This is a genomic window from Gordonia sp. N1V (assembly GCF_029269935.1).
Classification (GTDB): Bacteria; Actinomycetota; Actinomycetes; order Mycobacteriales; family Mycobacteriaceae; genus Gordonia; species Gordonia polyisoprenivorans.
The window spans coordinates 343,678-399,396 of record NZ_JARJDD010000003.1; the positions used below are offsets into that span (position 1 = coordinate 343,678).

The 55,719-nt window shown below is 66.3% G+C and carries 56 protein-coding genes and 6 pseudogenes (2 of these 62 cut by a window edge); 33 read left to right on the plus strand and 29 right to left on the minus strand.

What is annotated here, in order from left to right:
* Window positions 1-182 carry the end of a crotonase/enoyl-CoA hydratase family protein gene (locus P3L18_RS06305; RefSeq protein ID WP_079931536.1) on the plus strand. It extends 595 nt beyond the left edge of the window, so the window shows 182 of its 777 coding nt (coding positions 596-777); its start codon lies beyond the left edge, outside the window; the stop codon is at window positions 180-182.
* An 81-nt stretch (window positions 183-263) separates the two neighbouring features.
* Complete coding sequence (locus tag P3L18_RS06310) at window positions 264-1,802, plus strand: long-chain fatty acid--CoA ligase (protein WP_276113610.1); 1,539 nt, start codon at window positions 264-266, stop codon at window positions 1,800-1,802.
* On the opposite strand, the gene P3L18_RS06315 is transcribed toward P3L18_RS06310, so the two are convergent.
* A complete protein-coding gene (locus P3L18_RS06315; protein WP_276113611.1) occupies window positions 1,764-2,225 on the minus strand; it encodes a MarR family transcriptional regulator in 462 nt (153 codons plus the stop codon). The genes P3L18_RS06310 and P3L18_RS06315 overlap by 39 nt on opposite strands.
* Before the next feature lie 101 nt (window positions 2,226-2,326).
* Between P3L18_RS06315 and P3L18_RS06320 the strand changes: the two genes are divergently transcribed.
* The 4 genes from P3L18_RS06320 to P3L18_RS06335 all read left to right on the plus strand — a co-directional run bounded on the left by P3L18_RS06320 (window position 2,327) and on the right by P3L18_RS06335 (window position 5,659).
* Window positions 2,327-3,244, plus strand: coding sequence for an SDR family NAD(P)-dependent oxidoreductase (locus P3L18_RS06320; protein ID WP_276113612.1), 918 nt, complete (start codon window positions 2,327-2,329; stop codon window positions 3,242-3,244).
* On the plus strand, window positions 3,241-4,134 hold the full coding sequence (gene couO, locus P3L18_RS06325; RefSeq protein ID WP_276113613.1) for a 4-hydroxyphenyl-beta-ketoacyl-CoA hydrolase: 894 nt from the start codon (window positions 3,241-3,243) through the stop codon (window positions 4,132-4,134). Before P3L18_RS06320 ends, couO begins: the two co-directional genes overlap by 4 nt.
* A 27-nt stretch (window positions 4,135-4,161) precedes the next feature.
* Entirely contained in the window at window positions 4,162-4,641 is a 480-nt protein-coding gene (gene couM / locus P3L18_RS06330) for a p-hydroxycinnamoyl-CoA hydratase (protein ID WP_006368761.1), read from the plus strand.
* Window positions 4,642-4,726: 85 nt separating this feature from the next.
* Window positions 4,727-5,659 carry a hypothetical protein gene (locus tag P3L18_RS06335; RefSeq protein WP_276113614.1) on the plus strand — a complete coding sequence of 311 codons (933 nt, stop codon included), beginning with the start codon at window positions 4,727-4,729 and terminating at the stop codon, window positions 5,657-5,659.
* 48 nt (window positions 5,660-5,707) lie between these two features.
* Here P3L18_RS06335 and P3L18_RS06340 read toward each other — a convergent pair whose 3' ends face one another.
* Complete coding sequence (locus P3L18_RS06340; RefSeq protein WP_276113674.1) at window positions 5,708-6,193, minus strand: helix-turn-helix transcriptional regulator; 486 nt, start codon at window positions 6,191-6,193, stop codon at window positions 5,708-5,710.
* Between the two features lie 86 nt (window positions 6,194-6,279).
* Between P3L18_RS06340 and P3L18_RS06345 the strand changes: the two are divergent.
* Window positions 6,280-7,109, plus strand: a pseudogene (locus P3L18_RS06345) (4-oxalocrotonate decarboxylase).
* 256 nt (window positions 7,110-7,365) lie between these two features.
* A pseudogene (locus tag P3L18_RS06350) lies at window positions 7,366-8,618 on the plus strand (IS701 family transposase).
* Window positions 8,619-8,896: 278 nt separating this feature from the next.
* On the opposite strand, the pseudogene P3L18_RS06355 reads toward P3L18_RS06350, so the two are convergent.
* The 4 genes and pseudogenes from P3L18_RS06355 to P3L18_RS06370 form a co-directional block, all read right to left on the minus strand.
* Window positions 8,897-9,065: pseudogene (locus P3L18_RS06355) on the minus strand (short-chain dehydrogenase); the annotation flags it as partial.
* Window positions 9,066-9,174: 109 nt separating this feature from the next.
* Window positions 9,175-9,483, minus strand: a pseudogene (locus P3L18_RS06360) (protein kinase); the annotation flags it as partial.
* Window positions 9,484-9,537: 54 nt separating this feature from the next.
* Window positions 9,538-9,972 carry a hypothetical protein gene (locus tag P3L18_RS06365; RefSeq protein WP_276113615.1) on the minus strand — a complete coding sequence of 145 codons (435 nt, stop codon included), beginning with the start codon at window positions 9,970-9,972 and terminating at the stop codon, window positions 9,538-9,540.
* A 16-nt stretch (window positions 9,973-9,988) separates the two neighbouring features.
* Window positions 9,989-10,834: an SHOCT domain-containing protein gene (locus P3L18_RS06370; RefSeq protein ID WP_276113616.1), complete on the minus strand. Its 846-nt coding sequence runs from the start codon at window positions 10,832-10,834 to the stop codon at window positions 9,989-9,991.
* 127 nt (window positions 10,835-10,961) lie between these two features.
* Here P3L18_RS06370 and P3L18_RS06375 point away from each other — a divergent pair, with 127 nt between their 5' ends.
* Complete coding sequence (locus P3L18_RS06375) at window positions 10,962-11,381, plus strand: nitroreductase family deazaflavin-dependent oxidoreductase (protein ID WP_276113617.1); 420 nt, start codon at window positions 10,962-10,964, stop codon at window positions 11,379-11,381.
* 21 nt (window positions 11,382-11,402) lie between these two features.
* Window positions 11,403-13,913, plus strand: a complete 2,511-nt coding sequence (locus tag P3L18_RS06380) for a type ISP restriction/modification enzyme (RefSeq protein ID WP_276113618.1) — start codon at window positions 11,403-11,405, stop codon at window positions 13,911-13,913.
* Here P3L18_RS06380 and P3L18_RS06385 read toward each other — a convergent pair.
* Window positions 13,910-14,491: an HD domain-containing protein gene (locus P3L18_RS06385; RefSeq protein WP_079931556.1), complete on the minus strand. Its 582-nt coding sequence runs from the start codon at window positions 14,489-14,491 to the stop codon at window positions 13,910-13,912. The two genes, P3L18_RS06380 and P3L18_RS06385, sit on opposite strands and share 4 nt — an antisense overlap.
* An 81-nt stretch (window positions 14,492-14,572) precedes the next feature.
* Here P3L18_RS06385 and P3L18_RS06390 point away from each other — a divergent pair, with 81 nt between their 5' ends.
* Together P3L18_RS06390 and P3L18_RS06395 are read left to right on the plus strand one after the other, a co-directional pair.
* On the plus strand, window positions 14,573-15,913 hold the full coding sequence (locus tag P3L18_RS06390; RefSeq protein WP_276113619.1) for an NAD(P)/FAD-dependent oxidoreductase: 1,341 nt from the start codon (window positions 14,573-14,575) through the stop codon (window positions 15,911-15,913).
* Between the two features lie 82 nt (window positions 15,914-15,995).
* Window positions 15,996-16,289 (plus strand): YiaA/YiaB family inner membrane protein, encoded by a 294-nt coding sequence (locus tag P3L18_RS06395; RefSeq protein WP_035727355.1) that lies wholly within the window; start codon window positions 15,996-15,998, stop codon window positions 16,287-16,289.
* Between the two features lie 13 nt (window positions 16,290-16,302).
* Here P3L18_RS06395 and P3L18_RS06400 read toward each other — a convergent pair whose 3' ends face one another.
* A complete protein-coding gene (locus P3L18_RS06400; protein WP_006368790.1) occupies window positions 16,303-16,458 on the minus strand; it encodes a DUF6131 family protein in 156 nt (51 codons plus the stop codon).
* Window positions 16,459-16,558: 100 nt separating this feature from the next.
* Here P3L18_RS06400 and P3L18_RS06405 point away from each other — a divergent pair, with 100 nt between their 5' ends.
* Window positions 16,559-17,371, plus strand: coding sequence for a DUF1206 domain-containing protein (locus P3L18_RS06405; RefSeq protein ID WP_276113620.1), 813 nt, complete (start codon window positions 16,559-16,561; stop codon window positions 17,369-17,371).
* Window positions 17,372-17,384: 13 nt separating this feature from the next.
* On the opposite strand, the gene P3L18_RS06410 is transcribed toward P3L18_RS06405, so the two are convergent.
* Entirely contained in the window at window positions 17,385-18,242 is an 858-nt protein-coding gene (locus P3L18_RS06410) for a LysR family transcriptional regulator (protein WP_276113621.1), read from the minus strand.
* Window positions 18,243-18,309: 67 nt separating this feature from the next.
* Between P3L18_RS06410 and P3L18_RS06415 the strand changes: the two genes are divergently transcribed.
* Both P3L18_RS06415 and P3L18_RS06420 read left to right on the plus strand, forming a co-directional pair.
* Window positions 18,310-18,885, plus strand: coding sequence for a hypothetical protein (locus P3L18_RS06415; RefSeq protein WP_276113622.1), 576 nt, complete (start codon window positions 18,310-18,312; stop codon window positions 18,883-18,885).
* On the plus strand, window positions 18,861-19,283 hold the full coding sequence (locus tag P3L18_RS06420) for an EamA family transporter (protein ID WP_276113675.1): 423 nt from the start codon (window positions 18,861-18,863) through the stop codon (window positions 19,281-19,283). Before P3L18_RS06415 ends, P3L18_RS06420 begins: the two co-directional genes overlap by 25 nt.
* Here P3L18_RS06420 and P3L18_RS28430 read toward each other — a convergent pair.
* A pseudogene (locus tag P3L18_RS28430) lies at window positions 19,203-19,970 on the minus strand (EamA family transporter); the annotation flags it as partial. The gene P3L18_RS06420 and the pseudogene P3L18_RS28430 overlap by 81 nt on opposite strands.
* A 76-nt stretch (window positions 19,971-20,046) precedes the next feature.
* Between P3L18_RS28430 and P3L18_RS06430 the strand changes: the two are divergent.
* Window positions 20,047-20,976, plus strand: a complete 930-nt coding sequence (locus tag P3L18_RS06430) for a LysR substrate-binding domain-containing protein (protein WP_276113677.1) — start codon at window positions 20,047-20,049, stop codon at window positions 20,974-20,976.
* Window positions 20,977-20,990: 14 nt separating this feature from the next.
* On the opposite strand, the gene P3L18_RS06435 is transcribed toward P3L18_RS06430, so the two are convergent.
* The 3 genes from P3L18_RS06435 to P3L18_RS06445 are packed head-to-tail and all read right to left on the minus strand — an operon-like array spanning window position 20,991 to window position 24,102.
* On the minus strand, window positions 20,991-21,851 hold the full coding sequence (locus P3L18_RS06435) for a short-chain dehydrogenase/reductase (protein WP_276113623.1): 861 nt from the start codon (window positions 21,849-21,851) through the stop codon (window positions 20,991-20,993).
* Window positions 21,848-23,359, minus strand: a complete 1,512-nt coding sequence (locus tag P3L18_RS06440; protein WP_276113624.1) for an NAD(P)/FAD-dependent oxidoreductase — start codon at window positions 23,357-23,359, stop codon at window positions 21,848-21,850. The genes P3L18_RS06435 and P3L18_RS06440 overlap by 4 nt, the downstream gene beginning before the upstream one ends.
* Window positions 23,356-24,102, minus strand: coding sequence for a nuclear transport factor 2 family protein (locus P3L18_RS06445; RefSeq protein WP_276113625.1), 747 nt, complete (start codon window positions 24,100-24,102; stop codon window positions 23,356-23,358). The genes P3L18_RS06440 and P3L18_RS06445 overlap by 4 nt, the downstream gene beginning before the upstream one ends.
* 141 nt (window positions 24,103-24,243) lie before the next feature.
* Between P3L18_RS06445 and P3L18_RS06450 the strand changes: the two genes are divergently transcribed.
* Complete coding sequence (locus P3L18_RS06450; RefSeq protein WP_249154833.1) at window positions 24,244-24,879, plus strand: TetR/AcrR family transcriptional regulator; 636 nt, start codon at window positions 24,244-24,246, stop codon at window positions 24,877-24,879.
* A 4-nt stretch (window positions 24,880-24,883) separates the two neighbouring features.
* Here the strand turns inward: P3L18_RS06450 and P3L18_RS06455 are convergent, their stop codons facing one another.
* Complete coding sequence (locus tag P3L18_RS06455; protein WP_276113626.1) at window positions 24,884-26,071, minus strand: arylsulfotransferase family protein; 1,188 nt, start codon at window positions 26,069-26,071, stop codon at window positions 24,884-24,886.
* A gap of 209 nt (window positions 26,072-26,280) precedes the next feature.
* Between P3L18_RS06455 and P3L18_RS06460 the strand changes: the two genes are divergently transcribed.
* Window positions 26,281-26,667: a hypothetical protein gene (locus tag P3L18_RS06460; protein ID WP_079931554.1), complete on the plus strand. Its 387-nt coding sequence runs from the start codon at window positions 26,281-26,283 to the stop codon at window positions 26,665-26,667.
* Between the two features lie 60 nt (window positions 26,668-26,727).
* Here P3L18_RS06460 and P3L18_RS06465 read toward each other — a convergent pair whose 3' ends face one another.
* Window positions 26,728-27,630: a hypothetical protein gene (locus P3L18_RS06465; RefSeq protein WP_020173066.1), complete on the minus strand. Its 903-nt coding sequence runs from the start codon at window positions 27,628-27,630 to the stop codon at window positions 26,728-26,730.
* 84 nt (window positions 27,631-27,714) lie between these two features.
* Window positions 27,715-28,422 (minus strand): SDR family NAD(P)-dependent oxidoreductase, encoded by a 708-nt coding sequence (locus P3L18_RS06470; protein ID WP_172398950.1) that lies wholly within the window; start codon window positions 28,420-28,422, stop codon window positions 27,715-27,717.
* Window positions 28,423-28,524: 102 nt separating this feature from the next.
* Here P3L18_RS06470 and P3L18_RS06475 point away from each other — a divergent pair, with 102 nt between their 5' ends.
* Window positions 28,525-29,388 carry a helix-turn-helix transcriptional regulator gene (locus P3L18_RS06475; protein WP_276113627.1) on the plus strand — a complete coding sequence of 288 codons (864 nt, stop codon included), beginning with the start codon at window positions 28,525-28,527 and terminating at the stop codon, window positions 29,386-29,388.
* On the opposite strand, the gene P3L18_RS06480 is transcribed toward P3L18_RS06475, so the two are convergent.
* On the minus strand, window positions 29,374-29,967 hold the full coding sequence (locus tag P3L18_RS06480) for a peroxidase-related enzyme (protein WP_079931559.1): 594 nt from the start codon (window positions 29,965-29,967) through the stop codon (window positions 29,374-29,376). The genes P3L18_RS06475 and P3L18_RS06480 overlap by 15 nt on opposite strands.
* A 28-nt stretch (window positions 29,968-29,995) precedes the next feature.
* The gene (locus P3L18_RS06485; RefSeq protein ID WP_276113678.1) at window positions 29,996-30,820 is read right to left on the minus strand and encodes a tat pathway signal sequence; all 825 of its coding nucleotides are present in this window, start codon (window positions 30,818-30,820) and stop codon (window positions 29,996-29,998) included.
* A gap of 228 nt (window positions 30,821-31,048) precedes the next feature.
* Here P3L18_RS06485 and P3L18_RS06490 point away from each other — a divergent pair, with 228 nt between their 5' ends.
* Window positions 31,049-32,638, plus strand: coding sequence for an APC family permease (locus P3L18_RS06490; RefSeq protein ID WP_276113628.1), 1,590 nt, complete (start codon window positions 31,049-31,051; stop codon window positions 32,636-32,638).
* Between the two features lie 3 nt (window positions 32,639-32,641).
* Here P3L18_RS06490 and P3L18_RS06495 read toward each other — a convergent pair whose 3' ends face one another.
* Window positions 32,642-32,914 carry a hypothetical protein gene (locus P3L18_RS06495; protein ID WP_276113629.1) on the minus strand — a complete coding sequence of 91 codons (273 nt, stop codon included), beginning with the start codon at window positions 32,912-32,914 and terminating at the stop codon, window positions 32,642-32,644.
* Between the two features lie 97 nt (window positions 32,915-33,011).
* On the opposite strand from P3L18_RS06495, the gene ppsA reads away from it, so the two are divergent.
* Together ppsA and P3L18_RS06505 are read left to right on the plus strand one after the other, a co-directional pair.
* Window positions 33,012-35,261 carry a phosphoenolpyruvate synthase gene (gene ppsA / locus P3L18_RS06500; protein WP_276113630.1) on the plus strand — a complete coding sequence of 750 codons (2,250 nt, stop codon included), beginning with the start codon at window positions 33,012-33,014 and terminating at the stop codon, window positions 35,259-35,261.
* A 185-nt stretch (window positions 35,262-35,446) separates the two neighbouring features.
* Window positions 35,447-35,944 (plus strand): LURP-one-related family protein, encoded by a 498-nt coding sequence (locus tag P3L18_RS06505; RefSeq protein WP_265077163.1) that lies wholly within the window; start codon window positions 35,447-35,449, stop codon window positions 35,942-35,944.
* Here P3L18_RS06505 and P3L18_RS06510 read toward each other — a convergent pair.
* A complete protein-coding gene (locus P3L18_RS06510) occupies window positions 35,930-36,538 on the minus strand; it encodes a TetR/AcrR family transcriptional regulator (RefSeq protein WP_276113631.1) in 609 nt (202 codons plus the stop codon). The genes P3L18_RS06505 and P3L18_RS06510 overlap by 15 nt on opposite strands.
* A 106-nt stretch (window positions 36,539-36,644) precedes the next feature.
* Between P3L18_RS06510 and P3L18_RS06515 the strand changes: the two genes are divergently transcribed.
* Window positions 36,645-38,048 carry an MDR family MFS transporter gene (locus P3L18_RS06515; protein WP_276113632.1) on the plus strand — a complete coding sequence of 468 codons (1,404 nt, stop codon included), beginning with the start codon at window positions 36,645-36,647 and terminating at the stop codon, window positions 38,046-38,048.
* Here the strand turns inward: P3L18_RS06515 and P3L18_RS06520 are convergent.
* From P3L18_RS06520 to P3L18_RS06545, 6 genes are read right to left on the minus strand one after another with little or no spacing between them, the layout of a single operon-like run.
* Window positions 38,040-38,816: an aldolase/citrate lyase family protein gene (locus tag P3L18_RS06520; protein WP_079931563.1), complete on the minus strand. Its 777-nt coding sequence runs from the start codon at window positions 38,814-38,816 to the stop codon at window positions 38,040-38,042. The two genes, P3L18_RS06515 and P3L18_RS06520, sit on opposite strands and share 9 nt — an antisense overlap.
* 8 nt (window positions 38,817-38,824) lie before the next feature.
* Window positions 38,825-39,781, minus strand: coding sequence for an aldo/keto reductase (locus P3L18_RS06525; RefSeq protein WP_276113633.1), 957 nt, complete (start codon window positions 39,779-39,781; stop codon window positions 38,825-38,827).
* Window positions 39,778-40,632 (minus strand): dipeptide/oligopeptide/nickel ABC transporter ATP-binding protein, encoded by an 855-nt coding sequence (locus P3L18_RS06530; RefSeq protein ID WP_276113634.1) that lies wholly within the window; start codon window positions 40,630-40,632, stop codon window positions 39,778-39,780. The genes P3L18_RS06525 and P3L18_RS06530 overlap by 4 nt, the downstream gene beginning before the upstream one ends.
* On the minus strand, window positions 40,629-41,447 hold the full coding sequence (locus tag P3L18_RS06535) for an ABC transporter ATP-binding protein (protein ID WP_276113635.1): 819 nt from the start codon (window positions 41,445-41,447) through the stop codon (window positions 40,629-40,631). Before P3L18_RS06535 ends, P3L18_RS06530 begins: the two co-directional genes overlap by 4 nt.
* Window positions 41,448-41,449: 2 nt before the next feature.
* Window positions 41,450-42,382, minus strand: coding sequence for an ABC transporter permease (locus tag P3L18_RS06540; RefSeq protein ID WP_079931566.1), 933 nt, complete (start codon window positions 42,380-42,382; stop codon window positions 41,450-41,452).
* Window positions 42,379-43,314, minus strand: coding sequence for an ABC transporter permease (locus P3L18_RS06545; protein WP_079931586.1), 936 nt, complete (start codon window positions 43,312-43,314; stop codon window positions 42,379-42,381). The genes P3L18_RS06540 and P3L18_RS06545 overlap by 4 nt, the downstream gene beginning before the upstream one ends.
* Window positions 43,315-43,545: 231 nt before the next feature.
* Between P3L18_RS06545 and P3L18_RS06550 the strand changes: the two genes are divergently transcribed.
* The 6 genes from P3L18_RS06550 to P3L18_RS06575 are packed head-to-tail and all read left to right on the plus strand — an operon-like array spanning window position 43,546 to window position 50,052.
* The gene (locus tag P3L18_RS06550; RefSeq protein ID WP_079931567.1) at window positions 43,546-45,132 is read left to right on the plus strand and encodes an ABC transporter substrate-binding protein; all 1,587 of its coding nucleotides are present in this window, start codon (window positions 43,546-43,548) and stop codon (window positions 45,130-45,132) included.
* Entirely contained in the window at window positions 45,129-46,322 is a 1,194-nt protein-coding gene (locus tag P3L18_RS06555; protein ID WP_276113636.1) for an exo-alpha-sialidase, read from the plus strand. The genes P3L18_RS06550 and P3L18_RS06555 overlap by 4 nt, the downstream gene beginning before the upstream one ends.
* Window positions 46,319-47,005 carry an SDR family oxidoreductase gene (locus tag P3L18_RS06560; RefSeq protein WP_276113637.1) on the plus strand — a complete coding sequence of 229 codons (687 nt, stop codon included), beginning with the start codon at window positions 46,319-46,321 and terminating at the stop codon, window positions 47,003-47,005. The genes P3L18_RS06555 and P3L18_RS06560 overlap by 4 nt, the downstream gene beginning before the upstream one ends.
* A gap of 32 nt (window positions 47,006-47,037) precedes the next feature.
* Window positions 47,038-48,255: a four-carbon acid sugar kinase family protein gene (locus P3L18_RS06565; protein ID WP_276113638.1), complete on the plus strand. Its 1,218-nt coding sequence runs from the start codon at window positions 47,038-47,040 to the stop codon at window positions 48,253-48,255.
* A complete protein-coding gene (gene pdxA / locus P3L18_RS06570) occupies window positions 48,252-49,274 on the plus strand; it encodes a 4-hydroxythreonine-4-phosphate dehydrogenase PdxA (RefSeq protein ID WP_276113639.1) in 1,023 nt (340 codons plus the stop codon). The genes P3L18_RS06565 and pdxA overlap by 4 nt, the downstream gene beginning before the upstream one ends.
* Before the next feature lie 13 nt (window positions 49,275-49,287).
* Window positions 49,288-50,052, plus strand: a complete 765-nt coding sequence (locus P3L18_RS06575) for a DeoR/GlpR family DNA-binding transcription regulator (protein ID WP_276113640.1) — start codon at window positions 49,288-49,290, stop codon at window positions 50,050-50,052.
* A gap of 27 nt (window positions 50,053-50,079) precedes the next feature.
* Here P3L18_RS06575 and P3L18_RS06580 read toward each other — a convergent pair whose 3' ends face one another.
* Together P3L18_RS06580 and P3L18_RS06585 are read right to left on the minus strand one after the other, a co-directional pair.
* Window positions 50,080-51,123, minus strand: coding sequence for an NAD(P)-dependent alcohol dehydrogenase (locus tag P3L18_RS06580; RefSeq protein WP_276113641.1), 1,044 nt, complete (start codon window positions 51,121-51,123; stop codon window positions 50,080-50,082).
* Window positions 51,124-51,195: 72 nt separating this feature from the next.
* Window positions 51,196-51,495: a hypothetical protein gene (locus P3L18_RS06585; protein WP_276113642.1), complete on the minus strand. Its 300-nt coding sequence runs from the start codon at window positions 51,493-51,495 to the stop codon at window positions 51,196-51,198.
* A 159-nt stretch (window positions 51,496-51,654) separates the two neighbouring features.
* Between P3L18_RS06585 and P3L18_RS06590 the strand changes: the two genes are divergently transcribed.
* From P3L18_RS06590 to P3L18_RS06605, 4 genes and pseudogenes are all read left to right on the plus strand, one after another.
* Complete coding sequence (locus P3L18_RS06590; RefSeq protein ID WP_079931574.1) at window positions 51,655-52,656, plus strand: ATP-binding cassette domain-containing protein; 1,002 nt, start codon at window positions 51,655-51,657, stop codon at window positions 52,654-52,656.
* Entirely contained in the window at window positions 52,653-53,396 is a 744-nt protein-coding gene (locus P3L18_RS06595) for a methionine ABC transporter permease (RefSeq protein WP_276113643.1), read from the plus strand. Before P3L18_RS06590 ends, P3L18_RS06595 begins: the two co-directional genes overlap by 4 nt.
* Before the next feature lie 62 nt (window positions 53,397-53,458).
* Window positions 53,459-54,385 carry a MetQ/NlpA family ABC transporter substrate-binding protein gene (locus P3L18_RS06600; protein WP_079931576.1) on the plus strand — a complete coding sequence of 309 codons (927 nt, stop codon included), beginning with the start codon at window positions 53,459-53,461 and terminating at the stop codon, window positions 54,383-54,385.
* A gap of 69 nt (window positions 54,386-54,454) precedes the next feature.
* Window positions 54,455-55,062, plus strand: a pseudogene (locus P3L18_RS06605) (glyoxalase).
* Between the two features lie 20 nt (window positions 55,063-55,082).
* On the opposite strand, the gene P3L18_RS06610 reads toward P3L18_RS06605, so the two are convergent.
* Window positions 55,083-55,719, minus strand: partial view of a DUF6670 family protein gene (locus tag P3L18_RS06610; RefSeq protein WP_079931578.1) — the 3' portion only. Its footprint extends 416 nt past the window's final position; the window shows 637 of its 1,053 coding nt (coding positions 417-1,053); its start codon lies beyond the right edge, outside the window; the stop codon is at window positions 55,083-55,085.

A 55,719-nucleotide genomic window follows, 5' to 3' on the forward strand; every position in this document is an offset into this window, starting at 1 on the left:
GTACGCTCGCCGAACGCATCACCAAGAACCCCGCTGAGGCGCTACGGATGGCCAAGCGCCTGCTGCAGGAATCACGAACCAGCCCTTTGGAATCGGTCCTCGGCATGGCCGCGGCGATGCAACCCCTGGCCCATCTCTCGCCCGAGCACACCGAGCGGGTGGAGAAGTGGCGCTCCCGCTGACGACACCACGTAACCATTGACATTCTCAACGATTGCGTTCTATCGTGATCTCGATTACATCGGGCGATGGAGGAGTACACGATGCGCAATCAGGGCGTGGGCACGTGGCCGCAACGGGCCTCACGGCAGTCGCCGGACACCGAGGCCATCGTCTTCCGTGACCAAGCGATCACCTATCCCGAACTCGACGAGCGCACCACGCGGCTCGCACACGCCCTCGCCGATCTCGGCGTCGGACGTGGCGACCGCGTCGCACTGCTCAGCGCCAACCATCCCGCGTATCTCGAGGCGCTCTTCGCGGCCGGCTTGCTCGGCGCCATCCTGGTGCCGCTCAACGCCCGGCTGACCACTCCCGAGGTCGCCTACGCCCTGACCGATTCCGGCGCCACGGTGCTGATCCACTCCGCGGCGTTGGCGGATGTGGCGATCGCGGCCGCGGCCGAAGCCGGCGTGACCACCCGCATGGTCGTCGACGGCGATCCCGACCCGGACGCCGTCGGCTACGAGACCAGCATCGCCGCCGCATCCACCGACCGCATCGATCTGGCCGTCACCCACGACGACCCGTGCTTCATCATGTACACCTCGGGAACCACCGGAAACCCGAAAGGTGTTGTCCTGAACCACGGGACGGTAACCTTCGCGGTCCTCAACCCGATCCTCGACCTCGACCTGCGCAGCGACGAGGTCGCGCTGGTCGTGGCACCGTTGTTCCACACGGCCGCATTGAATTTCATCTCGCTGCCCATCCTTCTGAAGGGCGGCACCGTGGTGATCGAGGAAGGCTTCGAACCGGCCCGGGTGCTGCGGGTCATCGCCGAGCGCAACGTGACCTACGGCTTCGGGGTGCCCACCATGCTCGACGCCATGAGCTCCCACCCGGACTGGGCGTCAGCGGATCTGAGCTCCATCCGTCGCTGGATCGTCGCTGCGGCACCGGTTCCGCCGCGCACTCTGCATACCTACACCGAACGCGGCATCGCACTGTGCCAGGGCTACGGGCTGACCGAGACCGGGCCCGGTGCGCTGGTCCTCACCCCGTCGCACACCGCCCGCAAGCTCGGAAGTGCCGGTGTCCCACACTTTTTCACCGACGTCCGGGTCGTCGGCCCCGACGGGGACGAAACCGCGCCCGGGGAGCGCGGCGAGATTCAGATCCAGGGCTCCAACGTCATGGCCGGCTACTGGAATCGCCCCGACGCGACCGCCGCGGCGTTCACCGACGACGGCTGGTTCCGTTCCGGCGACGTCGGCGTCCGCGACGACGAGGGCTACATCACCATCGTCGATCGTCTCAAGGACATGATCATCTCCGGCGGCGAGAACATCTACCCGGCCGAGGTCGAGGCCGTCATCCTCTCGATGCCCGGAGTGGTGGCGTGCGGGGTGTTCGGGGTCCCCGACGACAAGTGGGGTGAGGTCGGTTGTGCGGCCATCACCCTGGACGACGGCGCGGCACTGACGTACGAGCAGCTCGCGGCGTTCCTCGGTGAACGGTTGGCGCGGTACAAGATCCCGAAGTCGATGGTGCTGCTCGAGGAGATCCCGCGCAACGCCACCGGCAAGATCCGCAAGGACCGGCTACGGTCGATGTTTTCCGCCACGCCCGTCCACGCCTGAGAAGGCGATGCGACGCAACAGTTCCCGTGCAGCCGCCACATCCCCCGCATCGGTGCCGGCCACGTACTCGGCCGTCACAGCGGCACTGCGCCTGCGCGCCTGGTCGCACAGCTCCGCCCCGGCCTCGGTCGCGACGATGAGCTTGTTGCGCCGGTCGTTGATGTCGGTGGTGCGCTGCACCAGCTTCCGGTCCTCGAGATCGTCGACGAGGGCGACGATCTGACTGGGGTCGAGACCTACCACGGTGGCCAGACGACGCTGGGTGATGCCGTCGGGTTCGTCGCAGACGGCCGCGAGCGCGCTGTACCCACGCACCTTCAGCCCCAGGGGCGCGATGGCGCGATTGGTCTCCTTGCTCAGCACCACGCTGGCGCGAGCCATCAAGAAGCCGAGATCGTCGTCGAGCATTCGCCGGGATGTCATGGGCCCTCCCATCGCGAGCACGTTACCACTTCCACAATCATTGACTTTCTCAATGGTTAGCGTTCTAATCGAATGCGTACCCCGAGCCTGAGGAGGCAACCATGGATCTGAACGGAAAAGTCGCCGTCGTCACCGGCAGTGGGCAAGGGCTCGGTCTGGCCTACGCCCGCGAACTCGCCCGCCGCGGAGCGGCAGTCGTCGTCAACGACGTCTCGGAGGAGACCGCGCAGGCCGCCGTCGCCGCGATCACCGCCGATGGCGGCCGCGCCGTGGCAGTGGTCGCACCCGTCGGATCGACGGAGACCGCGCAGGCGCTGGTCGCTGCTGCCGTGGACACCTTCGGACGCCTCGATGTCATGGTCACCAACGCCGGCATCCTGCGCGACAAGGTGCTCTGGAAGATGACCGACGAGGATTTCGACGCCGTCATCAACGTGCATCTCAAGGGCACGTTCACGTGCGTGCGCGAGGCCGTGCTGCGATTCCGCGAGCAGGGCGACGGCGGCCGCATCATCTGCATCGGCTCGCCCGCCGGGCAGCGCGGCAACTTCGGGCAGACCAACTACTCCGCCGCCAAGGCCGGCATCGTCGGCATGGTCCGCACCTGGGCGATGGAACTGAAGAAGGCCGGGATCACCGCGAACGCCGTCTGCCCGGTCGCCGTGACCGCGATGACCGCCACCATCCCGATCTTCAAGCCGTTCATCGACGAGGCCGAGCGGACCGGCTCCCTCCCCGACGTCATCCGTCGCGAGGTCGGGATGGGCACGCCCGAGGACGTTGCCGGGCTCATCGCGTTCCTCGCCTCCGATGCCGCTGCCGACATCACCGGTCAGGCCATCTCCATCGGTGGTGACCGTCTCGCCCTGTGGACGCACCCGGAATTGTCCGAAACCGCTTATCACGACGGCGGTTTCAGCGCCGAGGACGTTGCGACGGTCTGGCCGGGCGCCTTCGCCAACCAACTCGAGACGGTCGGCGAGGAGTTCCCCGACGAGGTGCTGGCGGCCGCGAAATGAGCACCCGCTACGAGTGCGCGGTCGACTTCGACACCATCGACGCCATCGACATCCACACCCACGTCGAGATCGACGGCTGCGGGCATCGTTCGCTCGACGACGAGTTGATGGCCGCATCCGAGAAGTATTTCCGCTCCGGCGAAGAGCGCACGCCGGGAATCGAATCCATCGCCGAGCACTACCGGCAACGCAACATGGCGGCCGTGGTGTTCACCGTCGACGCGCACTCGGCGTCGGGCCACTCGCCGAACTCGGTGGAGGAGATCGCCGAGCGCGCAGCGGAATTCAACGACGTCCTGATCCCCTTCGGTTCCGTCGACCCGCTACAGGGTAAGGCGGCGGTCAAGCGCGTGCACCGGCTCGTCGACGAATTCGGCGTGCGGGGCTTCAAGTTCCATCCGAGCATGCAGGGTTTCGAACCCAACGACCGCCGGTACTACCCGGTCTACGAGGCCATCACCGAAGCCGGCGTGCCCGCACTGTTCCACACCGGGCAGACCGGAATCGGCGCCGGATTACCCGGCGGACACGGCATCAAGTTGCGCTACTCCGATCCGATGTTGCTCGACGATGTCGCCGCCGACTTTCCCGACCTCACCATCGTGATGGCACACCCGGCGGTGCCGTGGGTCGACGCCCAGATCTCGATCGCCACACACAAGGCCAACGTCTACATCGATCTGTCCGGCTGGTCACCCAAGTACTTCCCGCCGCAGTTGGTCAAAGCCGCCAATTCGATGCTGCGCCACAAGGTCTTGTTCGGATCGGACTTTCCGGTCATTCAGGTCGACCGATGGCGCAAGGACTTCGCCACCCTCGACATGAAGCCCGAGGTGCTGCCGTTGATCTTCAAGGACAACGCACTCACCGTCCTCGGCGTCAAACACTGAAACCCACCCAGAGAAGGACTCGTACCGATGACCACTGCGTCACCCACCACCACACACCTGGCCACCCTCGCCGAGCTCGACGATCTCGTCGGCACCGTCCTCGGCGTCAGTTCGTGGCTCGAGGTCACCCAGGAACGCATCAACACCTTCGCCGACGCCACCGGCGACCACCAGTGGATTCACGTCGACCCCGAGCGCGCTGTTGCCGAGAGCCCGTTCGGCGGGCCGATCGCCCACGGATACCTCACGCTGTCACTGATCATCCCGATGTGGGGTGAGGTGCTCGCCGTCGACAGCGTGACGATGGCGGTCAACTACGGGCTCAACAAGGTTCGGTTCACCAACCCCGTGCCCGCCGGCGGACGCGTGCGTCTCAAGGCGACTCTCGCCAAGGTGGAGCACCTGCCCAAGGGCGGCGTCCAGGTCACCGTCGAGGGCGTCATCGAACTCGAGAACAGTGAGCGTCCCGCCGTCGTCGCCGAGGTCGTGTACCGCTACTTCGAGTGATTTGCCGGTTTTCGCCTACATCGGCCGAACGACTTCGCACCTTTGAATGACGTCGCAGGGCAACCGGTCTGGATATTCTGCCCGGGTGAGAACGAACATCGCCGAGCCACGCCGCCGCATGGCCGTGGCCTGTGTCGCGGCGGCCGCATTCGTCGCGGTCGCCGCGAGCGCGTGCGGCAACTCCACCGCTCCGACACAGGCCACCCCGGCGACGCCGCAGATGACGGTGGCGGCGGATGCCGCGAAAGTCGATTTCGCGTCCGCTGATTCGGCGACGATCACCCCCGGCGTCCAGACCTACACCGGCGATGCGCAATGCACCACCAACTACGTCTTCGTAGACAAATCCGGCAACGTCTACCTCGGACAGGCCGCACACTGCTCGGGAACCGGCAAGGACACCGAGACCAACGGATGCCAGAACAACAGCCTGCCGATCGGCACCGCCGTCACCTTCAACAAGGGCGGCAACCCAATCACCGGCGTGGGCACACAACTCGGTGCCGGCACCCTGGTCTACAACAGTTGGCTCACCATGCATCAGAAGGGCGAAACCGATCAGAACACCTGCAGTTTCAACGATCTCGCACTGATCAAGGTGAACCCGGACGACGTCGGCAAGGTCAATCCGTCGATACCGTTCTGGGGCGGACCCACCGGCATCCACACCGACGGCACAACCCCCGACGCGAAGATCTACAGCTACGGCAGTTCGAGCCTGAAGTTCGGATTCAAGAAGCTGTCCAAGCAACACGGCGTCAGCAAGGCCGACCAACCCGCCGACAACGGCTGGTCACACATCGTGGAAATGCGTTTCCCAGGCATCCCCGGAGACAGCGGCAGCGCCTACCTCGACGCACAGGGGCGTGCCCTCGGTGTGCTCTCCACCATCGGTCTGACGCTACCACCGCTCAACAACATCGGCGACATCCGCCACGAATTGCAGTACGCACGAGCCAATTCCGGGATCGCCGGGCTTCAGCTGGTACTCGGGACCGCACCGTTCAAGGGCGAGTAGGGGCGATCACACCTGCATTCCGAAAACTTCGCGGACTCACTCCTACGGTCATTGCGCCACCACACCCGTATTCCGAAAACTTCGCGGACTCACTCCGACGGTGCGCCGAAACGACCGCGGAAAGTGTGACACGTCATGGAAACCGAGGCGCTCGGCGATCTCGTGCACGCTCTGATCGGTATCCGAGAGCAGTGAGCGGGCTCGTTCGAAGCGTTTGCCGTACAACCATGTTCGCGGTGTGGTGCCCGCGGCGCTGAACAGTTTGTGGATGTAGCGCACCGACATACCCAACTCGGTTGCCACGTCGGCGATCGTGTGGTCGGGATCGCCGATGTGGCGCAGCATCGACTGCTGCACAGTGCGCAGGTCGTCGGCGTGCACGCGATCGGTCAGCGAACGCTGCGGCATCCGATGGTCGACCGCCGCGGAGACCACGTCGAGCAACGCCGATGCGACGGCCGCGACGGCTCCCGCACCGAGATCGTCGTCGTGAACGGCGAGATCCACCAGCATGCTCGAGGCGACCCGGCCCACGCCGGAGTCCGCATCGATCCGGAGCCCGACGGCGTCGTCGATTTTGCCGGAATCGGCAGCGTCACCGCACTTCTGGAAGGGCGACGATGACCACCCCACCGACCGCTATCCCACCCACTGCGGCGCCACCCGCGACCGCACCATGGAGCGGTGGACGAGTGGCCGAGATCCTCCTGTCGACCAAGCGCTCGCGTACACCGCGGACGTCGATCCGCGCCGAGTGGCCCGATATGAGCCTCGAGGTCGCCTACGCCATCAGGCCATCGCGCTCGCCGATGGGCTCACGCACGGTGAGGTGGTCACCGGGATCAAGCTCGGTCTCACCTCCCGCGCCAAGCAGCAGTAGTTGGGCGTCACACGCCGTCGGTGGCCTGGTTGACAGATGCCATGGCATTGCCTGCCGGACTGGCGGTTCCGCGGGATCGTCTCATCCATCCGCGCGCCGAGTCGGAGACCGCCTTCGTGCTGGGGCGTGCACTGCAGGGCCAGGGTGTGACGGCCGCACAGGCGCTTGCGGCCGTCTATCACACGATGGGAGCGCTCAAGATCATCGACAGCCGTTATTCGGTATTCACGTTCAGCCTCGAGGACGCCGTGGCCGACAACAATTCGTCGGGCGTCTACGTCACCGGACCGGTCATCCGGCGCATCGACGACCTCTACCTCGGACTCGAGGCGTGTCTGCTGGAGGTCGACTGTGACGTCGTCGACAGTGCCACCGGGTCGGCGATCCTCGGGCATCCGGGGTGGAGCACCTACCTTCGCCACGAAAACCTTCGGTGCGAGCGGAAGCGCCCTGGTACCAGGGTGGTTGGTCTTGACCGGCGGCATGACCGATGCCGTGCCGGTCGCATCCGGAAGCAGGGCGGCCGCCCACTTCACGTCCCTGGGCACCGTCACCATCGCGGGCGGGTGAGTGCGATGCCGTTCATCGACGGGACCCTCCACACAACCGAGGGCACATCATCTATCCAGCAAACCCGGCATGGATCAGATACTTGCAGGCGATTCAGCCTAGTACTACAGCCGTAGATCGCGGGTTGTGAGGTTGCGTGGCGTGTGTGCGCTGGTGGGAGCGGCTGCCGGGGCATGATCTGTGGTTTGTGAAGTCAACAAATACGCCTGCGGCAGCCGCGGGTTTGAGGATAGATCATGACCTGTGGCGGGCGCAGTTGGACACGGTTCTCGACACCATCGCGCCACGGTTCGCCCGCTGCGAGGCAGCCCGCAACGCGGGCGCCTTCGTTCTGGGTGTGCTCTCGGCGATCGAATCGAAGAACTGCTGGACGATGGCCGAGCTTGCCGGGCATGCTAGCCCAGACAAGTTGCAGCACTTACTCTCACGTGCACGGTGGGATGCCGATGAGATCGGTGACGATGTGCGTGCCATGGTTGTTGACGCGTTCGCCGAGCCTGAGGCCATCCTTGTCGTCGATGAGACCGGTGACCTGAAGAACGGCGCCAACACCGTAGGGGTGCAACGCCAGTACTCGGGGACCGCCGGCCGGATCGAGAACTGCCAGGTCGCGGTGTACATGACCTACACCAGCTCGAAAGGTCACGCGTTGATCGACCGCGCGCTCTACATGCCGCGCAGTTGGCTCGATGATCGTGACCGCTGCGCCGAGGCAGGGGTGCCTGATGAGTGTGAGTTCGCGACCAAACCACAGTTGGCCACCCGCATGATCGGCCGCGCCCTCGACGCGAATGTGCCGGTCGGTTGGGTGGCCGGCGACGAAGTATACGGCGCCGACCCGGACCTGCGAGCCATGTTGCAGGACAGGCAGATCGGATACGTCCTGGCCATTGGGTGTGACCGCCGCATCGCCACCCACGGCGGGGATCTGACCGCCGCGGAACTCGCGGCCACCGTACCCGAACGGTCCTGGCAGCACCACTCGGCCGGGGCCGGCGCCAAAGGTGATCGCCTGTACTCGTGGGGTGGATCACCTCCACCGAAACCCCGGACTCCGGTGGTAGCTGCTCGTTGCTGATCCGCCGCAACGACACCACCGGCGAGTTGGCGTACTACCGCTGCTACAGCCCGCGGCCGGTGCCGTTGGCGCAGTTGGTGGCGGTGGCCGGCCGTCGCTGGACCGTGGAGGAATCTTTCCAGACCAGCAAAGGCTTGACGGGTCTCGACCAGCATCAGGTGCGTACCTGGACGTCCTGGCATCGCTGAACCGTGCTGGTGATGCTCGCACACGCGTTCCTGGCGATCACCACCGCCACCCAGCGGCACCGTGAACGCACCAACCGCCAACTGATCCGGTTGAGTGTCAACGCTTTCCGGCGTTTGTTCTGAGCTCTCGTGCTCACCCCACTGCACGCCGTCGACAGCATCCTCGACTGGACCCTGTGGCGGCGCCGTCACCAGGAACGCGCTCAACAATGCCATCGAAACCGCAGGACACGACAACAATGAACCCGATCTACGGCTGTAGTACTAGCTAGATATGTCTAGATATGTGCGACAGCAACTTCCACCTTGCAACGTCGCTGTGACCCACGTCCGTAGACCAGTCGGTCAACGTTCCCGTGCCGAATACCGTTCAGCGGTACCAACCCGCGTATGTCAGTCCGACACGACCGTCTTGAGCAACGACCACCACAGTGCGGCGCCGGGTGACCACCCCCTCTCCCCTATGGACAACGCGGCGGCGGCCCCGCCATCAGCGGTCCGCACCGCAGCACATCGGTCCGCGGAGCGAGCAGCATCTCTACGAGCCAGGCGATGTCATCGAGAGTCGGCAGCCGGCCCAGCGTCGTCTTGGCGCGGTAGCGATGTGAGATCTCGTCGGGGTCGGCGACCGGTCTGCTCGACCTCGGAATCGACGAGGGCACACAGCCGCGGGACGTCGATCCGTCCGGGTCAATTGTCGAACGACCCGTCGATCGCGACGAACCGCGACCCCGGACCCTTCCGTTCGCACATCCCGCGGAGCATCCGTACCATGCCGACGACCTTGATGTTGATACGGCATGACGATGTAGGGCACGCCGCCCGGCGTCGACCCCACCTCGAGGATGTTCACGATGTGGGGGTGCCCCGACAACCGGCCCATCGCCCGTTGTTCGCGCAGGAACCGTTCCAGACTCGCTTCGTCGAGGTGGTCGGTGAGGATCTTGATCGCGACGGTGCGCTCGAGGTTGGGCTGTTCGGCGCGATACACCGCGCCGAATCCGCCACGGCCGATCAACAGGGGATCACTGAATCCGGCCGCGATGAGCTCCGAGGCGGCGTCCGGAACGACGTCTCGCTGCGTGTCCTGCGGATCGAACTCGACCATGGTTCCATCCAGCGTAGTCGGGTATGACGCAGGACACAGTCCGAATTGGGGCGTCTACCTCCGCGGCGGAACCGGCGGACGCCCGCACTGCACCCAGTTGCCCACGAGAACCGCGTGACACAGCACCGCGACGAGAAACCAGCCCGACGCCACACCCAATCCGGTCTGCGTGGACCAGTAGCCGAGCACCGACAGCGGAACGGCGATGCCACTGATCGCGCCGGCCAGGACGCACCACCCGAATCGACGCCGCGTGGCCGCCGCCGCGGAGAGCACGGTGCCGCCGACGCCGAGCCCGATCGCGATCTGACCGAGCAGTGTCCGGTCGCCGCCGACGTCGCTGGTCACCCAGGCACCGATGCTGGCGGCGGCCAGCGCAACGATCGCCAGCCAGATCACCCGTACCGCGCGCGGTCGCAACGGCACCTCGGCGAGCACCTGTCGCTCGATCTTGCGGAGCGAGGCCGCCAATCCCGGTTCGAGTTCCACCACCAACGCGCTTCCCCTACAGCCGGGCGAGCAGTTCGGCCTTCTTGGTCGCGAACTCCTCGTCGGTCAGGATGCCGCGCTGGTGCAGACCGGCCAGCGACTCGATCGCGGCGAAGATGTCCTCGGAGCCGGCCGGAAGGTTCTGGGCCGGAGCATTCTGGGCGGGACCGTTCTGACCTGAAGGAATCTGGGCGGAGGCATACTGGGCGGCGGCAAACTGGGTCGAACCGTTCTGGGCTGGGGGTTCGGGCGCCGCCACCGGTGTGTCGACGATCTCCTGCCCACCGATTTCCCGCAGGCTCGAGACGTCGAAGGTGCCGTACTGGCTGGAGAAGCTCACCGATCCCGGGTACCCGCCCTGTTGCTGCTGTACACCGCCGATCTGATGGTCGCCGGTATCGAAAACCCTTGTCACACCGTTGGCCTGGATGGCCAACCGCCGCGTCGCGGGGAACACCGCATAGCGCGAGTCGTTCTGCCCGCCGCTGGAGCTTGGGACCCCGAGATCGGCGGGCCACCAGTTGTTGGCGGTGCCGAAGCCTGCGCCGAACGAGCCGCCGAACGAATTGTTGGTGGGTGCCGGTGGGAACACGATCGTGGTGGCGAGAAGTTGGGAGAGCTCGCTGCACAGCGAGTCGACGCGGGCTTTGAGTGCGTTGTCGAACATGTTGCCGACCATCGTCATGCCGCCGCGCATCCACTGACCCGACCCGCCGAGTTCGGGGATGGAGAACTGCGCCATGGTGCCGCCGCCGCTGTTGACCGCGTACAACATCGCGAGCACCGCGTCGCGAGAGAGGCCGTACCGTGCGGCGATGTCGGCGACTGCGCCCTCTGCCTCGGGGGTGAGGGTTGCGTCCATGATGAGGCTCTTTCGTCGAGAGTGGATTCGCGCCCCGCACAGATCGTGCGGGTGAACTTCCCCAGTGTACGAGGGCCGCACCGCCGCGGCCCTTTCTGGCCGGGCGATCTCCTGGCATGGTGGAACCATGAGTTCCGTCGATGATCTCCATGGTGACCCGCACGTCGAGGAGTACCTGAGGACCGGAGGTGAGCAGGGCTATCACTGGAATGGCACAGAGATTCTCATCCTGTTCACCACGGGTAACAAGTCGGGCGAGGAACGCCGACATGCGCTGATCTTCCGTCCGTGGGGCGAGAACGCCTACCTCGTCGTCGCGTCCAAGGGCGGCACCGATGCGCCGCCGGCGTGGTTCCGGAATCTCGAGGCCGATCCCAACGCACAGGCGCAGATCAAGGACGAGCGCTTCGCCGTGCGCGCCCGGGTCGCCACCGACGAGGAGAAGCCGCAGATGTGGGCGACGATGGTCGAGGTGTGGCCCGACTACGACGCCTACCAGGCCAAGACCTCTCGCGTGATCCCGGTGGTCGTCCTCGAACGTGTCTGAGCGACAAGCCTTCTGACGCCGGTGCAGCGGCCGCAGACGCTCGTCGCGACCCTGGTCGACCTCACGCGCGCGCTGAGGGAGTCGGCGGCTCTGCGCGAGTGCGCAGAGCGCGACGGGGTGCATCCCGATGAGTACGCCCGAACTGTGGTGTTCGGACTGGTTCTCGCGGTCGCCGAGGGCGCCGACCGTCACCTCGCCGATGGTCGGTCCGCCGACCCGTTGCTCGCCGCGACGATCACACCGATCCTGAGAGCGCTGCGTGCGATCGACTGGGCGGCGCTCACCGCCGCCGACCCCCACCTCCACGTCCATCTCTACGAGCAGTTCCTGCGCGTTGACGCGCCCGGCCTCCGGCGGTTGTCCGGTACTTACTACACGCCGGTCCCGTTGGCGGACAACATGGTCCGGCTCACCGACCAGCTACTGCGAACCCACTTCGACGCCCCCGATGGGCTCGGGGACGGTGCGGTGCGGATCGTTGACCCCGCAATGGGGACCGGCACGTTCCCACTTGCGATCCTGCGCCTGATCGACTCCGCCAACGCGGGGCGACTTCACGGCGCAGAGCTGCACTCCGGCCCGTTCACCGTCGCCGAGTTCCGCATCCGGGCTCATGCACAGGTCCCGAACCTGTTGTGGGCCAACACTCTCGACGACTCGGACCGCTGGCTCGCCCTCGCCGACGAACGAGCCGAACAACCATCTGTCCGGGTCGTGATCGGCAACCCACCGTATCGGGAGCGTGCACGCGGGCAGGGCGGGTGGATCGAGAACGGGACCGATCCAGCCACCGGGCGTCCGCCGCTCGACGCATTCCGGCTGCGGGCCAACGGCAGCACCGAGTTCGCGCTGTCCAACTCCTACATCCACTTCTGGCGCTGGGCGAGTTGGTGGGCGTTCGACGCCCCGCGCCTCGAACAACCGCGCACCGAACAAGCATGCACCGATCGAACGAGCCCGGGGCTCATCTGTTTCCTCACCGCCACCGGCTATCTCACCGGACCGGGCTTTCGCGGAATGCGAGAGTATCTGCGCCGCAGAGCCTCTCACGGGTGGATCATCAACCTCAGTCCCGAGGGCAAGAAGCCACCGACCCGCAACGCGGTGTTCGCCATCGAGACACCGGTGTGTATCGGGATCTTCGCCCGCACCACGGATACCGACGACGACATCCCGGCCCACATCCACTATCTGGACCTGCACGGCACCAGCGCCGAGAAACTCGCCGACCTCGACACCCTGACCTTCGACGATCCCCGGTGGAGACCGGCGCGCACACAATGGCATTCGCCGTTCACACCGGCCGCCGCGAGCGGGTGGGACGGCTTTCCCGAGGTGGCCACGCTCATGCCGTGGCTGTCCACCGGCGTGACCCCCAACCGCAATTGGGTGAGCGCGCCGTCGGCGACGACACTCAACAGACGACTGCGCGCCCTCCTCGACGAGCACGACGCCGACCGTCGGTCGGTGCTGTTCAAGACCACCGACAGCCGCAGCCCGGACAGGCGCGGGGTGCGGCCGTTGCCGGGTGTTCCCCTCGACACCGCGCCGCCACTCGACGCGACCGCCTCAACCGACCACCGCGGACATCCGGTACCGGTGGAACGAATCACGTTCCGTGCCTTCGATCGTCAGTGGTTGATCGCCGACAACCGGCTGCTCGACCGCGCACGTCCGGACCTGTGGGCGGCACGCCGTCCCGGCCAGATCTTCGTCGTCGAGCAACACTCGATCCGCCCCGGTGCCGGACCCGCCTTGTACTTCAGCGCGCTCCTGCCCGACATCAACGCCTTCAACAATCGCGGTGGCCGTACGTTGCCGCGTCTGCATCCCGACGGCACGCCCAATGTGGCGCCCGGTCTCGACCACGCGTTGCGCATCCTCGTCGGAGCGTCCGCCCGCGCCGAGGATCTCGTCTTCTACCTGGCGGCTCTCACTGCGCATCCCGGATTCGTCGCGCACTTCGACGACGAGTTGGCGACCCCGGGCGTCCGCATCCCGATCACCGGGAACTGCGCGTTGTGGGACTCCGCCGTGGAGCTCGGCCGGCGGGTGGTCGAGCTGATGACCTTCTCCCCCGACGGCGTCCTCGAGATGACCGTGACAGGTCCGCAACTGCCGGAACAGACTGTGCCGGTGGGTGACCTGCGTCCGACGACGTTCTCCCACGACGCGCTCGCCCAGACTCTGGTCGTCGGTTCGGGACGGTGGAAGCACGTGCCGCCGGCGATCCTCGACTACCGCGTCGGCGGCGTCGGCGTGGTGTCGTCCTGGCTGAAGTACCGGCTGGCCCGTCCTGTCGGCAAGGTGTCCTCACCATTGGACGAAGTCCACGATCCCACCTGGCCCGAGCAGTGGTCGGACGAGCTGACCGAGGTGCTGTGCGCCATCGCCGCCCTCATCGCGCTCCACGACGACATGGATCACGTACTCCGCGAGATCCTCGCCGGCCCCCTCGTCTCGGAGGCCGAGCTCACCGCGGCGGGAATGACGGTACCGACGTCCGCCCTCGACCGAAAGCCCCGTCGCTAAACCGGATTCGGCGCCCCTGCACCACCGGCGTCGAGCCGCCTCGTCACACGTTCGCGTACGGCGCGAAAGTACGGTGCGCGATGCGGGTGGGCGCGATGATGCGGCGAGCCCGGGCCGTGCCGGTCCAGCATGTCGCGCATCCGGTCCTCGACGTCCATCACGGCGTGGCCGGTCGGGCTGGAGGTCTGGTCGGCCAGCGTCAGCGCGTCGGTCACCTCGTCCTCGACGAAGGTGAAGTCGCTCAGTGCTTCGTCGATGCCGCGTTCGGCCGCGATGTAGCGCGCGCCGGAATGGTGGGCGACGAGAGCGCACACCTCTTCGGGCCAGCCCCGCGCGCGGAGATACCGTGCGCCGTCGACGGGATGAAAGCCGGTGTCGCGCAGTGCGGGAACGTAGCCGATGTCGTGGAGCCAGGCGGCGGCGATCAACGCATCGCGCCGTCGCGGATCAACGGTTTGGGCATACCGGGTGGCCTGCGCGGCCACGCGGGTCACGTGGCGGAGCCGGTTCGGATCAGAGGCCAGGAGTCGTGCTGCGAGTTCTCGCGCCGCGTCCGTGAGCGCGTTCTCGTCGTCCACAACCTCTCCTCCGCGTCCCCCGACGGCCCGGCACGTGTGATTGTGCCACGACGCCCCACACCGGACGATAACGTCTGTCAGATGTCACGACCGTCGCCACACACCGTCGTCGTCGGAGCCGGCGTCGCCGGGTTGACCACCGCCAGGTTGTTGCACAGGTACGGCCACAGCGTCGTCGTGCTGGAGGCCCGCGACCGGATCGGTGGCCGCACCCACACCGACCGCTCCGACGGATATGTCACCGATCGGGGTGCCTCGTGGATTCACGGCATCGACGACGCCCCGTTGTTCGACGCCGCCCGCGCGTTCGGTATGCGGACCGTCGAGTTCACCGTGGGCAGTTATCAGCCACTGAGTCGGCCGACCGCCTACTACGGCCCCGACGGTGCACGACTGAGCGACGCACAGATCGCCGCGTTCGTCCAGGACATACAGACCGTCGACGCGCTGCTGTCGGACGCCATCGGCTCGGCCGGTCCGGGGCGCTCCTACCGCGACGCCGTGGAGGACACCTTGGCCGGGCTCGACTGGACGCCCGGCCGCGCCGAGCGGGTGCGGGAGTTCTTGGCGCACCGCACCGAGGAGCAGTACGGCGTGGAGAGTGGCGAGCTCGATGCCCACGGTCTCGACGACGACGAGACCCTCGGCGACGAGGTGGTCTTTCCCGACGGCTACGACCGACTGGCGTCGGCGCTGGCGCAGGGGCTCGACGTGCGGTTGGGCCACATCGTGACGCGGGTCCGGTGGTCGGCGGAGGGTGTCGTCGTGGCATCCGATGCCGGGGAGTTCGCCGCCGATCACGTCGTGTTGACCGTGCCGGTGGGGGTGCTGAAGTCGGGTGATCTGACCGTCGATCCACCGCTGCCCGAACCACTCGCCGGTGCGCTCGACCGGCTGGAGATGAACGATTTCGAGAAGATCTTCCTACGCTTCGAGCACCGATTCTGGGATGACGGCGTGTACGCGGTCCGGCGGCAGGGGCCGGCCGGGCGCTGGTGGCATTCGTTCTACGACCTGTCCGCATTGCACGGCACCCCCACGCTGCTGACCTTTGCCGCCGCCGACTGCGCTCGGGCGATTCGCGGCTGGTCCGATCGCCGGATCGCCGATTCGGTGCTCGACGCACTGCGCGAGATCTACCGCGACGAGGTGAGCGAGCCGGTCCGTGTCGATGTCACCCGATGGCGCGACGATCCGTTCGCGCGGGGCTCGTATGCGTATATGACCGTCGGCTCGACGACCGCCGACCACGACGTGCTCGCCACCCCGGTCGGCGACGGCGTGCTCCACATCGCCGGGGAGGCCACATGGACCGACGACCCGGCGACAGTGACCGCAGCGCTGATGTCGGGGCATCGGGCGGCGGGCAATGTTCTCGGCCATCCGGTGGCGCTCGAGGAGCTGTGGCACCCGGGCACGTAGACAGCAACCTGGCTGTATCACCCAGGCGGGTCGCGTGATTCTACTCATGGCGCTGCCGAGATCGCTTGCGATTGTTGTCGGCATGGCAACCTCAGAGATTCCCCAGAACCCCACCACCGCAGCATTCTTCCTGCAGGCCGCGATCGCCTTCGGCGTCAGCCTCGCGACCGCCGTCGTCGGCGTCTTCTATCTGCCGATCGACGCCTGGCAGCGCGGCTTTCTCGCAATCACCTTGCTGTTCCTCACATCCAGTACGTTCACCCTCGCCAAGGTGGTGCGCGACCGGCAGGAGCAGACGTCGGTGCGGGCACGACTCGACGAGGCGAGGGTGGACAAGTTGATCGCCGAACACGATCCCTTCAGCAAGGTGTCGTGACTCGGGGGGTCGGTCAGAAGTAGTGCGCGCGTCCGCCCACCGCGCGGCCGGTGGCACCGAGGATTGCGAGGATCAGGCCGATCACCACCAGGATGATGCCGATGGTCCATAGGATCGGGATACCGAAGATGAGTCCGAGGATGAGACAGATGGCGCCGAGGATGATCATGAGAAGCCTCTCGAGATGACGCGGATGAGGACTGCTCGGCGCTGCTGCAAGCACCTTCCACCCTAGACCTCCCGCACCCCGACGTATACGGAGTCAGCAGATGATCGACAAGAATCCGGCCGACGCGGTACGGCAGGCGACCGGGCGCGGCGAGTTCGAGGCGCTGGCCCGCGCCGGTCACGTGGTGAGCGGGTTGTTGCATCTGCTGATCGCCTACATCGTTGTTCGTCTTGCCTTCGGCGATCCGGGAAACGCCGATCAGTCCGGGGCATTGGGTTTGTTCGCGTCGTCGACGGGTGGGCGGCTGGCGTTGTGGGCCGCGGTCGTCGCCTTCGTTGCGATGGCGTTGTGGCGCATCGCCGAAACGATCGTCGGGCCGCATCCGGCCAACCCGAAGCCCGGTGAGGACGACGGCTGGCTCGATCGCGCCAAAGCCGCATCCCTGGCCGTGGTCTATCTCGGATTTGCTTGGTCAGCAGCGCAATTCGCGTCAGGCCATGGACAGTCCAGTGGCAGCCAGAACGCCGGGATGAGCGCCAGGCTGATGGAATCGGTTGCCGGCAAAGGACTTCTGATCATCGTCGGACTCGTCATCATCGGCGTCGGTATCTATCACATCCACAAGGGCGTCACGAAGTCGTTCCTTGACGACCTCACCATCGACGACAACCCGGCGCTCACGGTGACCGGCGTCGTCGGTTATGCGGCCAAGGGACTTGTGCTCGCCGGCGCCGGCGTGCTGGTGATCATCGCGGCGGCGACGGCCGACCCGGCCAAGGCCACCGGTATCGACGGTGCGGTCAAGACGGTCGCGGGATGGCCGGCCGGCCAGGTTCTGCTCGTCCTGGCCGGTCTCGGGTTGGCGGCCTACGGCGTCTACTGCTTCGTCATGGCGCGTTTCGCGCGGATGTGATGGCGCGGCTCGATCACGTCGAATAGAGCCGTGTCGTCGCGGTGATCAGGTCACCGAGCGCTGCCGGCTCGTGATCGAGCCACCACGACAGCCGGACCGCGATCCGTGGGCCGTCCTTGACGGGGCGGTAAGTGATGTCACCGCGCGCGTGGTGATGTGCCGTGGATTCGGCCGTGGTGCCGACGCCGCGGCCGGCGGCAATGGCGTCGAGCCAACCCTCGACGTCGTGGATCTCGACGACCTCGGGTGAGCGTGCCGTCCCGGCCCACAGTTCGCGGTGGGTGGTGCCCGACCGGGCGTCGACGAGTACCGGTCGGGTGGCCACCTCGGCCATCGTCAGACTGCGTCGGCGAGCCCACCGCGGGTCGTCGGTGGCGAAGGCCACCAGCCGCCGTTCGAGGCCGACGATCGCCGATCCGAACCGCTTCTCGTCGAGGGGAACCCGGACGATGGCCACGTCGCAGAGCCCTTCGGCGAGTCCGCCGGTTGCCGAATTGTGCCGCACGAGTTCGAGTTCGGTGTTCTCGTGGTGGCGCGCCCACTCGCGTTGCAACGTCGTCGTGTGTTTTCCGAGTGCGGCCCAGGCGTATCCGAGCCGGAGAACGGCATGGCGGTTGTCGAGGAACTGGGTGAATCGTTGCGCCTCGGCGAGTACTCGACGGGCGTGCGGCAGCACCTGTCGGCCGGTGCTGGTGAGTTCGCATCCGCGGGGAATCCTGCGCAACAGCGTCTCACCCACCGAACGTTCGAGGGAGGCGATGGTTCGCGAGACCGCGGCCTGTGAGACGTACAGGCGCTCAGCCGCCTCGGTGAACGATCCGGCATCGGCAGCGGTGACGAAGAAACGAAGTTCACGCAGGTCCCACTCCATGACCAAAGCGTATACCTACTCCAACATATGCACTGGTCATCGGAACCGGCCCCCATACCGTCAAGGCATGCACATGTCTCGTCAGACGCGCGGCATCGGACTCGTCCTGGGCAGCGCAGCATCCAATCAGACCGGAGCCGCCCTGGGCGCCATGGCCTTTCCGACGCTGACCCCGGTCGGGGTGGTCGCCGTGCGGCAGATCGTCACCGCCGTTGCCCTCATGGCAACGATCCGTCCGCGGGTCCGCGGGCTGACCCGCCGACAATGGCTGCCGATCATCGGTCTGGCCGTGGTGTTCGGGGTGATGAATCTCGGCCTGTATTCGGCGGTCGACCGTATCGGACTCGGGCTGGCGGTGACGCTGGAATTCCTCGGGCCGCTCACCATCGCGGTGTGCGGAGCACGCGGCACGGTGTCGGTCGGGTGTGCACTGACCGCGGCACTCGGCGTGGTGACACTGACCCGTCCCGGCCCGACGACCGACTATGTCGGGATCGGGTTCGCGCTGATCGCCGCGCTCTCATGGGCGTGTTACATCCTGCTCAATCGCTCGGTGGGCCGTCTCGTGCCCGGAGTCCAGGGCAGCGCCCTGGCGGCCTCGTCGCCGCGGGCGTGTGGGTGCCCATTGCGATCGGCTGGCTGATCACCCACCGGCCCACCGTCTCCGCGCTGGTTCTCGCGGGACTGTGCGGCGTGTTGTCGTCGATCGTGCCGTACGTGACGGACCTGACTGCGCTGCGGTGGATTCCCGCGCATCTGTTCGGGACGCTGACGAGCGTCAACCCGGTGTGGGCCGCACTGATCGGCGTGGTCGTGCTCGGTCAACGACTCGGGGGCCTCGAGTGGATCGGTATCGGGCTGATCGTCGGGAGTAATGCGTGCGCGCTTGTCGCCCACCGTGGTGCCGATGCTGGCGATGATCACCAGGACGATCGCCGTCAGCCGCAGGGCACCGGCCGCCTGTCCGAGCAGCACCCAGCCGGCGATGGTGGCGACGATCGGTTCGAGGCTGAGCAGCACTCCGAACACGTGCCGCGGTAGGCGGCGTAGCGCCCCGAGTTCGAGGGTGTACGGAATGACCGACGACAGCAGTGCCGTGCCGAGCGCGGCGAGCGCGACGGTGGTGTCGATGTGTCCGGTCGTCAGGCCTCCCATGCCGAACGGCAGGACGCATACCGTCGCGACGGCCAGTGCCATCGCCAATCCGCCGGAGCCCGGAACTCGTTGCCCCACACGTGCACTGGTGAGAATGTAGAGGGCCCAGAACGCGCCGGCGATCAATGCGAACAGGACGCCGAGAGGATCGAGGTTCGCGGCATCGGTCATGCTCTCAACCCCCAGCAGCACCATTGCGGCCAGCGCCAGGCCGACCCACACCAGGTCGGTGCGTCGTCGTGACAGCACCGCGGCGAGGATCAATGGGCCCAGGAATTCGATGGAGACCGCCACGCCGAGGGGCAGCCGGGCGATGGCCTCGTAGAAGGTGCCGTTCATCCCGGCCAGCGCGACCCCGAACGCCACGACCGATCGCCACTGCCGGGCGTTCCAACGCCATGCCCGCGGCCGGGCCATCATCAGCAGGAGGACCGCGGCGAGTCCCAGTCGCAGCGTGGTGACCCCGGCGGCACCGAGCGCGGGGAATGCGATCCCGACGGCCAGCGCCGCGCCGAACTGCAGCGAGACGCACGAACCCAAGATCATCAGCACCGGCATGACTACCAGGATCATGCGTCGGAGCTGATCAATCCAGCGAATGTTTCTACTGAACTATCATTAGCAGAACTGAACGATCCTGGAGGTGGTGATGCTCAACGTCAGCCGCCTGCGCATCCTGCGGGAGCTACACCTGCGTGGCACGCTCGCCCAGGTCGCCGAGGCGTTGTCGTACACCCCGTCGGCCATCTCCCAACAGCTGTCGCTACTCGAGCGCGAGGCGGGCGTGGTTCTGCTCGAGCGGGTAGGGCGAGGCGTCCGGCTCACCGATCAGGCGCTGACACTCGTCGCGCACGCCGAGGTGATCCTCGCCGAACTCGAACGCGCCGAGGTCGACCTCGCGCAGGCCCAGCCATCGGTGCATGGCGTGCTGCGCGTGTCGTCGTTCCAATCGGTGGTGGCCGAGATCGTCCCGCGGGTGCTGACGCTGCTCGAACGCAGCCATCCCGCGTTGCAGGTGGAGTTGACGCTGCGCGAGGTCGAGGGTGCATATCGGGGATTGCTCTCGCATGCCTTCGATCTCATCCTCGGCGAACAGTTCCCGGGGCGGCCCTCACCGGTCCGGCCGGGCACCGATCGCGCCGACCTCATCCACGATCGGCTCCTGCTCGCCGTCCCGGCACAGGGACCGCTGGCGGTGGAGCCGTCCGGACTTGCCGAACTCGCCGAACTCCCGTGGGCACTCGAACCCGCGGGGACCGACAGCGGCGAATGGGCACGCGCCGTGTGCCGTTCGGCCGGCTTCGAGCCGCGCGTGCGGTTCGACGGCCCCGACACCCTGCTGCATTCGAGGTTCGTGGCCAACGGTCACGCGCTCGCCTTCGTACCCGCGTTGATCGCCGGCGACGACCCGCGACTGCGGCTCTACGCCCTACCCGGCGATCCGGAACGGAGTCTGTTCACCGCGGTCCGCACGGGCCGGTCCGGCCATCCGGCCGTGCGTGCGTTTCGAGACGCGTTGGCGCAGGCGGCTGCTGAACGTGGGCCGCAGGTGCCGAGCGTCGAACTGTTCCGCGCGTAGCTCACCCACTGACCTCACCAGGTGTGATGCCTGGCCGCATCGGCTCCGCGGTCGACTTCGGCCAGCAGCCGGTGCATGGTGGCCGAGCGCACGAGATATCGATCCAGGAGCGGGTTGGCTGCTCCGTGAACCCATTTGAGCGCTCGCCATCCGGCCGGAGCGAACGATTCGCCGTGCCGGTGCACGACGTTGCCGACGATGACCCGAGCCGCGTCGTCAGCTGAGATCCGTCGACTCAACGGCCACGGCAGCAGTCCGCCGATCTGACGTCCCAACTCGTCGGAATCGAGCATGTCGTGTGTCATGTCGGTGTCAACTATCCCGAAGTAGACGACACCTGCGGAGGCTCCGTGGACAGCGAGCTCGAGGCGGAGAGCACGGCCGAGCTGGCTGACCGCGACCTTGCTGACCATGTACGGCGATCCACCCGCTCCGGGCGCGAACGAGGCCCCCGACGACACGATGACCACGTGGCCGCCGCCGGCGACGATCTGATCGAGCGCCGGCCGGACGGTGTTGTACACGCCGGTGATGTTGACACCGATCACCCGATCGAACTCGTCATCGTCGAGCGCACGGACGGTGGCCGGAGTCGGACTGACCCCCGCATTCGCGACGATCACGTCGATCGATCCGAAATGCTTTGTCACCGAACGCATCACCCGCCGCATGCATTCTCGGTCCCGGACGTCTGCCGCATAGGCCACCGCATTCGGGCCCAGATCTTTCGCGGCCGCATGCACCTCGTCGGCGTCGCGGTCGACGAGCGCAACCCGTGCCCCGAGACGCACCATCCGCGCGGCAACTGCTCGGCCGATACCCTGTGCGCCGCCGGTGACGACGACGACCTTGCCTGCCGGGTCGAGGCGATTCACGAGACATGCTCCGCGGTGGGACGGCAACGTTCGACGGTGAACGCTGCGTTGTCGAAGTGCTTTGTCCGACGGGCATATTCGAAACTCCATCCCGGATACAGACCGGCATTGCGGCCGTCGGCGGTGTGGTAGTAGCTCGTGTCGCACCCACCGGTCAGCCACACCGTGTGCTCACTGCGCCGGGTCATCTCGTCGACGAACTCGTCCTGTGCACTTGCGCGGACCTCGACCCGCACGACGCCGCGGTCCCGTAACTGGCCGAGCGCGTCGACGATGTAGCGGCATTGGGCCTCGATCATGTAGATCGCCGATTGATTGCCGACCGCGCCGAAAGCACCGAGAGTGGTGAACAGGTTCGGGTATCCGGCGGTAGCGGTACCCAGGTAGCTGCGCGGATTTTCCCGATAGTCGTCGGCGTAGGTGCGTCCGTCGAGGCCGTGAATTCGCTCGTATACCGCCGGCGGGACCTGGAATCCCGTTCCGTACACGATGGCGTCGACCGGGTGTTCGTGTCCGTCGCGTGTGATCACCGAGCTGTCGGTGATCTCGGCGATGCCGGCGGTGACGACGTCGACGTTGTCTCGGGTGAGCGCCGGAAGATAGTCGTCGGAGAAGATCGCCCGTTTGCACCCGATGACGTAGTCGGGGGTCAGCGTCTTCCGAAGTGCGCGATCGCGCACCTGTCGGCGCAACTGGAACCGTCCGAGCAGCTCGAAGGGGTACCGGAACCGTTCGTCGACGAAGCCGACGAGCCCGAAGCTCTCGATCGCCAGGTAGTAGATCGCGCGGAGCAGGCGGCGCAGGGCCGGGACGCGGCGCAGGAGTGATCTCTCGACGGCGCTGGTGGTGCGGTCCATCCGTGGCACGATCCACGGGGCGGATCGTTGGAACACCACCAGGTGCTCGACGTGCGGTTGCAGCTCCGGGATGAACTGGACCGCCGAGGCTCCGGTACCGATGACAGCCACCCGCTGCCCGGATGGGTCGAAGTCGGTGGGCCAATGCAGCGAATGAAAAGCCCTGCCGGCGAATCGTTCCCGTCCGGGTATCGCGGGGTATCGCGCCTCACCATAGACGCCGGCGCAGGTGATCAGGAACCGGGCGGTCATCGGTCCCCTGGAGGTGGTCAGACGCCACAGGGAGCCCGTGTCGTCCCAGTCGGCCCGGAGAAGCTCCGTGTCGTAGCCGATGTGGTCGAGCACCCCATGGCGGTCGGCAACCGTCTGCAGATACTCGAGAATCTCCGGTTGCGTGCCGTAGGTCCTCGACCAGTCCGGGTTGGGCGCAAAGGAATAGCTGTACAGGTGTGACGGCACATCGCACGCACACCCCGGATACACGTTGTCCCGCCATGTTCCGCCAAGTTCCTCGGCGCGTTCGAGTATCAGGAAGTCGTGCAGCCCGGCCTCGCGCAACGAAGCCGCCAGCGCGATCCCGGCGAAACCTGCTCCGACGAGGACGATCTGATGGTCGGGTTCGTCGGTCGCTTCGGGGCGGCGGTCGGTCATCGTCGGGCGAGTTTCTGTCGGAGACCTCGGGTGACCGCGGGCACCTTGGACAGGCCCATGAGGGCGCGGAACTGCCAGCTGTCGTCACGCGGAAGAATGCCCGCCCGCTGGACGCCGTCGAGAAAGTCGTACAGGGTCTCGCCCTCTTCCATGAGGCCGGCGGCGTTGAAGTGGTATCGGTCAACCGCGGGGGCCTGGATGAAGCGCCCGTTCCCGTAGATGGTCGGAGCGGAGTCGTCGTACGGGTGGAGCCGGAGCGGACCGCTCCAGTGACCGCTGCCCACGTAGCGGATGACCGTCCGCACGGTGCCCTCGGGAGTGACGTCGATGTACACCTGGTCGGGAAGGGGGTCGTACCGCCAGTCCGGGATGGCATCGAAGAACGCGAAGTTGTACTTGACGAACTCGTCGATGCCGACGATGGTCCGGCCGAAGGTGGTGACGTCGGTGTACCGGACGTCCTGGGTGTACAGCTCGTCGTTGATGGTCATGTCACGCACAAGGAAGCTCCACCAGTACTTCTTCGCCCAGGTCATGACCCATGACAGATCCTTGTCGTGGACGTTGCTCAGGTAGTCGAGCTTCGTACCGAATGCGTCGAACCATTCCCGGGTGCTCGCCATCAGCTCGGCTTCAGGAATGGCCCTGATCGGCACTGCCCGGTTCGAATCGAGGTACTCGGGTACCGGACGCGAGAGACGCGGTTGGGCGAGGGATCTCTGGAACTCTTGTTCGTCGTACATGTCGACCTCCTGGACACCGTCGGATCGATCGAGCACCTGAGCCCGACCAAACGTGAATCACATGATTCATCTGATATCGAGTGATGTCAATTGTGGGCCGACTCGGTCCGGCTCATCGAGGTGTGGTGCAGTATTGCGGTCATGAACACGTCCAAGGTGTGGGGTGGCCAGAGTCCACAAGACCGGTCGTCGAGCCGCCGGGAGTCACTCCTCTCGGCGGCCGAAGCCCTGTTGGGCGATGGGGGCGCCGTGGCCGTGACGATGCGCGCGGTGGTCCGCGCAGCGCAGCTGAGCCCTCGCTACTTCTACGAGAGCTTCGCCTCCCGTGAAGAACTACTGTTCGCCGTTCACGATCGGGTCGAAGACCAACTCCTGCAACGCCTTCAGAGCGTGAGCAGTTCCGGTGACCTGCGCGATGCGGTGCGTTCGTCGTTCGAGATCATCCGCGACTTCTTCGAAGAGGATCCCCGCCGCGCCCGCATCCTGTTACGCGAGCCCTTGGCCGACGACATGCTCCGCTCGCACAGCGCCACTCGTATCCCCATCTTCACCCGAGCCGTCATTCAGCTTCTCGCACAGGGTCATCCGGAGGTCGCCGAGGCCACCGGCGGCGACGAAGCGGACTGGATGATCAGATCCACGGCGCTCTCGGGCGCCCTGATCTCGTTGTACCTGGAGTACACCGATGGCCACATCGACGTCGAACCGGACCGACTGGTCGATGCGGCCGTGGACGTCGTGTATGCGCTCGGGGGTTTGCGCGATACGCGACCCTGACCTGCTACAACCCCTGGGGATACCAGAACGCGCGGTAGGTGGTCATCATCCCCGACAGCGTCGCGTCGTAGATGAGGTGCCCGGTCCGGTCGAAGGACGACACGTGCCCGGTGGTGCCCCACCCGCCGAACACCGAACCATCGGCCAGGGTTTCGGCGTTACCCATCGCCCAGGCGGTGAGGCGGTCGGGATGGGTCCATCGCGACACCAGGCTGACGGTGCCTTTCTTCCAGTCAGGCCGGATGGTGAGGATCGACGACGGGCCACCGGTGCCGGGAAGGCTGGAGTTGTTGTCGAAGAGCCGAATCGTGCCGTCGGGCAACAGCTCCGCGTCGTGCTGATTGCGGAACGTCGCGTTGTCGGCGACCCGCAAGGTGGACCGATTGCCGCCGATCACCGCACGCACGGCGCCGGTGGTTCCGTCGACGAGGTACAGCGCCGAGGTGTTCCGTGAGGACACCAGGTAGTTGCCCTTCCCGTCGGGGAAGATGCTGTTGATGTGGAAGTAGTCGAGTCCCTGGCCCGGCAGCGGCAGCGGCGTGGTTGTTGCGGTCACCGGCACGTGTGACAGTGCGTCCCAAGAGAATTCGGTTCTGCCGCTGTCGATGTCGATGATGTAGAAGTGTGAGTCGACGACGGGGACCCGTGCTCCGTTGACCACGGCGGTGGTGCGCGCGTAGCTGGTCACCGCGGCGCGGCGTCCGTCGGGCAGGATGCGGAACTCGTGCAGGTCACCGGAGGTGCGGACCGGCGTCCGGAGTTGGTGCAGCACTTGGAAGTCGCGGTCGGCGATGAAGTACGTCCCGTCGCCGTGACCGGCACCGTTGGCGCCCTGCCACCACGTGTACACACGTTGGTCACGGTAGGTCTGGATCTGGAAGTTGCCGGCCTCCTGACCTTGCGGGATGACCCGCTGATGCAGCAGCGCACCGTTGCGGGCGCGGACCTGAAGCGTCACCGGATCATGGGGAACGATGGCCCCGATCGCTCGCGGTACGGCGGGGTTGTTCAGCAGGTCGGCGGGTGCCAACAGGATCACGCCACCGAGCCCGGGATTGCGATCCAATGTCACCGTGTAACCGTTGGTGGCCGGGGGCGCAGCAGATGCCGTCGGCGCCGGCATCACGCCGAACCCGACGAGCGCCGACAAGAGGATCGAGAGCCACAGTCGCACGGCCACATTCTTCGTCACCCGAAGCACTCTGCCGCCGACCATCCCCCTGGGGCAAGTCTCTGCCCGATTTGAGTTCTTCCTGCGCGGATGGCGCGGGGCGAGTAGTCCGCTTCACCCGATCCGCGTGCCGCACTACTCGTTACGTCGCCGGTTGTTCGGCGCACAGTTCGTCCTACCGGCCCGCCCCGGACCGGCCGCCAGAGAACCCAGCCCGAAAGGCCCCCGCCATGAACAAGAAACACCTCATCGGTATCGCCGCGGTCGTGACCGGCGTCGCCGCCGCAATCGCGCCCGCCGCCACCGCCGCAGCCGCCGATCCCCCCGAAGCGCATATCCTGCTGATCGGCACCGACTCGGCTCAGGCCACGTGGAACACCCACGGCCGCACCGGATGCTCAGCCACTGTCACCGAAGGTACGCAGGTGGAATCGGTCCCGAACATCCCTCCGACCGGTAGTGGCGGGATCATCAAGGTCACCCAGAATGCGACGTTGAAGATCACCTGCCCCGGCGGGGTCACGAGCGCCACCGCGCGGCTCTACGGACCGCGCAATCCATTCAACGACATGCGGACGAATTTCAACGATTCGACCGGTGATGCCTTCGGGTCGTGAGTGACCCTGGCGAGTCGTGACGGTGCCGCCTCCCCCGCGGCGGTGCCGTCACGGCGTCACTCAGGCCGAGAGCCCCATGCCGACCCGCTCACGCAACGCCTCGATCGCCGCCCGAGCACCCAGATAGTACGGTTTGGGTACCCGAATGACGTTGGGGCGCAACGCGGAGAGATGCTCGGAATCCTGCACCGAGCACGGCCAGAAATCGCCGGTGCCCGACGCGGGATGATCGGTTGTCGAGAATTCGAGACAGCCGGTCAAAGCGCCACACCGATATTCGATGCCGGTGATGTCGGCCAGCGCGAGCACCTCGACATGCACTCCGGCAGCCGACCCGGACTCCCAGCCGGTCTTGCGGATTTCGACGCGGTCGTCGAAGGCAGCCAGCAATCCGTGCCGCCCCGCGTTGAGGACCATCCACGGGTAGTCACCGTCGCCCGCGTGCTCGTCGACGGCCTCCCACTGCGCCTCGGTCATCGGTTCGCCGTACACCGTCACCCGCCGTCGTTGCGCGCGTCGCCGTCGGGTTCGCTCGGCGGCTTCGGTGCGCTGCCGTCGCCACCGGGTCAGCGCGGGCGCCACATCCGCACCCACCCCGGCGGAGTGCAGCGACTCGACGAAGTAGGTGAGGAACTCCGTCTCGTCCCGATGGAATTGCCCGAACACCCGCGGCCCGTCGACGGTGCGCAGTGTCAGCGTGGGCACCAGCCGTGCACCGATGAATTCGGCGCCGACGATGTCGTCGGCGGCCACCTGCATGGTGATGACTCCGCGACCGGACGCCGCGGCCGAGTTGAATCCGAGAATCCGGGCGTTCGTGATCGCCACGCCCTCGACGGTCGGTTTGAGTCGGTGCACGGCGACGAACGCGGTGATCGTCTCCCCTTCGAGGAGGTGCGGCTCGAGACAACGCTGCCACTGTGCGGCGCCCAACGCCGACACCACCGGACTCAACTTGCTCATATCGGGAGCGTACGCCCAGGTCACCGAGGTCGCAGCGCGAGCGAATCAGACACCGTTCTGGTTGGTGAGCGTTGCGCGGAATGCTCACCACTGCAGCGCAGCGTCGTCCTCCCAGAACGTGCAAGTCGGTCCGTCGGGCCCGAGTGAGGCGAGCCGGGCGACTGTCCGGGCGCTGATCTCGGGTGCGCGCCCGGGATGGCTGCCGGGCTCGCCGCCACCGAGTTCGGTTGCGGTGATCCCGGGTTCGACCGCGTTGATCTTGATGTCGGGATAGGCCTTGGCGTATTGGACGGTGAGCATCGACACCGCCGCTTTGCTGGAGCCGTACACGATGGACACGAAGTGCGACGCGGGCCGCGACGGTTCGTGGGTCGCCCAGAACGAGCCGAGAGCGCTGGACACGTTCACCACCACAGGATTCTCGGACTGCTGGAGCAGCGGCAGCGCGGCTTCGGTGACGCGGACGATGCCCACGGCGTTGGTGTCGAAGACCTCGAGAACGCTCGGACCGTCCATCGCCTCGGTGGCGCCACCGGCTCGTTTGGCGATGCCGGCGTTGTTGACGAGCACATCGAGTCCGCCCTCGGCCGCGATCGTCTCGAATGCGGAGGCCACCGACGCGTCGTCGGTGACGTCGAGCTGGACGAACTGCGCCCCGACCTCCTGCGCTGCTGCTCGCCCGCGACCCTCGTCTCGTGCACCGAGGTACACCCGGTGGCCTCGGTGCACGAGGAGGCGTGCGGTTTCCTTGCCGAGGCCCTTGTTGGCCCCGGTGATCACTGCGGTTGTCATACATCGATCCTCGCGCGTCGGCGAGTTGCCAGGCAGTCGTCTGGTTGTCGTAGGACTCGCAGTACCAGGACACCGCGCGAACTGCGGGAGCAGACTGAAGTGGTGCGTGTGGTGAAGAACGAGGAGTTCGGCAAGACCGTCCGGCGTCATCGGGAGCGCCTCTCACCAGAAGCGGTCGGCCTCCCGGGCGGTGGGCGGCGGCGCGCTCCGGGTCTGCGTCGCGAAGAACTCTCCATGACCGCCGGTATCTCGGTCGACTATCTGACTCGGCTCGAGCAGGGCCGGGCGACCTCCCCTTCTCCGCAGGTCGTCGAATCGTTGACGCGCGCGTTGCGTCTTCCCGACGCGGACCGCGAACGGCTGTTCCTGCTCGCCGGCTATACCGCGCCCGGCGTCGGGCTCATCCGCACCCGGATCGCACCAAGTGTCGCGCGGATGCTCGACCGCCTCGCCGGCACACCGGTCGTGGTGTACGACGCCGCGTGGAATCTGCTGATCGCCAACCCCGCCTACGACGCACTCATGGGCGACATGTCGGTCCTCACGCCTTGGGAGCGGAATGCTCTGTGGCGCAACATCCACGGCCCGGCATCACGTGCGCGTCAAAGCGCGCAGGAGCACGACACACAGATCGAGCGGCTCGTCGCCGATCTCCGGATGACGGCAGTACGCTATCCGGCCGATCCGGCGCTGCGCGATCTGATCGATGAATTGACCTCGTCGAGTGCGAGATTCGCCGAACTCTGGGAGTCCGCCGACGATGCGCCGGCCCCCGACGCCGCACGTCACAAGGTGATCGCTCACCCGACGGTCGGGCCGATCACCGTCGACTGCGACACCCTCGTCGTCGCCGGCGATGACCTGCGCATCATGATCTACACTGCGGAGCCGGACACCGCCGATGCCGAGAAGCTGGACCTGGCAATTGTTCTCGGCACGCAGGCACTGTCATTACGTGGACCGTGAGCGATCCGCACGGCCCATCGCGTAGAACTCCTCGTTGGGCCGCAGGTTGGTGGCGTTGGCAATCCGGTTGGACATCCCGAAGAACGCCGAGATCGACGCGATGTCCCAGGCGTCCTCGTCGGTGAAGCCGTGGGATTTCAGTGCGTCGTAATCGGATTCGGACACCGCGTAGGCCTCGGTCGAGACCTTGAGGGCGAAATCGAGCATGGCGCGTTGACGATCGGTGATGTCGGCCTTGCGATAATTGGCGGCGATCTGATCGGCGATCAGCGGATTCTTGGCCCGGATGCGCAGGATCGCACCGTGGGCGACGACGCAGTACTGGCATTGGTTGGGGCTCGACGTGGCGACGACGATCATCTCGCGGTCGGCCTTGGTCAGATTCCCGGGCTTGTCCATCAACGCGTCGTGGTAGGCGACGAATGCCCGGAATTCGTCGGGGCGCCGGGCCAGCAGGAGGAACACGTTGGGGATGAAACCCGACTTCTCCTGGACTGCGAGGATGCGGTCACGCACATCATCGGGAAGGTCCTCGAGTGTCGGCGTCTCGAACCTGCTGATCGGGTGGGCGTCGGTCATGGTTGCTCCGTCTCAGCCGGGAGAGAGTTCAGCCCAGGAGATCTCGTGCCACCTGGGACACGGTGACCTTACCCTGCGCCTGTCCCCCCTGACCCGCAAGGTTGTTCATGATGGCGACGACGAATCGCTGGTTGTCGCCGGCGAATCCGATCGAGTTCATCACCGACCCGCCCTGCTCGTCGGACCAACCATTCTTGTTGCCGGGCGCCAGATTCGCCGGCAACGACTTGATCCCCCACTGCTGATCCGGTGCGACGCCGCGCATCTCGCCGATGAGGTAGGCGCGGTCGGCCGGCGCGGTGCGGGTGAGAACGTAGTCGACCAGTCGTGCGAGGTCGCGTGGGGTGTCCTTCTGGAATCCCCAATAGGGATAGAACTCGGTGAATCCTCGCTGCGGCGCCAGCGACGTCATCCCGAACGCGCGGAAGTCGCGGTTGAAGGTCTGGTGATCAGGCCCGGCGAAGGCGAACCAGAGTCGATCGGTCGCCTCGTCGTCGGAGCTGTTGAGCATGGCGTGCATGTCGGCGCGATTGGCGGGCGAGAGCGTGATCGCACCCGATCGCACGCGGTTCAGCAGGTCGGTGGCGATCGCCAGCTTGATCGTCGACGCCGTCCACACCGGGGTGTCGGCGTTGCGATCGGCGTACGTCGCACCGGTGACGCGGTCGATCACCACGATCCCGGTGTGGCCCGGCCGGGTGGCCGCGTAGGCGTCGGCGGCGGTCAGCCGACCCGGTAGCTCGACGGCACGCGCGGTGTCACCCAGAGGTGCGGCGTGTGCCGGTGCTCCGGTGACGGCCACGACCGATGCCGCCACCGCCGAGAGCGCTGCGGCGAGGGCTGTACGAATCATGTGTCGTCGCATGGGCGCCACCGTACGGCACAGCCCTCATCGCACCCGACATCGTGTCGGATATGACGGGAATAGGTGGTTGTAAATCGGAAGAGTCCGGCGCCCGATCCGTTTTCGCGTGCAATTCAGTACGGTAAAAGTTCTTCCGTCTGCTAAGGAGTTCAGAGGACCCAGACGATTGCGAAGCCTGAAGCGGGTGACAACCGGAACCTGCGCAGAGATGTCGGTTTGATCGGTCTGCTGTTCGCCAGCGTCGGGTCGATCATCGGTAGCGGATGGCTTTTCGGCGCGATGAATGCCGCGCAGAAGGCGGGTCCGGCGGCGATCATCTCGTGGTCGATCGGTGCGGTCATGATTCTGCTGATCGCACTGACCTTCGCCGAACTCGGCACCATGTTCCCGGTCTCCGGTGGTGTGGTTCGCTTCCCGCACATCGCCTTTGGCTCGTTCGCGAGTTACACCAGCGGCTGGATCCTGTGGATCGCGTGCGGCACGGTGGCGCCGATCGAGGTGGAGGGCGCACTGCAGTACGCCACCAAGTACGCCGCGTTCACCTCCAAATCGACGGTCAACGGCGACACGGTGCACACGCTGACCGGCCTCGGCTACCTCACCGCCGTGGTCCTCCTCGCACTCTTCGTGGTGGTCAACTACATCGGCGTCCGCTGGTTCGCCCGGGTCAACAACGTGCTGGTGTGGTGGAAGCTCGCGATCATCACCGTCGTCGTGATCGCTTTCCTCGTCACCCAATTCCATCCCAGCAACTTCACCTCCAAGGGCTTCATGCCCAACGGCTGGGAAGGCGTGTTCACCGCGATCGCCACCTCGGGAATCGTGTTCTCGTTCCTGGGTTTCCGTCAGGGCATCGAGCTCGCCGGCGAAACGTCGAATCCCCGGAAGTACGTGCCCATCGCCGTCATCGGGTCGGTGATCCTCACCGGGATCATCTATGTGGCGTTGCAGGTGGCGTTCATCGGCTCTCTCAACCCGCGTGACTTCATCCACGGATGGGCGACGATGGGGTTCACCAACGACTTCGGTCCGCTCGCCGCGATCGCCACCGCCATCGGACTCGGCTGGCTCGCCACACTGCTCTACATCGACGCGATCGTCTCCCCCGGAGACACCGGATTGATCTACACCACGGTCACCTCACGCGTGTCCTATGCCATGGCGCGCAACGGTAATGCACCGAAGATGCTGGCCAAGACGACCAACCGCGGTGTCCCGCTGGTCAGCCTGATCGTCGCCTTCGTCCTCGGTCTGATCATCTTGTTGCCCTTCCCGAGCTGGCAGCAGCTCGTCGGGTTCATCACCTCGGCGACCGTGCTGTCCTTTGCGGCGGGGCCTGTAGTCGTTGCGGCACTGCGTCGTTCGGACCCCAAGCGCGAACGGCCGTTCCGCGTGCCCGGCGGTGATGTGATCCCGCTGTTGGCGTTCGTCGCCTCCAACCTCATCGCTATCTGGTCGACATGGACGATCAACCTCAAACTGTTCATCGCCGTCCTGATCGGCCTCGTCCTGCTGGCCATCCTGGAGATGGTGTACGACCAGCCGGTCCTCGAGATGCGTTCGGGCTCATGGATGATCCTGTGGCTGGCCGGTCTCGCCCTGATCTCCTATCTGGCCGGCGATCTCGACAGCAGCGCCGTCCTCGGCTTCTGGTGGGCCAACATCATCACCGTGGTATTCAGCGTCGTCGTGTTCTATCTCGCCGTGCACTTCCGATTGAACAACACGACAATGGCCGAACACATGGACGCCGTCTTGACCGAGGCCCACGCCGAAGAGCAGGAACTCGGGCCCGCGGCGAGCTGACGATCAGCCCAGGATCAGCCATCCGAATCGCAGGACGACAGCGGTGACGCCGAAGACCGCCACGGCGAGGAGCCACCGCCGGGCGAGACGTTCCCGGGTGTCCCTGCCCTGGATGTCCCTGCCCTGGATGTCCCTGCCCTGGATGTCACGGTCGCGTCCCGGACGTTCGCGCAGATAGACGTAGGCCGCGGCGAGCGCGCTGAACGCGGCGGCCACACCGACGACGGTGATGACCGTGATCATCACCAGGTCGGTCGTGCCGGCGGGTTCTCGCATGGCTCTGTCGATCCTACCCAGCACCAACTGGTGTCCTCGGTCCCTAGGCGTCGGCGTCGTCGGCGCGGACGATGGAAGGTGAACGAGGAGGTCAGCAATGATCCGAGAATTCTCGAACCTTCGACTCGACGATGCCGAGGACGCCGGCGGCAAGGGCGCCAATCTCGGCGAACTGTGCAGCGCCGGACTGCCGGTGCCACCGGGATTCGTCCTGCTGCGCGACTGCTATCGAGAGTCGATGTCGGTCGCCGGGTATGCCGAGGAGCTGGCGTCGAAGCATCGCGACGCCCTCGCCGCGGTCGCCGACAACGACAAACTCACCGCGCTGTGCAACGAGTTGCAGGAGACGGTCGGGCTCGCGGGTATCGACCCCCAGGTGCGCGAGGACATCCTCGACGCCTATCACCGGCTCGGCGACAACGTGCCGGTCGCGGTGCGCTCGTCGGCCACCGGTGAGGACGGCAAGGACGCCTCGTTCGCCGGCATGAACCGCACGCTGACCGACGTCGTCGGCGACATGGCGCTGCTCGACGCGGTGAGCGCGTGCTGGCAGTCGCTGTTCGGCCCCCGGGTCGTCGCCTATCGCGCCACAAGGGGATTCACCGACGAGCCCGCCATGGCGGTGGTCGTGCAGCAGATGGTCGCCTCACAACGGTCCGGGGTGGCGTTCACCGCCGACCCGAGTACTGGTGCGCGCGACCGCGTCGCCATCGAGGCGGCGCTGGGTCTCGGCGAGGTGGTGGTGTCGGGGATGGTGCAACCCGACACCTACATCATCGACAAGTCCACCGGCTCCATCCTTGAGACCCACATCGGGCATCAGGACTTCCGCATCGTGCGCGGTACCGACGGCGTCGACCACACCGAAGACCTCGACGAGGATCTCGCGCAGGCCCGGGTCCTCGACGACGAGACCGTGCGACGGATCGCCGAGCTCGCGCTGGCCGTCGAGGACCATTACGGCTGCCCGCAGGATCTGGAATGGGCGATCGATCCCGGCGGCGCGGTGTGGCTGGTACAGGCACGCCCGATCACCACCCTCGGCGCCACCTCGTCGCCACCCGGAACGGTTCTGGCCCAGGGCCTCTCGGCCGCTCCCGGCATCGCCAGCGGGGCGGTCCGCGTTCTGAACTCGCCGGCCGACGGCGGGCAGCTCGCCGATGGTGAGGTGCTGGTCGCGCCGATGACCAACCCCGATTGGCTGCCGACCCTGCGGCGTGCGGCGGCGATCGTCACCGACGCTGGTGGGATGACCTGTCATGCGGCGATCGTCGCCCGCGAGCTCGGCGTGCCCTGCGTCGTCGGAGCACGTTCGGCCACAAAGGATCTGCCCGCGGGTGAGGTGGTCACGGTTGACGGTACGCATGGCCAGGTCCGTGCCGGTGTACCCGAGACCACCGCCAGGGTGGCCGTCACGTCGCCGGGCACGCCGACGGTGGCGCGCGCCGAGGTGACCGGGACCCGGATCTATGTGAATCTCGCGATGCCCGACAGCGCGGAGTCGGTGGCGGCTCTCGACGTCGACGGTGTGGGACTGCTGCGCGCGGAGTTCATCCTCACCGAGGCGCTCGGCGGTCGACATCCGCACGATCTCATCGCCAAGGGTGAGAGTGAGACCCTGGTGGATGCATTGGTGAGTTCGGTGGGCCGCATCGCGACGGCGTTCGCGCCGCGTCCGGTCATCTACCGCGCCACCGATTTTCGCAGTAACGAGTTCCGTACCCTGCGCGGCGGCGAGGAGTACGAGCCGGTCGAGCACAATCCGATGATCGGCTATCGCGGCTGCTTCCGCTATATCAAGGAACCCGAGTTGTTCGGTCTCGAACTCGAAGCGCTGGCCCGTATCCGCGACACCGCACCGAATCTCGGGCTGATGATCCCGTTCGTGCGGACGAAATGGGAGCTTGAGGAATGCCTTTCGCTGATCGACGCCAGTCGTCTCGGACACCAGCGAGGGCTGAAGCGGTGGGTGATGGCCGAGGTACCCTCGGTGGTTCACTGGCTACCGGAGTACGTCGGGATGGGCATCGACGGGGTGTCCATCGGCAGCAACGACCTGACCCAGTTGATGCTCGGCGTCGACCGAGACTCGGAGATCTGCGCAGAGGTGTTCGACGAGTCCGATCCCGCGGTGCTCGACGCCATCGGCCAGATCATCTCCACCGGACGGCGGCTGGGCATCACCACATCGCTGTGCGGACAGGCCCCGTCGACGAAACCCGAATTCGCCCAACGCCTCGTCGAACTCGGGATCACGTCGGTCTCGGTGAACCCCGACGCCGTTGACGCGACCAGACGAGCGGTCGCCGCGGCGGAACGGCGGTTGTTGTTGGCGGCGGCACGCTGACGAGGACGGCCGACGAACCACCCTCGGGGGGTCCAGGTGGGCCAGTCGGGTTCGCCGACGGCTATCCCGCACAGCGATACGAGCTGATAGCGGCGAGAAAATGGTCCTTGAGCCGCCCGAAGACCACATCGCCCGGGAATTGACGCGATGAGCCACTAGGGTGGGCCACATCCGAGAGGAGGCCCATGTCCACGCTGTACATCAAGCAGAAGATGCTCTCGCCGAGCGGCAAGTTCACCGTGCTCGATCAGGCCCAGCAACCGCGATACCTCGTCAGCGGCAGCTTCATGAAGATCCCCAAGAGCTTCACCATCACCGACACTTTCGACCGGCCGGTTGCCGAGATCACCAAGGCGGTGTTCAGCTTTCAGCCGAGGTTCACAGTCGAGATGAACGGTCAACTGGTGGCGACGATCCGCAAGGAGTTCAGCTTTTTCAAGCCCCGCTACACCATCGACGGTGCCGGCCTCGACGTCTCCGGCGATTGGTGGGACATGAATTTCAGCGTCCTGCGCGGCGGGCAGCCGGTCGCCACGATTCACCGAAAGCTGTTGAGCTGGGCCGACACCTACGAGGTCGAGGTGCTCGATGAGTCGCTCGAGGCGACGATCATCTCGCTGGTGGTCGCGATCGATCGGGTGCGCGCCGACAGCGACGGCGCAAACGCCTCAGCCACGTTCTGAGGTCACCAACGGCCAGAAGATGTCGTCGACGATCGAGTCGATGCGATCGTCGCCGACCCGCTCGAGGCGCATCAGCAGATCGTGCCGCATCAGGTCGAATGGCAGGTCGAGCACCGACTGCGGCACGTGGTCGAGGTCGATCTCGCCACGCTCGGCGGCCCGGGCGAAGATGTCGGCGGCGCGGGTGTTTCCGGCACCGTGCAGCATCTGCTCGCGAATCGCGGCGGGGGTGTATCCGGAACTGTCATGGAGTCCGGCGAAGGCCGCGCTGACGACGGCGAGCATGCCCGAGCGCGCGTCGTTCATGGTGTGGAGCAATTGCCGGATGTCTTCGCGCAGGCTGCCGGTGTCGGGGGCCTCGGCGGGAGTGTTGGCGGCGTAGTCGGCGAGAGCGGCCAACACCAGATCGTCCTTGTTGGGCCATCGGCGGTAGAGCACGCCGACGCCGGTCTTCGCGCGCGCGGCGACCGATTCCATGGTCAGTCTGGCGAATCCGACGTCGACCAGCTCGTCCCACGCGGCCTGCAGCAAGGCCTGTTCCAACTCGGGCCCACGGCGACGCCGCCGTGGGGTCTCGGTGCGCTCGGCCGTCATGTCGACATCGTAGTCACCGCCGATGAATAAGGAAGGTTTACATTCCTTATCTTGGCGCGTAGCGTCCATAAGGAATGGATTCCTCTCTTAAAGACGGGAGGTCGTGATGACCACGACCGACACACCCCTTGACGACAAGATCGATCCGCAGGTGCTCAAAACGGCGATGGTCCTCGTCGTCGGCGCCCTTGCCGTGGTGTTCGACACCACCATCGTCAGCGTCGCACTACACCAACTGGCCGTCGACCTACACGCATCGGTCACCACCATCCAATGGGTGATGACGGGTTACCTTCTCGCACTTGGTATTGCAGTGCCGCTGAGCACATGGGCGCTGGCCCGGTTCGGCGGGAAACGCGTGTGGATGGTCTCCCTCGCGGTGTTCCTGATCGGCTCCATCGGCTCAAGTCTCGCGTGGAGTGCCGGCGCCCTCATCGGATGGCGGGTGCTGCAGGGCCTCGGTGGCGGACTGATGTTGCCGGTGATGACGACCATGATCATGCAGGCCGCCGCCGGCCGCGCCATCGGGCGCACGGTCACCTGGGTGGCACTACCCGCATTGCTCGGCCCCATCCTCGGACCGCTGGTCGGTGGCCTCATCATTAGTCAGCTGAGCTGGCGGTACATGTTCTGGGTCAACGTCCCGTTCTGTCTCATCGGCTTGTTCCTCGCGTGGCGGTACCTCGAGAAAGAGCCGACGCCGCAGCAGTTTCCGCGTCTGGACGTCTGGGGCCTGGTTGCCTTCGCCCCGGGTATCGCGTGCGTGATCCTCGCGTTGTCGAACGCGGGCGGCGAGGCCGGATTCGCCCACCCCGACGTCCTCGTGCCCCTGACCGTGGGCGTCGTCGCCCTGATCGTCTTCGCCCTCCACGCATTGCGAACGTCCGCGCCGCTCATCGACATTCGCCTGCTGGCCACGCGATCGGTCGGCTCTTCGTCGACGGTGATGTTCTTGTCGGGGTTCGCCCTGTACGGAGCGATGCTGGTACTGCCGCTCTTCTATCAGGAGGCGCGCGGCGCCTCCGCGCTGACGGCGGGAATCATGCTGGTACCGCAAGGAATCGGCACCTTGCTGAGCCGGCAGATCGCCGGTCCGCTCACCGATACGATCGGCGCCCGGATGATCGCCACCGTCGGTTTCCTGATCACGGCGGCGGCAACCATCCCGTTCTGCTTCGCCGACGCGCACAGCAACGCCTGGGTGCTCGCGGCGTTCCTGGTGGTGCGCGGCATCGGACTCGGCGCCATCACGATGCCCGTGATGACTGCGTCCTACGTGGGTCTCGGCCGCGATGCCATCGCGCACTCCAGCGTGCTCACCCGGACCACCCAGCAACTCGGCGGATCATTCGGGACCGCGGTGCTCGCCGTGCTCCTGACCTCCCAGGGATTTCACGCCGCATTCTGGTGGGCAACGGGTTTCGCCTTGGCGGCCACCGTGCTGTGCGTCTGGCTCCCCGGGCGCAAGGAGGTTCTCGAAGCAGCTGCGGCGGCCCGTCGGTCAGCGTGACAGCCCGGCGCGCGCGTGCTCGAGATGCTGCGCCGACGCGTTACGCAGGTGGACGAGGTCGCTGGCGACCGAGGCGAGGGTGAACCCGTCGGCCAGTCTCCGCGCCGCGGTCTGACCATCGCTCGTGTGGATACCGGCCGCGATACCCGCCTTCTGTGCTGCGGTCCGAATGCGGGCAAGAGTCTCCTCAAACCGCTCGTCGATCGAGGGATCGGTGGAGGTCGCGCCGCCCAGCGCCAGTCGCAGGTCCGACGGGCCGACGTAGATCCCGTCGAGTCCTGGTGTCGCACAAATCGCTTCGACGTTGGCAATTCCCTGCTGCGTCTCGATCATCGCAAGGACGACGGTCTCGTCGTCGGCGGTGGCCGGAGTCGGCCCGATCCGCAGTTGCGATCGCATCGGGCCGTAGGACCGGACCCCGGAGGGAGGGTATTTCGCTGCCGCGACGGCAGCAGCGGCTTCGGAAGCGGTGTTGATCAACGGCACGATCACCCCACTCGCCCCGCCGTCGAGCGCGCGCCCGATCATCGCCGCGTCGTTGGCCTCCACCCGCACCATGCTCACCGGGCCACCGGCGGCGTCGATCGCCGTCAGATTGGTGATCATTCCCGCATAGCCGATGAGTCCGTGCTGGAGGTCGAGGGCAATGTAGTCCCAGCCGACGTGCGCGAGCCATTCCGCGGCGATCGGGCAGTCCAGGACCGACCAATAGCCGAGGATGGGTTCGCGGTCACGCACTCGCTGCGCGAAAGTCGCTCTGCCGGTCATGTTCTCGCCTATCGGTTGTAGTTGGGCATGGGTCCGCGCAGGTCTGCGCCGACGTCGGCGCAGGCGCTCATCACCTCGTCGGGTAACGGCCCCTTCGCCAGGATCTCCAGATTGGCACGCAGGTGCTCGACCCTGGAGCCGCCGAGCAGGATGGGCCCGGCCGTGGGTGTGGATCGTAGCCAGCGAAAGGCGAGCTCCACCAACGTCATCTCGGCCTTGTCGGCGATGGTCGTCAACGCCTCGATCGCCTCGAACACGGCACGGTTCCAATAGCGCTGCTTGTACATCTCGGCGAGCTTGGACGTTCCGAAACGCCCCTCGCCGGGATCGGCGTCGAAGCGGTGCTGCCCGGTCAGCAGGCCACCGCCGAGAGGGTTGTAGACCATCGTGACGAGATCGGTGACGCGCGCGAACTCCGCGTATTCTTCCTCGATGCGACGGGCCAGGAGGTTGTAGAGCTGTTGGGCCACCACCGGTCGGGCGATGCCCAGAGCATCGGCCGTGTGGTTGAGCTCGGCGATCTGCCACGCGGCGTAGTTCGACACCCCCAGAGCGCCGACCGTGCCCGCGTCCATGAGTTCGCCAACAGCGGTGAGGGTTTCGGCGAGTGAGGTCCTACGGTCCGGTTGATGCAGGTAGAGTAGCTCGACGCGATCGGTGTTCAGGCGCCGCAGGCTACCCGCCACACAATCGCGGATCGCGGCCGCCGACAGGGGTGCGTGATCGCCGGCGTCCGGGTGTGGCATACCGACCTTGGTGGCAATCGTCACCTCGTCCCGTCGGTCCCGGATGGCTTGGCCGAGAATCTCTTCCGATGCTCCGCCGGCGTAGACGTTGGCGGTGTCGAGATGATCGACGCCCTCGTCGAGCGCGGCATCGATCATCGTGGTCGCCACATCGGCGTCGACGGTGTCGCCGAAGGTCATCGTGCCCAGGACGGCGGACGTGCGGTGTAGGTCGATCATGCGGGAACTCCTTGGATCTCGGCGTCGGCGGTGGCCGCTTGCAGCCGGGAGACGAGGTGGCGGGGTTTGATCCCTACCATCGTGGTGGGGTCGAGCGCTGCGTTGCGCAGCTCGCGGGTGTACTGCGCGGCGGGATCGGTGAGAACCGCAGCGGTGTCGCCGATCTCGACCAGTTGTCCGCTGCGCATGACGACCACCCGATCGCTGATCTCACGCACCACACCGAGGTTGTGTGAGATGAACAGGTAGGTGATCGGACGCTGGCGCTTGATGTCGCGCAGCAGGTCGAGCACCTGGGCCTGCACCGAGACGTCGAGCGCGCTGGTGGCCTCGTCGCACACGAGCAGCTCGGGTTCGCTGGCCAACGCGCGCGCTATGCCGATGCGCTGACGCTGGCCTCCGGAGAACTCCGCGGGTTTGCGCCGCAGTGCGGTGGAGGGCAGGCCGACCTGGTCGATGAGCTCGGCCGCGCGCCGCTCGCGGTCGCGACGGGACCGAATCCCGCGTAGCCGCAGGGGTTCGCCGACGATGTCGACGGCGGTGTGGTGCGGGTCCAACGAGCCGTAGGGATCCTGGAAGACCATCTGGATTCGGGATCGGTACGGGCGCAGCGCTTTTGCCGACATCCGGGAGATATCGACGCCGTCGATGCAGATCCGTCCCGAGGTCGGGGTCAGGAGCCGGACGATCGATTTCGCGAGAGTGGACTTGCCGCACCCGGATTCGCCGACGACTGCCATGGTGGTACCGGCCTCGACGTCGAAGCTGACGTGGTCGAGTGCACGGAACACGCCGTCGGGGGTCGGGTAGTCCATCACCAGGTCGGTGATGGACAGCAGTGGCTCGCTCACCGGGCCGCTCCTTCCGTGACGGGCGACTCGAGCCGCGGTACCGCGTCGAGCAGCCTCTTGGTGTACCCGCTCTGGGGTGTGCGCAGCAAATCCTCCGGATCTCCGCTCTCGACGAATCGCCCGCTCTTCATGACATAGATGCGGTCCGACATCAGCCGTGCCACACCGAGATCGTGGGTGATGATGAGCATCGCCACGCCGGTGCGTTCCTGCAGTTCGAGCAACAGGTCGAGGATGCTCGCCTGGACGGTGACGTCCAGAGCGCTGGTCGGCTCGTCGGCGACGATCAGTTCGGGGCCGGCGGCGAGCGCCGCGGCGATGAGCACGCGCTGGAGCATGCCGCCGGAGAGCTGGTGGGGATACTTCGCGAGTTGGCTCTTTGCTCGTGGAATGCGCACCTGCTCAAGGAGTTCGACGGCCCGGGCGTTGCGTCGGGCCCGGCCGGTGATCCCGCTGTGACGGACCGCGTCGCGCAGTTGGGCGCCGATGGTGTGGACCGGGCTCAGCGCGGTCATCGGGTCCTGGGGGATCAGGGCGATGTGGCGGCCCCGGATGCGGCGCAATTGCCCGGTGTTGCCGAGGATCTCGTGGTCTTCGTACCGCGCCGATCCGGACAGGACGGCGAGGTCGTCGGGCAGCAGTCCGAGGACTCCCATTGCCGTTGTCGACTTGCCGGAGCCGGATTCACCGATGATCGAGACGGTTTCGCCCGGCGCGATTGCGAAGGAGACACCGTCGACGGCGCGCACGATCCCGGTAGCGGTGATCAATTCGATCTGCAGATCGTCGACTTCGAGGAGATTGGTCATGGTCATGCTCAGACGTCCTTTCGCTTCATCGACAGCCGCCCGATGAGACCGCGCCCGCCGGTTCGGTCACGTAGTCCGTCGCCGAGGAAGTTGACACCCACCACCAGGAGCACGATCACCAGGCCGGGCAGGGTCACCAGCCACCACGACGTGGTCACGTAATCCTGTCCGTCGGAGATGATCCGGCCCCAGGTGGCGAACGGCCGTTGCGGGCCGGCACCGAGGTAGCTCAGGGCACTCTCGAGAAGTACCGCCTGGGCGAGGAGGAGCAGGACCACGAGCGAGACCTGCTTGACGATGTTGGGCACGATGTGGCGCCACACGATCGCGTTGTTCGTCAGTCCGAGCACACGTGCCGCGGCCACATACGGTTTCTCGCGTTCGACGAGGGTCAACGATCGCGTGAACCGGGCGATCTCGGGCCACTGGGCGATGGCGATCACGAAGGTGATCACCGGCACGGAAGCACCGAACAGGGCGACCACGAGGAGCAGCATCATCAGCAGCGGCAACGAGAGTTGCGCCTCGAGGAGGCGGCTGACCACCGTGTCGGCCCATCCGCCCCGATATCCGGCGAACACCCCGAGGGCCAGGCCGATGAGCCCCGACACCACCACGGCCAACACCCCGATGGTCAGCGACACCTGGCCGCCGTAGAGAACCCGGGCGAGCAGGTCACGGCCGAGCTGATCGGTTCCGAACAGGTGGCCGTCGGTCAGTGGCGGCAACCGTCGCTGCGCGAGATCGGTCTGGTTGGGGTCCGGCAGCGGCAGCACCCGCGCGAAGGCCACCGGGAGGACCACGATCAGCACCGCGATCGCACCCATCCACACCTTCAGTCGGCTGTCGCGGGCCCGTCGGGTGGCCCCGGCCTGCGCGACGTCGTGCGGGGTGACCCGACTCGGTCGTTCGTGCTCGGGCGCTTCGATGAGAACGGTCATTTTCCGGTGCCCTTTCCGAGCCGTACCCGCGGATCGAGCAGCGGATAACAGAGGTCGACGAGAAGTTGGACGAGGATCGCCAGTACCGCGGTGACGAGCACGGTGGCCTGGATGAGGGGGTAGTCACGCGTCTCGAGCGCCCGCACCACCAGCGATCCGACGCCGGGCCAGCCGAAGACCACCTCGACCACGACGACGCCGTTGAGCATCGACGCGAACCGGGTGCCGAGGGCGGTCACCACCGGGATCGCCGAGTTGCGCAGCGAATAGCGCCAGATGAGCTCCCGCTCGGAGACGCCACGTGAGCGTCCGACGACGACGTACGGGGAGTTGAAGGCGCCCACCATCTCTCGCCGGACCATCCGCGCGATCAGCGCGATCTGCATGACGGCAATGGTGATCGTCGGGAGGATGAGACTCGACCAGGTGGTGAAACCGGCCGCCGGCAGGACCGGGATGAGCACCGCGAAGAAGGTGATCAGCATCAGCCCGGTCCAGAAGTCGGGCATCGACTGTCCGGCGATGGTGACCGCATTGGCTGCGAGTTCACGTCGGGTGTCGGCGCGACGCGCCATCCAGATGCCGAGCGGGACCGAGACGACGGTGGTCAGCAGGATCGCCGAGATCGCCAACGTGATCGTGTAGGGCAGTCGGTTGAGCACCACGTCGAGTGCCGGTGCCTGGAACGAGTAGGACTCGCCGAGATCGAGGTGGACGACGCCTTCGAGATAGCGCCAGTACTGCACGAAGATCGATTGGTCGAGACCGAGATCTGTGCGGATCTTGGCCAGATCCGCACTCGTCGCCAGCGGACCGGCGATCGAGTAGGCGGGATCACCGGGCGCCATCCGGATCAGCACGAACACCGTGGTCAACGTCAGGAAGACGGTGAGCAGGCTCTGTCCGAGGCGGCGCAGGATGTAGCGGGGCATCGGCGCGCGCAGGGCCCGCATGAGCTGCGCCGACTGCGGGATCGAGGCCGTCGGCCGGCCCGGCGCGGCTGCAGAGAGCTGAGTCATAGGTGACCTTTCTGGGAAACCTGTTGCTTGGATCACAATGCCATCTTTGCGTGCAATGCGCAAGAACCGATCAACAATTGCGCATTGTGCGCATCTTGGCTACAGTCGTCGTATGTCCTCGGTCACACCTTCAGGAGGTCGACGATGACCGGTCCTGTTCTCCCCATGCAGTTCTCGCGTCGGGGATTCCTGCGCACTGGCGCCCTTCTGGGCGTCGGGGTGGCTGCGGGCTCCGCGCTGTCAGGGTGCGCGACACCCACCGGAACGCCGGGGCCGACCACCCTGAGCATCGCGCTCAACCGATCACTCAACTCGCTGGACAACAAGCTCCTGCAGTACGACGCGGCGCTGACGATCCAGCGGGCGGTCCGGCAGTCGCTCACCGAGATCGACGCCGACCTCAAGCTGCAACTCGTGCTCGCCGACGAGTTCCGGATGACCTCACCGACGCAATGGCTGGTGCGGCTTCGGCCTGGGATCCGTTACTCCGACGGCACCCCCGTGCAGGTCGCCGACGTCTCGACGGCCCTGAAGATGTACAGCCAGGTGGACGGGTCTTTCGTGGCGGCATTCTTCCCCGAGTGGCCGACCGTGCAGCAGATCGATGATCGCAGCTTCACCCTCAACACCACCCGACCGGTCCCGGTGCTCGACTACCTGATGTCGAATGTGCTGATCACGCCCGCCGCCGCCAACGTGCCGGAGGATCTGCAAACCGGTGTGGGGACCGGGCCGTACGTGGTGACCGCCGCCGACCGCGGCACCGGCAACTATTCGCTGACCCGCAACGAGAATTATTGGGGGCCAAGGCCGTCGATCGGCTCGATCCAGGTGCGGTTCATCCCCGACGAGTCGAGCCGCGTCGTGGCGCTGCGCAGCGGCGAGATCGACGTCATCGACTCGATCACCCCCGACGCCGCCGATCAGATCTCCGGTATCTCCGACATCACCGTCGAACGCGCCGACGGCGTCCGGCTGAATCAGTTGTTCTACAACTTTCGCAAACCACCGGGCAGCCCGATGGCCGATGCGCGAGTGCGTCGGGCACTGTCCTATGCGATCGACGGCGATTCGCTGCTCGACCATGTGCTGCAGGGCTCGGCCGCACCGTCGCTCGGCGTGGTGCCGACCAGGCTCGACGGCGCCGTCGAGACCGGCCGCTTCGTCTACGACCCCGACCGTGCGCGCTCCGAGCTCGATCAGCTCGGGGTGCGCAACCTCGGCATCACGATCATCTGGGAGACAGGCGAATTCGCGGCAGACACCTCGATCATGGAGTCGGTCGTCGAAATGCTGGGCAAGGTCGGCGTACGAGCCAGACTGCAGCAGTTCGAGCCCGGCGGCGACATCGCCACGTGGCGTCAGGGACGTGGCGGCGACTGGGACGTGATCGGCAACGGCTACCCCAGCCCGACGGGCTTGGCGCTGACCATCATGCAGGGCATGTACGCCGGGACGCCCGAGAAGGAGAAGACCCGCGACACCTATCACGGGTACCAGTTCCCCGAGGTCACCGCGCTGATCACCCGCGCTTCCGAGGAACCCGATGCGAGCAGGCGGGCGATACTGCTCGCCGACGCCCAGCACAAGATCGCCGACACCTTCCCGATGATGTGGTCGTTCGTCCCCAAGGCGGTCGTGGCCCACCGGTCGCGCGTCGGCGATATCCGGTTGCGGCCCACCAATTCCTACGAGATCGCCACCGTCTCGCTGAAAGGCACGAACGCATGAGCACCCAGCACGTGAGCAACCCGCACACGGACGTCACCGCATCGGGACGCCGCGAGGTGCTCCTGCCCGCACCACAGGTCCAGAATCACGCCGCCAACCTCGCGATCCTGCCCGACGGCTCGCTGGCGTGTGTGTGGTTCGCCGGCACCCAGGAGGGCGTGGCCGACATCAGCGTGTGGCTCTCGCGACGCGGCGCCGATGCCGATGAATGGTCGGCGCCGGTACAGCTCTCCGACGATCCCACCCGGTCGGAGCAGAATCCCATTCTCCACGTGCATGATTCGTCGACGGTCTGGCTGATGTGGACCTCACAGCACGCCGGCAATCAGGACACCGCACGCGTGCTGCGGCGGATCTCACGAGATGGCGGGACCACGTGGGGCGCCGCTGAGGTGATGCTTCCCGAAACGGCATCCGGAGGCATCTTCGTGCGGCAGCCACCGCTGCGATTGCCCGGCGGGCGCCTGCTCCTGCCGATCTTCCACTGCGTCAAGGTGCCCGGTCGTCGGTGGGCCGGGGAACACGATTACAGCAGCGTGATGGTCTCCGACGACGACGGCTCATCGTGGCGCGAGGTCGAGGTCCCCGACAGCATCGGATGCGTCCACATGAACATCGGGCGGCTGTCCGACGGCATGCTGGTCGCGTTGTACCGCAGCCGCTGGGCCGACCGCATTCACCGCAGCGTCTCACGTGATGACGGCGAGACCTGGTCGGCGCCGGAACCCATCGAGCTCCCCAACAACAACTCGTCGATTCAGTTCGTCGTCCTGCCCGATGACCGACTGGCGTTGGTCTACAACCATTCGTCGGCAGAGCAGGCCACCGGTCGGCGTGAGTCGCTCTACGACGAGATCGACGACGACGGGATCATCGACTCGGCAGCGGCGACGACAGCGACGACAGCGGCGGTCGATACCGTTGAGAGAGCGGCATTCTGGGGCGCACCGCGCGCGCCGATGACCCTGGCGATCTCCGACGACGCCGGCCTGAGCTGGCCGATACGACGCGACATCGAGGACGGAGATGGCTACTGCCTGTCCAACAATTCACGTGACGGACTCAACCGTGAGTTCTCGTACCCGTCGATCGTGTTCGCGAACAACACCTTTCATGTGGCCTTCACGCGGTTCCGGCAGGCGATCGAGTACGTGGAGATCAGCCCGGACTGGATCGGGTACCGCACGTGAGCGCCTCGGAGCCGGCGACCGTGGTCACCGGCGCGAGTTCGGGTATCGGCGCCGCGATCACACGGCGCCTGCTCGACGACGGCCGGCGCGTGATCGGTCTCAGCAGACGCGATCCCGGCCTCACCGACGACCACTTCGAGTGGCTGGCTGCCGATCTCACCGACACCGTTGCACTCCGTGAGACACTCGCCGGCATCGGGCGCATTGATGCCATCGCGCATGCCGCGGGGCTGCAGCGGTCGGGATTCCTGGGATCGCTGGATCCCGACGACGGACTGGCGATGTGGCGTGTCCACGTCACCGCCGCCGAGGTCGTCGTCGACGCCCTCGCGCCCCGTATCCGCGACGGCGGACGCATCGTGTTGATCGGCAGCCGCACCATGACCGGCAACCCCGGCAAGAGTCAGTACGCCGCCACCAAGGCGGCACTGACCGGGATGGCGCGCTCCTGGGCCGCCGAGGTCATCGAGCGCGGCATCACCGTCAACGTGGTGGCGCCCGGCCCCACCGAGACACCCATGCTCACCGACCCGGCCCGCGCGCAGACTCCCGTACGGGTTCCGCCGTCGGGACGGCTCGTGCAACCCGAGGAGGTGGCAGCGCTCGTCGCCTTTCTACTGGGTCCGTTCAGCGGGAGCATCACCGGTCAGACCATCGTCCAATGCGGAGGGGTCTCGCTGTGAATGACACAGTGGCGAAAGATGTCAATGACACAGTGACGAAAGATGTCTGGGTACTCGCCGATGACCTGTCGGGGGCGGCGGAGTGCGCAGCAGCCTTTCTCGGCACCGGCCGACCGGTGACGGTCCACCTCACCGCCGACCGTCTCACCGACGGTGCGCCCACGGCCGACGGGGAGGTGACCGTCATCGACCTGAACACGCGAACGATGAACGAACCGGCTTGCGCGGCCCGCACATTGCGTAAGGCACTGGACGCCGTGCCCACCGAAGCCGTGCTGGTGAAGAAGATCGATTCGTTGCTGCGCGGACACATCCGCGCGGAGGTCGGAGCGCTCGCCGACCGTGGGCCGGTACTCGTCGCCGCAGGTCTTCCGGTTCTCGGTCGACTCGTCGTCGACGGCGTCCTGCATGTAGACGGGACCCCGCTCCACCACACCGACCACTGGTCGGCCGAAACACGTGTGCCACCGGAGTCCATCGCGGCGCTGCTACGCGACCTACCGACCGAGGATCGGATCTCGATCCACGACGTGCTCACCGACGCCGATCTCGACGCGATCGTGCAGTCGGCGGCGGACACGCGCACGCAGTTGGTCGGCACCGCGGCCCTGGCAGCCGCGGTCGCGAGGGTTGCAGTGCCACACTCTGATTCCTCGGTATCCGGCCCCATCGACCGAGGCCCGGTGACGCCCCGGATGACCAACCGCGTGTTGGTGGTCGCCGGGACAGCCGCACCCGCAGCGCGCGAGCAGATCACCAGGCTCGTCGACGCCGGCGCATGTCACATCCGGCTCCCCGCAGCCGATCTGCTCGCCGGAACCATCGAGGCCTCCGCGCTGCACGCGTCGCTGCGTGAGCATCGTGTGACCGTCGTATCGGTGTCGGGCGATCTCGACGCCGCCCGTGCTCGCGTCCTCTCGTCACGACTCGGGGCCGTGATCGCCGACGCGCAGGCCGCCACCACCCCCGATCTCGTGCTCACCGGCGGCGAGACAGCCCGTGGAGTCCTTGATGCCCTGGGGATTTCACTGCTCCGGCCCTATCACGAGATCCACCACGGGGCGGTGCTGTCCTGCACACCGGAGGGCCGGCGGCTGGTGACCCGGCCCGGAAGCTTCGGCGACGCCGACAGCTTCACCACCATCGTCGATCACCTACTCGCCCCCGCCACCGACCACGCCGCAAACACGAAGGCCGCACACACCGAGGCCCTACACCCAACGGCACTACACGCAAAGGAATCATCATGACCGCGAGCGAAACCGCGCCCCTGCCCGTCGTCGCACTGACCATGGGAGACGGCGCGGGTATCGGGCCCGAGGTGATCGTCGGCGCTCTGTTGACGGCCGAGGCCCAGGCGATCTGCAACACGGTGGTGATCGGCGACGCCGGGCGGCTCGCCGCCGCGGCGGACATCCTCGGTGTGAGCGCCGATATCGTCCGCGTCGACACCGTCGAGGATGCGGTACCGGCGCCCGGGCGCATCAACGTCATCGACCTCGATCTGCTTCCCGCAGACCTGCCGTGGGGTGAACTGTCCGCGGTGGCGGGTCACGCTGCCTACGAATATATCCGGGTGGCAAGCGAATTGGCGGTGGCCGGCCGGGTCCAGGCGATCTGCACCGCCCCGCTGAACAAGGAGGCACTGCATTCGGCCGGACACATCTATCCCGGGCACACCGAGCTGCTGGCGGATCTGACCGGCACCGAGGAGGTGTCGATGATGCTCTCGACACCGAAGCTCAAGGTCATCCACGTCACCACCCACATCGGTCTGATCGACGCCGTGGCGCGGATCGAGCCCGGGCTGGTGGAACGGACGATACGTCGCGGCCACGAGGCCCTCGTCGCGGCCGGCAACCCGCACCCGAGAATCGGTGTGTGCGGGATCAATCCGCATGCGGGTGAGAACGGACTGTTCGGCTACGGAGAAGAAGACGCCAAGATCGTGCCGGCCATCGAGCGGCTCACCGCCGATGGAATCGATGCCGTCGGGCCCCTCCCGGCCGACACCGCATTCTTCCTCGCCGGGCGCGGCGACTACGACTTGATCGTCGCGATGTACCACGACCAGGGCCACGGGCCGGTCAAGGTTCTCGGAATCGAAGCAGGCGTCAACATCACTGTGGGCCTTCCGGTCATCCGCACCTCGGTCGACCACGGCACGGCCTTCGACATCGCCGGAAAGGGCGTGGCCGAGGCGGGTAGCATGGTCGAAGCCCTTCGTCAGGCGGCCGGACTCGCACACAGCACCACGGCCGCACGATAGGAGAACTCACGAGATGCGCAGTTCGCAGTCGCGACGCGAAGAGATCGTTCGGCTGGCCCGCTCCAGCGGCCTGGCCAGCGTCGACGAGTTGTCGGCGCAGTTCGGTGTCACACCGTCGACCATCCGCCGCGACCTGGGACTGCTCACCTCGCAGGGACTGATCGCCCGCACCCTCGGCGGTGCGATGGCCTTGACTCCCCACCCGGAGTCGTCGATCCATCAGCGCGCTTCCGAGGGATACGAGGCCAAGCGCGCGATCGCCAAATGGGCTGCACAGCAGGTGGGTTCCGGTGAGACGATCCTGCTCGACGCCGGCACGACGGTCGGCGCGATGGGCGAATTCCTCAGCGATGTCACCGATCTCACCGCTTTTGCCGCGGGGCTGACGGCGCTGGAGGCGCTGGCCGACGCCGACAACGTGCACGTCGAGTGCATCGGCGGCACTCTCCGGCACCTCAGCCAGGGGTTCGTCGGCCCGCTCGCCGAGGCCGCCCTCGAGCGCGTCACCTTCGACCGTGGATTCCTCGGAGCCGACGCGGTGGCCGCCGACCGCGGTATCTGTGAGGCTGCGCTCGACCAGACGCGACTCAAGGAGATCATGATGAGCCGTTGTGGCGAGGTGTACATCCTCGCCCATGCCGACAAGCTCGGGAAGCGGCCCTTTCATGCCTGGGCGCCGATACCGCCGGATGCCGTGCTGGTCACCGACACCTCCGCCACCGATGACCAGCTCGAACCTTTCGAGCGAGCCGGTATCGGTGTGGTGCGGGTGCCCTGAACTCCCCTGTTACCCCGGGCTCCCCCGCTACTCCGGGACCACCACGGCACGCCCGCGCAGATCGTTCGCCGCGAGCTTGCGGTAGGCATCGAGGGCGTTGTCGAGGGTGAAGCGCTCCACCGCAACATCGAGCACACCGTCGCGCGCCAGGTCGAGCACCTCCATGAGTTCATCACGGGCACCCCAGTAGGGGGCACGCACCGACACCTCGTAGGGCTGGGCGAAAATGCCCACCTTGGCCGTGGCCACCCCGTCTCCGAGTCCGACGATGGTCACATCACCCATCGCGCCGACCACACCCATCGCGGTGTCGATGGTCGGCTGATATCCGACGAAGTCGAATACTGCGGTGGCACCATCACTTCCGGTGATCTTGCGGACATTGGCGATGGCATCGGCGTCACTGAGCACTGCCTCATGCGCGCCAACCTCCTTGGCGAAGGCGAGCTTCTCCTCGGTCACGTCGAGCGCGATGATCCGGGAGGGGGTGAGGTGACGCAGCATCTGGATCGCGACGTGACCGAGTCCGCCGGAACCGATCACCACGGCCGTCGTGCCACCGACGAGCTTGCTCAGCGACGGCTTGATCGCGTGATACGGCGTCAGGCCGGCGTCAGTGAGCGGGACGGTGGTCACCGGATCCAGGTCACCGATCGGAACGAGATGCCGGGCGTCGTCGACGATGAGGTACTCGGCCATCGCGCCATCGGTACCCAGTCCGGGCGGCGTGATCCCCAATTCGATTGCGCGCGAACAGTAGTTCTCCAGCCCTCGAGCACAGAAGTGACACACCCCACATCCCCACGGGCCGTAGACCGCGACGGCGCTACCCTCGGTCACCGACGAGACCCCCTGTCCCACTTCGGCAACGACGCCGACCCCTTCATGACCGAGGGTCATCGGCAGGGGATACGGGAAGTTCTCCGCCGGCATGTTGAGAACGAAGTCGTCGGAGTGGCAGGCGCCCGCTGCGGTGACCTTGAGCAGTACCTGCCCGGGGCCGGGCGCCGGCTTGCTCACCTCACGGAGTTCGGGCTCGGCACCGGGCTTGATCATCTGGACGGCCTTCATCTGGCATCACCTTTCGTACGGTCTCGGTCCCCCCTCCGTACTACGCCCTCATGGCCGATTGCGCATATGTGCTCAGCCGGGAGTCATCCGGCTGGTCAGGAACTCGATGACACGACCGCGGCGGTTGAGCACGAACCTGTGTGCGGTCCCGTCCTTGGCGCGGACGGTGAGGCCGTTGTTCATCAGTCCGAGCGTCCGGTACCTCGTGAGTCCGGCGATGTCCCGGTACTCGATGCGGGTGCTCCCCGTCTGGACGTTGAACCTGTGCGAGTCGAATGTCATGCCGGTCTCGTCGAAGCGGAGCTTGCCTCCGACCGCTTCTGCGCCGCGCCAGTAGTTCGCAGCGACCTTCTCCCCCGTGTAGTCATGCATGCGGGCGAGGGTAGACCGCCGCCCCGAGGTGGACGGCGCCGATTCCGAAACGTCCGCCCCGTCGGTTTTGCGCGCAGTGCGCGCAATGATGGTCCTCACGTGTCGGGGTCGTCAGGATCTCCTGGTGCCAGAACGTCCACGCAGTGAGCCCGATCGCCCATGATCGAGGTCTCCCATCTCCACAAGGTCTTCACCACGCACTCGGGACCGGTGACCGTCCTCGACGACGTGACCTTCTCCGTGTCCGGGGGCGAGATCTTCGCCGTCGTCGGCCCGTCCGGTGCGGGCAAGTCCACGCTGACCCAATGCCTGAATCTGTTGCAGCGGCCCACCTCCGGTGAGGTGATCGTCAACGGCGAGAACCTCGCCCATCTCGACGCCGGCGCCTTGCGGGCCGCGCGGCGACGTATCGGAACCGTCTTCCAATCGGCGAATCTGTTGTCACGCAGAACCGCAGCCGAGAACGTCGCGCTCCCCCTCGAGTATCTCGGCGCGACCAAGGCCTCCATCCGTACGCGGGTGGGCGAGTTGCTCGATCGCGTCGGCATGGCCGACCGCGCCGATCTCTATCCCCATCAGCTCTCCGGCGGGCAGCGGCAACGCGTGGGAATCGCTCGCGCGCTGGCGCTCAAACCCGCGGTGTTGCTCTCCGACGAGGCGACCTCTGGTCTCGACCCGCAGGCGACGACGTCATTCTTGAACCTCCTCGGCGATGTCCGCGACGAGCTGGGCTTGGCCGTGGTGTTCATCACCCACGAGATGGATGTCATCACGCGAATCGCCGACCGCGCCGGTCGCCTCGATCATGGGCGCATCGTAGAGCAGGGGGCGGTGGCAGATCTCGTCCTCGACCCCGACTCGGTACTGGGAAAGGCGTTGCGCCCACACGGAACCGCCGCCCCCGCCGCGCCCGGCCGCAGCAGCGTCGAGGTGACCTACAACTCGGCGGCCGTACCACCGGACTGGATCGCACGGGTGTCGAGCACGATCGGTACCACCGTCGGTGTGCTCGGCGCCAACATCCAAAGCGTCGACGGCGTCACCGCGGGCGAGCTCACCGTCTCCGTCGAGAACCACTCGCTCGACGCCTTTGCCGCCGAGGCCGCCACCTACGGGATCACCGTCGGCGCAGGCGCACGTTCCCAGGAGGCCACGGTATGAGCGCGACCAGTCATCTGGCAGCGATCACCGTGCCGGTCAACGAGATTCCGTCGCTGCTGATCCCGGCCTTCGTCGACACCGTCCTCATGGTGAGCATCGTGATGGTGATCGTGTTGGTCGTCGGGGTGCCGCTCGGTGCGCTGATCCACAACCTCGCCCCGGGCGGATTGTTCGAGAACCGGTCCCTGCACACGCCGCTGTCCTGGGTGATCAGCATCGGACGGTCACTGCCGTTCCTCGTCCTGATGACGGCGATCATCCCGTTCACCCGTCTGCTCACCGGCACCAACATCGGGATCCCGGCCGCAGTCGTCCCGATGTCGATCGCCGGGATCGCCTTCTTCACCCGCATCGTCGAGAATTCATTGCGCTCGGTACCCACCTCTGTGGTGGAGGTGGCCAAGGCATCGGGCGGGTCGAACGCCCAGATAATCTGGACCGCACAGATTCCCGAGGCCCTTCCCAACATCGTCGGCGGCCTCACGATCAACACGATCGCGATGATCGAGTACTCCACGATCGCCGGCACCATCGGCGCGGGCGGCCTGGGATATGTCGCGGTCACCTACGGCTATCAGCGTTTCGATCACGGCGTGATGATCGCGACGATCGTCACCCTCATCGTCGTCGTCGCGTTGATCCAGGTGATCGGCGACGGCCTCGTCCGGCATCTCACACCGGAGAAGTCCCTGCGCAGCAGAACCATTCGCACCGATCGATCCGCTCGCACCAAAGTCTGACCCATCCCGCTCCCCTGCTCAGCCCACACCCACACCCACACCCACACGAAGGGCGATACCCCATGTCGCAGACCACCGGACCCCAGATCGACTCCACCGATTCCTCGCCACCACCACCGGGCGGTGACATCGAACTGCGCACCCGGCGTCGGTGGCCGATCTACGCCGCGATCGGAGTGGTTGTCGTCGTCATCGCAGCGATCATCGGCTGGCGCTTCGCCGGATCGGATACCAAGTCCGCCAACGACACTCCCGGAGCGACGCTGACGGTCGTGACCGCCGAGGGCAACGCCGCCGAGGAAGCGCTCGTCGACTTCGTGTCGAAGAATGTCGCACCCCGCTATGGGATCACCGTGGCGTTCAAGGGACTCTCGGACTCCACGACGCTGAACCGGGCGGTCAGTGACGGTGAGGTGGCGGGCACCATCTACCAGCATCGCCTCTGGCTCTCGCAGGTGCTCGACGCGAACCCCGACTTCCAGGAGGAGGCCGCAACTCCGGTGTTCCGCTGGGGATTCGGTATCTGGTCGGACAAGTACACCTCGCCCGCACAGATCCCGCAGAACGGCACGGTGTCGCTGTACTCCGACCCCGCGAACGAAGCGCAGGGCCTGTGGCTGCTCGAGCGGGCCGGTCTGATCACCCTGAAGCCGGGGGTGGACAAGTGGAAGGCCACGCAGGACGACATCGCGACGAATCCGAAGAACCTGCAGTTCAAGTTGCTCGACTTCGCCGCACAGTCGCGTGCGTTGCCCGACCTCGACGCCACCGTCGGCTACACCGAGTACTACCTCGCCGCCGACATCGACATCGCCAAGCAGATCTTCTCGCCGCCTGCGCCCGACGAATTCGCCGGGCAGCTGACCATCGGGTCGAAGTGGAAGGACGCCGACAACATCAAGAAGCTGGTCGCCGCTTTCAAGGATCCCGCCGTCCAGAATTACCTGCGCACCGATCCGCAGGTGAAGGACATCCTCTTGCCGCTTTGATAGGAGACGTCGGAAAACCGGTCAGGAATCGAGAAGCCTGGGTGCGGTCACCGGTCCTACCGTGAGGACATGACCACAACCATCGATTCCTGTCCCTCGGCGTCACCGATCCCGGAGACGCCAAAGCGTTCTACGACAAGGCCTTCGGACTCGGTGATCGGCTTCGCCTGCACCACAGCGACGAGCCGACCACCGGGTTCCGTGGGTTCGTGCTCTCCCTCGTCGTCGCCGAGCCGGCGGTCGTCGACTCTTTCATCGACCCGGCACTCGATGCCGGTGCCGAGCTCCTCAAACCAGCACGGCGCTCCTTCTGGGGATACGGCGGTGTCCTGCGCACGCCGGATGGCGCGATCTGGAAGATCGCCTCGTCGTCGAAGAAGAACACCGGCGCACCGCTGCGGACGGTCGAGGACGTCGTGATGTTGATCGGCGCCGGAGACATTGCGACGTCCAAGGCGTTCTACACCGACCACGGCTTCGAGGTCGCCAAGTCGTTCGGCCGCAAGTATGTCGAGTTCGCCGGCGGACCGATCACGCTCGCCCTCTACGGGCGCAAGGCCGCCGCCAAGGACGCCGGCGTCCACCCGGAAGGCGAGGGCGCACATCGCATCCGGTTGTTCACCGGCACAGCCACGTTCACCGATCCGGACGGGTTCGTCTACGCATCGGACTTGTGACGCCGAGTGGTGCGGACGCGTCATCGGCAATCGACATACTCCAGATACGCTCGGCCGGCGATTGGTCGGCCGCCGAAACTGCCGTGATATTCGTAATTGCCGACGTATCCCGCACCGAGGCCGTAAACGAGGTCGTCGACCGCGCCGTGGATGCTGATGATGGTCCGCCCCTCCGAATCGGTCAGACTCCACGACAGAGATTGCGGTAGCCGCATGCACCTGCCGTCGGGCGTGACCCGTGGTTCGGGCTCGTGGCGATCGACCCGGAAATCGATGCCGGCCGTGTAGACCTCCGACCCGGCGGCCTCCACCGTCCGGACATACACCGCCTGTTGAATGATGATGTCGGCGGGCCCGAGCAACGTGACGAACAGGACCTGTGTGACGGCGTCGACGTTGAGCACATGGTAGGTGAAGAACGTCGCGGGCAGTGTTCGCCGGGTATTCGCGAGCAGGCTGTGAACGCCCACGCCCGTGGCGTACTCGACGGTGCACAGTCCGTCGATCGGTTCGCGTGTTCCTCGGTGGCTGACGGTGCCGCTGTACCGCGCGAGGAGACTCCAATGCTGATAGATCCCTGGAATATTGGCGAAATAGGAGGCCGACGCGGTGGCGGTGATGTCGACATCGACATCGACTTCGTCGTGGGAGCGGTGG

Coding starts and splice junctions, on each gene's coding strand:
- pdxA (WP_276113639.1), top strand. CDS start 48,252: ATGACCGCGAGCGAAACCGCGCCCCTGCCCGTCGTCGCACTGACCATG.
- P3L18_RS06545 (WP_079931586.1), bottom strand. CDS start 43,314: ATGCCCCGCTACATCCTGCGCCGCCTCGGACAGAGCCTGCTCACCGTC.
- P3L18_RS06320 (WP_276113612.1), top strand. CDS start 2,327: ATGGATCTGAACGGAAAAGTCGCCGTCGTCACCGGCAGTGGGCAAGGG.
- P3L18_RS06370 (WP_276113616.1), bottom strand. CDS start 10,834: ATGGACGCAACCCTCACCCCCGAGGCAGAGGGCGCAGTCGCCGACATC.
- P3L18_RS06580 (WP_276113641.1), bottom strand. CDS start 51,123: ATGAAGGCCGTCCAGATGATCAAGCCCGGTGCCGAGCCCGAACTCCGT.
- P3L18_RS06505 (WP_265077163.1), top strand. CDS start 35,447: ATGTCCACGCTGTACATCAAGCAGAAGATGCTCTCGCCGAGCGGCAAG.
- P3L18_RS06535 (WP_276113635.1), bottom strand. CDS start 41,447: ATGACCATGACCAATCTCCTCGAAGTCGACGATCTGCAGATCGAATTG.
- P3L18_RS06585 (WP_276113642.1), bottom strand. CDS start 51,495: ATGCATGACTACACGGGGGAGAAGGTCGCTGCGAACTACTGGCGCGGC.
- ppsA (WP_276113630.1), top strand. CDS start 33,012: ATGATCCGAGAATTCTCGAACCTTCGACTCGACGATGCCGAGGACGCC.
- P3L18_RS06495 (WP_276113629.1), bottom strand. CDS start 32,914: ATGCGAGAACCCGCCGGCACGACCGACCTGGTGATGATCACGGTCATC.
- P3L18_RS06310 (WP_276113610.1), top strand. CDS start 264: ATGCGCAATCAGGGCGTGGGCACGTGGCCGCAACGGGCCTCACGGCAG.
- P3L18_RS06460 (WP_079931554.1), top strand. CDS start 26,281: ATGAACAAGAAACACCTCATCGGTATCGCCGCGGTCGTGACCGGCGTC.
- P3L18_RS06445 (WP_276113625.1), bottom strand. CDS start 24,102: ATGTACGACGAACAAGAGTTCCAGAGATCCCTCGCCCAACCGCGTCTC.
- P3L18_RS06450 (WP_249154833.1), top strand. CDS start 24,244: ATGAACACGTCCAAGGTGTGGGGTGGCCAGAGTCCACAAGACCGGTCG.
- P3L18_RS06555 (WP_276113636.1), top strand. CDS start 45,129: ATGAGCACCCAGCACGTGAGCAACCCGCACACGGACGTCACCGCATCG.
- P3L18_RS06540 (WP_079931566.1), bottom strand. CDS start 42,382: ATGACCGTTCTCATCGAAGCGCCCGAGCACGAACGACCGAGTCGGGTC.
- P3L18_RS06470 (WP_172398950.1), bottom strand. CDS start 28,422: ATGACAACCGCAGTGATCACCGGGGCCAACAAGGGCCTCGGCAAGGAA.
- P3L18_RS06430 (WP_276113677.1), top strand. CDS start 20,047: ATGCTCAACGTCAGCCGCCTGCGCATCCTGCGGGAGCTACACCTGCGT.
- P3L18_RS06595 (WP_276113643.1), top strand. CDS start 52,653: ATGAGCGCGACCAGTCATCTGGCAGCGATCACCGTGCCGGTCAACGAG.
- P3L18_RS06400 (WP_006368790.1), bottom strand. CDS start 16,458: ATGATCATCCTCGGCGCCATCTGTCTCATCCTCGGACTCATCTTCGGT.
- P3L18_RS06575 (WP_276113640.1), top strand. CDS start 49,288: ATGCGCAGTTCGCAGTCGCGACGCGAAGAGATCGTTCGGCTGGCCCGC.
- couO (WP_276113613.1), top strand. CDS start 3,241: ATGAGCACCCGCTACGAGTGCGCGGTCGACTTCGACACCATCGACGCC.
- P3L18_RS06440 (WP_276113624.1), bottom strand. CDS start 23,359: ATGACCGACCGCCGCCCCGAAGCGACCGACGAACCCGACCATCAGATC.
- P3L18_RS06410 (WP_276113621.1), bottom strand. CDS start 18,242: ATGGAGTGGGACCTGCGTGAACTTCGTTTCTTCGTCACCGCTGCCGAT.
- P3L18_RS06515 (WP_276113632.1), top strand. CDS start 36,645: ATGACCACGACCGACACACCCCTTGACGACAAGATCGATCCGCAGGTG.
- P3L18_RS06525 (WP_276113633.1), bottom strand. CDS start 39,781: ATGATCGACCTACACCGCACGTCCGCCGTCCTGGGCACGATGACCTTC.
- P3L18_RS06590 (WP_079931574.1), top strand. CDS start 51,655: ATGATCGAGGTCTCCCATCTCCACAAGGTCTTCACCACGCACTCGGGA.
- P3L18_RS06415 (WP_276113622.1), top strand. CDS start 18,310: ATGCACATGTCTCGTCAGACGCGCGGCATCGGACTCGTCCTGGGCAGC.
- P3L18_RS06520 (WP_079931563.1), bottom strand. CDS start 38,816: ATGACCGGCAGAGCGACTTTCGCGCAGCGAGTGCGTGACCGCGAACCC.
- P3L18_RS06375 (WP_276113617.1), top strand. CDS start 10,962: ATGAGTTCCGTCGATGATCTCCATGGTGACCCGCACGTCGAGGAGTAC.
- P3L18_RS06485 (WP_276113678.1), bottom strand. CDS start 30,820: ATGATTCGTACAGCCCTCGCCGCAGCGCTCTCGGCGGTGGCGGCATCG.
- P3L18_RS06465 (WP_020173066.1), bottom strand. CDS start 27,630: ATGAGCAAGTTGAGTCCGGTGGTGTCGGCGTTGGGCGCCGCACAGTGG.
- P3L18_RS06315 (WP_276113611.1), bottom strand. CDS start 2,225: ATGACATCCCGGCGAATGCTCGACGACGATCTCGGCTTCTTGATGGCT.
- couM (WP_006368761.1), top strand. CDS start 4,162: ATGACCACTGCGTCACCCACCACCACACACCTGGCCACCCTCGCCGAG.
- P3L18_RS06405 (WP_276113620.1), top strand. CDS start 16,559: ATGATCGACAAGAATCCGGCCGACGCGGTACGGCAGGCGACCGGGCGC.
- P3L18_RS06395 (WP_035727355.1), top strand. CDS start 15,996: ATGGCAACCTCAGAGATTCCCCAGAACCCCACCACCGCAGCATTCTTC.
- P3L18_RS06390 (WP_276113619.1), top strand. CDS start 14,573: ATGTCACGACCGTCGCCACACACCGTCGTCGTCGGAGCCGGCGTCGCC.
- P3L18_RS06600 (WP_079931576.1), top strand. CDS start 53,459: ATGTCGCAGACCACCGGACCCCAGATCGACTCCACCGATTCCTCGCCA.
- P3L18_RS06550 (WP_079931567.1), top strand. CDS start 43,546: ATGACCGGTCCTGTTCTCCCCATGCAGTTCTCGCGTCGGGGATTCCTG.
- P3L18_RS06480 (WP_079931559.1), bottom strand. CDS start 29,967: ATGACCGACGCCCACCCGATCAGCAGGTTCGAGACGCCGACACTCGAG.
- P3L18_RS06510 (WP_276113631.1), bottom strand. CDS start 36,538: ATGACGGCCGAGCGCACCGAGACCCCACGGCGGCGTCGCCGTGGGCCC.